This is a genomic window from Micromonospora marincola (genome assembly GCF_056150385.1).
In genome coordinates, this window is the sequence record NZ_JAXCFT010000009.1 from 1 (window position 1) to 56,884 (window position 56,884).

General features: G+C 73.1%; 52 protein-coding genes (1 of these 52 cut by a window edge). 29 read left to right on the forward strand and 23 right to left on the reverse strand.

Annotation, left to right across the window (positions count from 1 at the left end; genetic code table 11):
* Window positions 1–89 precede the first annotated feature (89 nt).
* The 4 genes from SM450_RS19440 to SM450_RS19455 all read right to left on the reverse strand — a co-directional run bounded on the left by SM450_RS19440 (window position 90) and on the right by SM450_RS19455 (window position 2,968).
* The gene (locus SM450_RS19440; protein WP_474621161.1) at window positions 90–296 is read right to left on the reverse strand and encodes a hypothetical protein; all 207 of its coding nucleotides are present in this window, start codon (window positions 294–296) and stop codon (window positions 90–92) included.
* A gap of 118 nt (window positions 297–414) precedes the next feature.
* Entirely contained in the window at window positions 415–1,461 is a 1,047-nt protein-coding gene (gene trpD, locus SM450_RS19445) for an anthranilate phosphoribosyltransferase (protein ID WP_474621162.1), read from the reverse strand.
* 89 nt (window positions 1,462–1,550) lie between these two features.
* On the reverse strand, window positions 1,551–1,946 hold the full coding sequence (locus SM450_RS19450; RefSeq protein ID WP_474621163.1) for a hypothetical protein: 396 nt from the start codon (window positions 1,944–1,946) through the stop codon (window positions 1,551–1,553).
* Between the two features lie 47 nt (window positions 1,947–1,993).
* Window positions 1,994–2,968, reverse strand: coding sequence for a cytochrome c oxidase assembly protein (locus SM450_RS19455; protein ID WP_474621164.1), 975 nt, complete (start codon window positions 2,966–2,968; stop codon window positions 1,994–1,996).
* A gap of 108 nt (window positions 2,969–3,076) precedes the next feature.
* On the opposite strand from SM450_RS19455, the gene ctaE reads away from it, so the two are divergent.
* The 5 genes from ctaE to SM450_RS19480 all read left to right on the forward strand — a co-directional run bounded on the left by ctaE (window position 3,077) and on the right by SM450_RS19480 (window position 8,258).
* Window positions 3,077–3,676, forward strand: coding sequence for an aa3-type cytochrome oxidase subunit III (gene ctaE / locus SM450_RS19460; protein WP_474621165.1), 600 nt, complete (start codon window positions 3,077–3,079; stop codon window positions 3,674–3,676).
* Between the two features lie 72 nt (window positions 3,677–3,748).
* Window positions 3,749–4,582, forward strand: coding sequence for a cytochrome bc1 complex diheme cytochrome c subunit (qcrC, locus tag SM450_RS19465; RefSeq protein WP_474621166.1), 834 nt, complete (start codon window positions 3,749–3,751; stop codon window positions 4,580–4,582).
* Window positions 4,583–4,649: 67 nt separating this feature from the next.
* Window positions 4,650–5,738, forward strand: a complete 1,089-nt coding sequence (gene qcrA / locus SM450_RS19470) for a cytochrome bc1 complex Rieske iron-sulfur subunit (protein WP_474621167.1) — start codon at window positions 4,650–4,652, stop codon at window positions 5,736–5,738.
* Window positions 5,735–7,366, forward strand: a complete 1,632-nt coding sequence (qcrB, locus tag SM450_RS19475; RefSeq protein ID WP_474621168.1) for a cytochrome bc1 complex cytochrome b subunit — start codon at window positions 5,735–5,737, stop codon at window positions 7,364–7,366. The genes qcrA and qcrB overlap by 4 nt, the downstream gene beginning before the upstream one ends.
* A 217-nt stretch (window positions 7,367–7,583) precedes the next feature.
* Window positions 7,584–8,258, forward strand: a complete 675-nt coding sequence (locus tag SM450_RS19480; protein ID WP_474621169.1) for a DUF4142 domain-containing protein — start codon at window positions 7,584–7,586, stop codon at window positions 8,256–8,258.
* A gap of 61 nt (window positions 8,259–8,319) precedes the next feature.
* On the opposite strand, the gene SM450_RS19485 is transcribed toward SM450_RS19480, so the two are convergent.
* The 5 genes from SM450_RS19485 to SM450_RS19505 all read right to left on the reverse strand — a co-directional run bounded on the left by SM450_RS19485 (window position 8,320) and on the right by SM450_RS19505 (window position 13,929).
* Window positions 8,320–8,607 (reverse strand): Lrp/AsnC family transcriptional regulator, encoded by a 288-nt coding sequence (locus SM450_RS19485; protein ID WP_474621170.1) that lies wholly within the window; start codon window positions 8,605–8,607, stop codon window positions 8,320–8,322.
* A 52-nt stretch (window positions 8,608–8,659) separates the two neighbouring features.
* Window positions 8,660–9,538, reverse strand: a complete 879-nt coding sequence (locus SM450_RS19490) for a nucleotidyltransferase family protein (protein ID WP_474621171.1) — start codon at window positions 9,536–9,538, stop codon at window positions 8,660–8,662.
* A 128-nt stretch (window positions 9,539–9,666) separates the two neighbouring features.
* Window positions 9,667–10,206 (reverse strand): NUDIX domain-containing protein, encoded by a 540-nt coding sequence (locus SM450_RS19495; protein ID WP_474621172.1) that lies wholly within the window; start codon window positions 10,204–10,206, stop codon window positions 9,667–9,669.
* Between the two features lie 49 nt (window positions 10,207–10,255).
* Window positions 10,256–12,043: a RelA/SpoT family protein gene (locus SM450_RS19500; RefSeq protein ID WP_474621344.1), complete on the reverse strand. Its 1,788-nt coding sequence runs from the start codon at window positions 12,041–12,043 to the stop codon at window positions 10,256–10,258.
* A gap of 128 nt (window positions 12,044–12,171) precedes the next feature.
* Window positions 12,172–13,929, reverse strand: coding sequence for a DEDD exonuclease domain-containing protein (locus tag SM450_RS19505; protein WP_474621173.1), 1,758 nt, complete (start codon window positions 13,927–13,929; stop codon window positions 12,172–12,174).
* A gap of 126 nt (window positions 13,930–14,055) precedes the next feature.
* Between SM450_RS19505 and SM450_RS19510 the strand changes: the two genes are divergently transcribed.
* The 4 genes from SM450_RS19510 (at window position 14,056) to SM450_RS19525 (ending at window position 18,694) form a co-directional block, all read left to right on the forward strand.
* On the forward strand, window positions 14,056–15,453 hold the full coding sequence (locus tag SM450_RS19510; protein ID WP_474621174.1) for an NYN domain-containing protein: 1,398 nt from the start codon (window positions 14,056–14,058) through the stop codon (window positions 15,451–15,453).
* Between the two features lie 394 nt (window positions 15,454–15,847).
* Window positions 15,848–16,069 carry a hypothetical protein gene (locus SM450_RS19515; protein WP_474621345.1) on the forward strand — a complete coding sequence of 74 codons (222 nt, stop codon included), beginning with the start codon at window positions 15,848–15,850 and terminating at the stop codon, window positions 16,067–16,069.
* A 244-nt stretch (window positions 16,070–16,313) separates the two neighbouring features.
* Window positions 16,314–17,573 (forward strand): M48 family metallopeptidase, encoded by a 1,260-nt coding sequence (locus SM450_RS19520; protein ID WP_474621175.1) that lies wholly within the window; start codon window positions 16,314–16,316, stop codon window positions 17,571–17,573.
* Complete coding sequence (locus tag SM450_RS19525; RefSeq protein ID WP_474621176.1) at window positions 17,570–18,694, forward strand: glycosyltransferase family 4 protein; 1,125 nt, start codon at window positions 17,570–17,572, stop codon at window positions 18,692–18,694. The genes SM450_RS19520 and SM450_RS19525 overlap by 4 nt, the downstream gene beginning before the upstream one ends.
* 157 nt (window positions 18,695–18,851) lie before the next feature.
* Here the strand turns inward: SM450_RS19525 and SM450_RS19530 are convergent, their stop codons facing one another.
* A complete protein-coding gene (locus SM450_RS19530; RefSeq protein WP_474621177.1) occupies window positions 18,852–20,978 on the reverse strand; it encodes an MMPL family transporter in 2,127 nt (708 codons plus the stop codon).
* 139 nt (window positions 20,979–21,117) lie between these two features.
* On the opposite strand from SM450_RS19530, the gene SM450_RS19535 reads away from it, so the two are divergent.
* A complete protein-coding gene (locus tag SM450_RS19535; protein WP_474621178.1) occupies window positions 21,118–22,431 on the forward strand; it encodes a sensor histidine kinase in 1,314 nt (437 codons plus the stop codon).
* Window positions 22,383–23,051, forward strand: coding sequence for a response regulator (locus SM450_RS19540; protein WP_474621179.1), 669 nt, complete (start codon window positions 22,383–22,385; stop codon window positions 23,049–23,051). The genes SM450_RS19535 and SM450_RS19540 overlap by 49 nt, the downstream gene beginning before the upstream one ends.
* Window positions 23,052–23,093: 42 nt before the next feature.
* On the opposite strand, the gene SM450_RS19545 is transcribed toward SM450_RS19540, so the two are convergent.
* From SM450_RS19545 to SM450_RS19565, 5 genes are all read right to left on the reverse strand, one after another.
* Complete coding sequence (locus SM450_RS19545; RefSeq protein WP_474621180.1) at window positions 23,094–24,887, reverse strand: putative bifunctional diguanylate cyclase/phosphodiesterase; 1,794 nt, start codon at window positions 24,885–24,887, stop codon at window positions 23,094–23,096.
* Window positions 24,880–25,692 carry an SAM-dependent methyltransferase gene (locus SM450_RS19550; RefSeq protein WP_474621181.1) on the reverse strand — a complete coding sequence of 271 codons (813 nt, stop codon included), beginning with the start codon at window positions 25,690–25,692 and terminating at the stop codon, window positions 24,880–24,882. The genes SM450_RS19545 and SM450_RS19550 overlap by 8 nt, the downstream gene beginning before the upstream one ends.
* A 195-nt stretch (window positions 25,693–25,887) precedes the next feature.
* Window positions 25,888–26,556, reverse strand: coding sequence for a response regulator transcription factor (locus SM450_RS19555; protein WP_007072219.1), 669 nt, complete (start codon window positions 26,554–26,556; stop codon window positions 25,888–25,890).
* Between the two features lie 7 nt (window positions 26,557–26,563).
* Window positions 26,564–28,258 carry a sensor histidine kinase gene (locus SM450_RS19560; protein WP_474621182.1) on the reverse strand — a complete coding sequence of 565 codons (1,695 nt, stop codon included), beginning with the start codon at window positions 28,256–28,258 and terminating at the stop codon, window positions 26,564–26,566.
* 14 nt (window positions 28,259–28,272) lie between these two features.
* Complete coding sequence (locus tag SM450_RS19565) at window positions 28,273–30,081, reverse strand: AMP-dependent synthetase/ligase (protein ID WP_474621183.1); 1,809 nt, start codon at window positions 30,079–30,081, stop codon at window positions 28,273–28,275.
* 98 nt (window positions 30,082–30,179) lie between these two features.
* Between SM450_RS19565 and SM450_RS19570 the strand changes: the two genes are divergently transcribed.
* From SM450_RS19570 to SM450_RS19595, 6 genes are all read left to right on the forward strand, one after another.
* On the forward strand, window positions 30,180–30,635 hold the full coding sequence (locus tag SM450_RS19570) for an SRPBCC family protein (protein WP_474621184.1): 456 nt from the start codon (window positions 30,180–30,182) through the stop codon (window positions 30,633–30,635).
* A 42-nt stretch (window positions 30,636–30,677) separates the two neighbouring features.
* Window positions 30,678–31,316 (forward strand): hypothetical protein, encoded by a 639-nt coding sequence (locus tag SM450_RS19575; RefSeq protein WP_474621185.1) that lies wholly within the window; start codon window positions 30,678–30,680, stop codon window positions 31,314–31,316.
* 73 nt (window positions 31,317–31,389) lie between these two features.
* Complete coding sequence (locus SM450_RS19580; RefSeq protein WP_474621186.1) at window positions 31,390–32,337, forward strand: ROK family glucokinase; 948 nt, start codon at window positions 31,390–31,392, stop codon at window positions 32,335–32,337.
* Window position 32,338: 1 nt separating this feature from the next.
* Complete coding sequence (locus SM450_RS19585) at window positions 32,339–33,040, forward strand: endonuclease/exonuclease/phosphatase family protein (RefSeq protein ID WP_474621187.1); 702 nt, start codon at window positions 32,339–32,341, stop codon at window positions 33,038–33,040.
* Between the two features lie 489 nt (window positions 33,041–33,529).
* Entirely contained in the window at window positions 33,530–34,924 is a 1,395-nt protein-coding gene (locus SM450_RS19590; protein WP_474621188.1) for a flavin-containing monooxygenase, read from the forward strand.
* Window positions 34,921–35,745 (forward strand): alpha/beta hydrolase, encoded by an 825-nt coding sequence (locus SM450_RS19595; protein WP_474621189.1) that lies wholly within the window; start codon window positions 34,921–34,923, stop codon window positions 35,743–35,745. The genes SM450_RS19590 and SM450_RS19595 overlap by 4 nt, the downstream gene beginning before the upstream one ends.
* A 15-nt stretch (window positions 35,746–35,760) precedes the next feature.
* Here the strand turns inward: SM450_RS19595 and SM450_RS19600 are convergent, their stop codons facing one another.
* The 3 genes from SM450_RS19600 to SM450_RS19610 form a co-directional block, all read right to left on the reverse strand.
* Window positions 35,761–37,179: an alpha,alpha-trehalose-phosphate synthase (UDP-forming) gene (locus SM450_RS19600; RefSeq protein WP_474621190.1), complete on the reverse strand. Its 1,419-nt coding sequence runs from the start codon at window positions 37,177–37,179 to the stop codon at window positions 35,761–35,763.
* 174 nt (window positions 37,180–37,353) lie between these two features.
* The gene (locus SM450_RS19605) at window positions 37,354–38,190 is read right to left on the reverse strand and encodes a DUF308 domain-containing protein (protein WP_474621191.1); all 837 of its coding nucleotides are present in this window, start codon (window positions 38,188–38,190) and stop codon (window positions 37,354–37,356) included.
* A 280-nt stretch (window positions 38,191–38,470) separates the two neighbouring features.
* Complete coding sequence (locus SM450_RS19610; RefSeq protein ID WP_474621192.1) at window positions 38,471–42,115, reverse strand: ATP-binding protein; 3,645 nt, start codon at window positions 42,113–42,115, stop codon at window positions 38,471–38,473.
* Here SM450_RS19610 and SM450_RS19615 point away from each other — a divergent pair.
* Complete coding sequence (locus SM450_RS19615; RefSeq protein ID WP_474621193.1) at window positions 42,091–42,339, forward strand: hypothetical protein; 249 nt, start codon at window positions 42,091–42,093, stop codon at window positions 42,337–42,339. The genes SM450_RS19610 and SM450_RS19615 overlap by 25 nt on opposite strands.
* A 65-nt stretch (window positions 42,340–42,404) precedes the next feature.
* Here the strand turns inward: SM450_RS19615 and SM450_RS19620 are convergent, their stop codons facing one another.
* A complete protein-coding gene (locus SM450_RS19620; RefSeq protein WP_091059444.1) occupies window positions 42,405–43,097 on the reverse strand; it encodes a Crp/Fnr family transcriptional regulator in 693 nt (230 codons plus the stop codon).
* 246 nt (window positions 43,098–43,343) lie between these two features.
* Between SM450_RS19620 and SM450_RS19625 the strand changes: the two genes are divergently transcribed.
* From SM450_RS19625 to proC, 4 genes are all read left to right on the forward strand, one after another.
* Entirely contained in the window at window positions 43,344–43,841 is a 498-nt protein-coding gene (locus tag SM450_RS19625) for a polyadenylate-specific 3'-exoribonuclease AS (protein ID WP_474621194.1), read from the forward strand.
* Between the two features lie 69 nt (window positions 43,842–43,910).
* On the forward strand, window positions 43,911–44,414 hold the full coding sequence (locus tag SM450_RS19630; protein WP_474621195.1) for a pyridoxamine 5'-phosphate oxidase family protein: 504 nt from the start codon (window positions 43,911–43,913) through the stop codon (window positions 44,412–44,414).
* Between the two features lie 179 nt (window positions 44,415–44,593).
* Window positions 44,594–45,622, forward strand: a complete 1,029-nt coding sequence (locus SM450_RS19635) for a 6-phosphofructokinase (protein ID WP_474621346.1) — start codon at window positions 44,594–44,596, stop codon at window positions 45,620–45,622.
* Window positions 45,623–45,710: 88 nt separating this feature from the next.
* The gene (proC, locus tag SM450_RS19640; RefSeq protein WP_474621196.1) at window positions 45,711–46,520 is read left to right on the forward strand and encodes a pyrroline-5-carboxylate reductase; all 810 of its coding nucleotides are present in this window, start codon (window positions 45,711–45,713) and stop codon (window positions 46,518–46,520) included.
* A 365-nt stretch (window positions 46,521–46,885) separates the two neighbouring features.
* On the opposite strand, the gene SM450_RS19645 is transcribed toward proC, so the two are convergent.
* Window positions 46,886–47,686, reverse strand: a complete 801-nt coding sequence (locus SM450_RS19645; protein WP_474621197.1) for an inositol monophosphatase family protein — start codon at window positions 47,684–47,686, stop codon at window positions 46,886–46,888.
* Window positions 47,683–48,534, reverse strand: a complete 852-nt coding sequence (locus SM450_RS19650) for a DUF5919 domain-containing protein (RefSeq protein ID WP_474621198.1) — start codon at window positions 48,532–48,534, stop codon at window positions 47,683–47,685. The genes SM450_RS19645 and SM450_RS19650 overlap by 4 nt, the downstream gene beginning before the upstream one ends.
* Before the next feature lie 318 nt (window positions 48,535–48,852).
* Between SM450_RS19650 and SM450_RS19655 the strand changes: the two genes are divergently transcribed.
* The 4 genes from SM450_RS19655 (at window position 48,853) to SM450_RS19670 (ending at window position 51,923) form a co-directional block, all read left to right on the forward strand.
* Window positions 48,853–49,188: a globin family protein gene (locus tag SM450_RS19655; RefSeq protein WP_474621199.1), complete on the forward strand. Its 336-nt coding sequence runs from the start codon at window positions 48,853–48,855 to the stop codon at window positions 49,186–49,188.
* The gene (locus SM450_RS19660) at window positions 49,185–50,336 is read left to right on the forward strand and encodes an FAD-binding oxidoreductase (protein ID WP_474621200.1); all 1,152 of its coding nucleotides are present in this window, start codon (window positions 49,185–49,187) and stop codon (window positions 50,334–50,336) included. Before SM450_RS19655 ends, SM450_RS19660 begins: the two co-directional genes overlap by 4 nt.
* 74 nt (window positions 50,337–50,410) lie before the next feature.
* Window positions 50,411–50,761 carry a DUF2203 family protein gene (locus SM450_RS19665; protein WP_474621201.1) on the forward strand — a complete coding sequence of 117 codons (351 nt, stop codon included), beginning with the start codon at window positions 50,411–50,413 and terminating at the stop codon, window positions 50,759–50,761.
* Window positions 50,762–51,116: 355 nt separating this feature from the next.
* On the forward strand, window positions 51,117–51,923 hold the full coding sequence (locus SM450_RS19670) for an SGNH/GDSL hydrolase family protein (RefSeq protein WP_474621202.1): 807 nt from the start codon (window positions 51,117–51,119) through the stop codon (window positions 51,921–51,923).
* Between the two features lie 61 nt (window positions 51,924–51,984).
* Here SM450_RS19670 and SM450_RS19675 read toward each other — a convergent pair whose 3' ends face one another.
* A complete protein-coding gene (locus SM450_RS19675) occupies window positions 51,985–52,473 on the reverse strand; it encodes a glutathione peroxidase (RefSeq protein WP_474621203.1) in 489 nt (162 codons plus the stop codon).
* Between the two features lie 145 nt (window positions 52,474–52,618).
* Here SM450_RS19675 and SM450_RS19680 point away from each other — a divergent pair, with 145 nt between their 5' ends.
* Window positions 52,619–54,256, forward strand: coding sequence for a glycosyl hydrolase family 18 protein (locus SM450_RS19680; RefSeq protein WP_474621204.1), 1,638 nt, complete (start codon window positions 52,619–52,621; stop codon window positions 54,254–54,256).
* Between the two features lie 66 nt (window positions 54,257–54,322).
* On the opposite strand, the gene SM450_RS19685 is transcribed toward SM450_RS19680, so the two are convergent.
* Window positions 54,323–55,297: an AraC-like ligand-binding domain-containing protein gene (locus SM450_RS19685; protein WP_474621205.1), complete on the reverse strand. Its 975-nt coding sequence runs from the start codon at window positions 55,295–55,297 to the stop codon at window positions 54,323–54,325.
* A gap of 219 nt (window positions 55,298–55,516) precedes the next feature.
* Between SM450_RS19685 and SM450_RS19690 the strand changes: the two genes are divergently transcribed.
* Together SM450_RS19690 and SM450_RS19695 are read left to right on the forward strand one after the other, a co-directional pair.
* Entirely contained in the window at window positions 55,517–56,017 is a 501-nt protein-coding gene (locus SM450_RS19690) for a hypothetical protein (RefSeq protein ID WP_474621206.1), read from the forward strand.
* 79 nt (window positions 56,018–56,096) lie between these two features.
* Window positions 56,097–56,884, forward strand: the 5' portion of a protein-coding gene (locus SM450_RS19695; RefSeq protein WP_474621207.1) for a class II 3-deoxy-7-phosphoheptulonate synthase. The gene runs 619 nt beyond the window's last position; 788 of the gene's 1,407 nt are visible here — the first part of the coding sequence; the start codon lies at window positions 56,097–56,099; the stop codon falls past the right edge of the window.

The window sequence follows — 56,884 nt, forward strand, 5'->3', positions numbered from 1 at the left end:
CCAGGCCGACGAATCCCCTTCAGGACAGCAACGTCGGTCAGGCGGTGAGTCAGACCAGGCCGGGTGACCCCACCCCTCCATCCTCACTGTCAGGCGGCGTGGCGGTGGGTGGGGCGGGGCGCGCGCCGGCGGGACCGGCGGACCGGGCGGAACTCGATCGTGGCGATCAGCATGGCCGCGCCGCAGCCCGTGCACACCAGCTCGGGGCAGTCGGCGCCGTGCCCGTCGCCGCAGAACGGCGCCTCGAACAGCACGACGCCCTCGCAGCTGTCGCAGTAGAGTTCGCGGTCCGACACGGGCGTCTCCTCTCGCTCCGGCCGGCCGTGGCGGGGAGCCATCGCCCCACAGAACCATCGACCGAAAGCGGAAAATTACTCCCCTGTAGTTTGGCACGCGGGTGTGACAATCACCCGGTCAGGCGGTGCGCGCGACCTCCAGCCAGCGGTCCAGCACGGCAGCGGCGGCACCCGAGTCGACCGACTCGGCGGCCCGGCCGAGGTTGGCGCGCAGCGCCTCGCGCAGGTCGCCGTCGAGCGGGCCCTGGGTCGCCAGTGCCGCCGCGGCGTTCACCAGCACGGCGTCCCGCACCGGGCCGGTCTCGCCGGCCAGCAGCCGCCGGACCACGTCGGCGTTGTGTACCGCGTCTCCGCCCCGCAGGTCCGCCAGGGTGGCCCGGGGCACCCCGAGCTCCGTCGCGTCCAGCAGCACCTCCCGGACGGCGCCCTGCTGGGCGACCCAGACCCGGGTCGGGGCGCCGGTGCTGAACTCGTCAAGCCCGTCCTCGCCGCGCAGCACCACCGCCGAGTCGCCGCGGGCCGCGAAGACGGCCGCCATCACCGGCGCCATCCGCCTGTCGAAGCAGCCGACCGCCGCCGCGCGGGGGCGCGCCGGGTTGGTCAGCGGGCCGAGGAAGTTGAACGCCGTGGGTATGCCGATCTCCCGCCGCACCGGGCCGGTGTGCCGCATGCCGGGGTGGAACCGGGCGGCGAAGCAGAAGCCGATGCCGGCCTCGGTGACGCAGCGGGCCACCTGCTCCGGCGTCAGGTCGAGCGGTACGCCGAGCTGCTCCAGCACGTCCGCGGTGCCGCAGGAGGAGGAGGCGGCCCGGTTGCCGTGCTTGACCACGCGCACCCCGGCGCCGGCGGCCACGAGCGCCGCCATGGTGGAGATGTTCACCGTGTGGGCGAGATCCCCGCCGGTGCCCACCACGTCGAGCGCGGTGTCGCGGACGTCCTCGTGCAGCCGCACCGGCACCGCGCGGGTAAGCATCGCCTCGACCAGGCCGCCAAGCTCGGTCGGTGTCTCGCCCTTGGTGCGCAACGCCACGACGAACCCGGCGATCTGGGCCGGGGTGGCCGAGCCGGCCATGATCTCGCCCATCGCCCAGGCGGTGTCGGCGGTGGAGAGCTCCTCGCCGCGCAGCAGCGCGTTGAGCAGAAGCGGCCAGGTCCGTTCGCCCATGGCGGGCCTCCCGAGCGGCGTGAGTGAAGCGGTGGGGCGCGCCAGGGCCGCGTCGCCGTGGCGCGGGGGGATGATGCCGCGGGGGTGGATCAGGCCGCGGCGTGGGTGCGCAGCAGCTCGGCCACGGTGCTGCCGGCGGTCACCGGGTCCAGCGGGTGGGTGAGCGTGGCGTCGACCTCGGCGTACGCGGCCAGCCACCGGTCGGCGGCGCGGGCCAGCACCACGCAGGTCGGCGGCGCGTCGTCCCGGTCGTCCTTGATCTGCCGGGCGATGCCGATACCGCCGCCCGGGCTCGCCTCGCCGTCGAGCAGGAGCAGGTCGATCTCGTAGTCGTCGACCAGCCGGACGCAGCCGGCGTAGTCGGCGGACTCGACGAACTCGATCTCGATGCCGGGCGCCGGGCGGGTGCCGACGGCGAGCCGCATCCGGTCCCGGACCTTCGGGTCGTCGCTGTAGAGCAGGACGGTGCAAAGACGATCGCTCATCGTGACGTGGCTCCCACCTCGTAGCTGCCCGCTGATCGTAGCGGGCGTCACATTGAGCCCGTGGGCCCGGCCCCGGCCCGGGCGCTCGCCTCGGCGGCGCGCTCGCGGGCCTCCTGGCGGTCGAGCTCACGGTCCAGCCGGCGGGCCTCACGCTCGGACTGTTTGATCCACTGCACCACGAGCACGGCGAGCATGGTGACGCTGACGAACTCGCCGCCGGCCCAGAGGATGCCGCCGGCGACCACCTGGTCGTTGCGGGGGTCGGACCAGGCCAGGTTCAGCGAGGGGTACCAGTCGCCGCCGAGCAGCGTGGCGCTCTGCATGATGGTGAGCCCGAGCACGGTGTGGAACGGCACGGACAGCAGCATGAGCAGCGCGCGGGCCGGGTACGGCCAGCGGCCGGGCAGCGGGTCGAGGCCGAGCAGCGGCCAGAAGAAGACGCAGCCGGTCAGGATGAAGTGGGCGTGCACCAGTTCGTGCGCCCACTCGTGCCGCAGGGTGAACTCGTAGAGGTTGGTGAAGTAGAGCACGAACGGGTTCGCCACGAAGATGGCGAACGCCACGAGCGGGAAGCTGTAGACCCGGGCCACCCGGCTGTGCACGACCGCGAGCAACCGCTTGCGGGGGCGCACCGGCAGCGTGCGCAGCGCCAGCGTCACCGGGGCGCCGAGGGCCAGGAAGATCGGCGCGACCATGGCCAGCACCATGTGCTGGACCATGTGCACGGAGAGCAGGGCGGTGTCGTACGCGCCGAGCCCGCTGACCGTGACCAGGGCGATGCCGCCCAGGCCGGGGCCGAGGAACGCCACCGTGCGGAGCACCGGCCAGCGGTCGCCGCGCAGCCGCAGCCGGTGCACCCCGTAGAGGTAGAGCCCGGCGGCGAGCACCAGGCCCAGGGTGAGCCAGCTCTCCAGCCGCGTCTCGGTGAGCACCCGGGCCACGGTGAACGGCGGCGGGGCGGCTTCGCCTCCGGCCGCCAGGGTCGCCGAGGTGGCGGCCAGGATCTGGTCGACGTCCAGCACGCTTTTCAGCGTAGGTCAGGCGAAGCGGACGACCACGATCGGGCCACCGTGGGTGCGGGTTTGCCACCCCGCTGATCGTCGGTCCCGGTCAAGGGCAATAATGACCGCGTGACTGCGGCCCCAGCCATTGACAAGAGCCGGATCCACTCTCTGACGCGTCCCAACATGGTCAGCGTCGGGACGATCGTCTGGCTCTCCAGCGAACTCATGTTCTTCGCGGCGCTGTTCGCGATGTACTTCTCGATCCGCGCGGCGGCGCCGGAGCAGTGGGAGAAGCACACCGAGGTCCTGAACATCCCGTACGCGACCACCTTCACGGTGATCCTCGTGCTCTCCTCGGTGACCTGCCAGCTCGGTGTCTTCGCGGCCGAGAAGGGCGACGTCCACGCCCTGCGCCGGTGGTTCACGCTCACCTTCGTGATGGGTCTGATCTTCGTGCTCGGCCAGGCGAACGAGTACCGGACCCTGGTGCACGAGGGCGTCAAGATCAACGAAGATGGTTACGGCTCGATGTTCTACCTGACCACCGGCTTCCACGGTCTGCACGTGACCGGCGGTCTGATCGCCTTCATCATCTTCATGGTCCGGACCACCATGGGCCGGTTCACCCCGGCCCAGGCCACCTCGGCGATCGTCGTGTCCTACTACTGGCACTTCGTCGACGTCGTGTGGATCGGGCTGTACGCCATGATCTACTGGCTTCAGTGATCTTGGCGCGTCACGAACCGCGCCGCTGCTCCGTCCCCTGAGACAAGGTCCAACCGGTTAAGGACACAGGTCATGACTTCTGACAACGACCGCCGACGCGGTCTGCTCGCGCGACTGCGCGGGCGGCCCGTAGCGCGCAGCAGGGGCCGCCGCCGGCTGGGTGCCGCGGTCCGGCTGGCCGCCGCGCTGATGCTGGCCGGCGGCGCCTACACCGTCTTCGCCCCGGGCGTGCAGGCGCAGGACAACCCGCCCCTGACGGCCGCCGCCAACGAGGGCAAGGCGCTGTTCGACGTGAGCTGCGTGACCTGTCACGGTCGCAACGCCCAGGGCGTCGAGGGTCGGGGGCCGAGCCTGATCGGCGTCGGGTCGGCGTCGGTCGAGTTCCAGGTCAGCAGCGGTCGCATGCCGATGGCCCGGCAGGAGGCCCAGGCCATGCGCAAGCCTCCGCAGTTCACCGACGAGCAGGTGCGCCAGCTCGGCCAGTACATCCAGGAGCTCGGCGGCGGCCCGCAGGTGCCGTCGGGCAACCTGCGCGACGGCGCCAACATGTCCACCGGCGGCGAGCTGTTCCGGATCAACTGCTCGCAGTGCCACGCGTTCGGCGGTGGCGGCGGCGCCCTCTCCTCGGGCAAGTACGCGCCGAGCCTGAAGCCGGCAAGCGACCGGCAGATCTACGCCGCCATGCTGAGCGGCCCGCAGAACATGCCGGTGTTCGGCGACAACCAGATCACGCCGGCGGAGAAGGCGGACATCATCGCCTACATCCAGGAGACGCTGAAGAACGACCAGGACCAGGGCGGTCTCAACCTGGGTCGGTACGGCCCGTCGACCGAGGGCCTGGCGATCTTCCTGGTCGGCATCGTCGCGCTTGTCTTCGCGAGCCTGTGGATTGCGGGTAAGTCGTGACCCGTCCGAACGTCTGTATCATTGCCCTGGTGCCGGCCACCGGCGCCACGCGTAGCGAGGTGACGGCATGAGCACCCACACCGAGCACCAGGCCCCGCAGGGCCGGGAGCCGGTCGACGTGAACGACCCCCGGCTCTCCCGGTTCGACGTCGTCCTGGAGGGCGCCCGTCGGGACGACATCGAAATCGTCCACTACGAGGAGCAGGTGGTCCCGGGCAGCCGGGCCGAGCGCCGGCTGACCCGTACGGTCGCCCTGATGTTCCTGCTGACCGGCGTCGCCGCCACCGCCTTCCTGGTGATCTACATCTGGTGGCCGTGGCAGTGGGAGGCGGGCCGGGGCGGCGACAAGCTCTACACCCCGCTGCTCGGCCTGACCCTCGGCCTGGCTCTCCTCGGCATCGGCTTCGGCATCCTGACCTGGGGCAAGAAGCTGCTGCCCAAGGAGGTCTCGATCCAGGACCGGCACGACCAGGCGGTCAACCCGGAGGATCGCAGGATCACCGGCGAGACCATGCTCTACCTGGCCGACGAGCTGGGCGTGAAGCGTCGTCCGCTGCTCGGCATCTCGCTGCTCGCCGGCCTGGCACCGGTCGGCGCGGTCGCCGCGGCGCCGCTGATCGGTGGCCTGATCGAGCAGCCGCACAAGGACAACCAGATGTTCACCACCGGCTTCGCGCCGGCCGAGGGCGGCGAGAAGATCCGGCTGATCCGCGAGGACGGCCGGCCGATCCGCCCGGCGGACGTAAGCGTCGGCGGCCAGCTCACCGTGTTCCCGGGCATCGAGGGCGGGGTCAGCAACAAGCACGCCGACTCGCCGACCCTGCTGATCCACCTGCGTGAGGACGACGCGCAGAAGTCGCGCACCGCCAACGAGCGCAAGGGCCGCGGCGACTTCATGTGGGGCAACTTCGTCGCATACTCCAAGATCTGCACCCACGCCGGATGCCCGGCGAGCCTCTACGAGCAGCAGACCAACCGCCTGCTCTGCCCCTGCCACCAGTCCCAGTTCCTCATCACCGACAACGCCAAGCCGATCTTCGGCCCGGCGAACCGGCCGCTGCCGCAGCTGCCGATCGAGGTGGACGAGGAGGGCTTCTTCGTGGCGAGGTCCGACTACACCGAGACCATCGGTCCCGACTTCTGGGAGCGGCCATGAAGCGCCGAAAGTTTGATCCGGCCGCGCTGCCGGCCAAGACCGCCGGGGCGGTGGAGGACCGCTTCCAGGTCGCCACGCCGCTGCGCAAGCTGCTGAACAAGGTCTTCCCCGACCACTGGTCCTTCCTGCTCGGCGAGATCGCGCTCTTCTCGTTCGTGGTCCTGCTGCTGACCGGTGTGTTCCTGACCTTCTTCTTCGAGCCGGCGATGACCGAGGTGACCTACGACGGCAGCTACGCGCCGTTGCGGGGCACTCCGATGTCCGCCGCGTACGCCTCCAGCCTGGACATCTCGTTCGATGTCCGGGGTGGTCTGATCATGCGGCAGATGCACCACTGGTCGGCGCTGCTGTTCATGGCCGCGATCGTGGTGCACATGCTCCGGGTCTTCTTCACCGGCGCCTTCCGCAAGCCGCGTGAGACCAACTGGATCATCGGCTCGCTGCTGTTCTGGGTCGGCTTCCTGGCCGGGTTCACCGGCTACTCGCTGCCGGACGACGGCCTGTCCGGCACCGGTCTGCGGATCGCCTCCGGCATCATCCTGTCGATCCCGGTGATCGGGTCCTGGGTCAGCTCGTCGATCTTCGGCGGGGAGTTCCCCGGCACCATCATCATCAGCCGCTTCTTCATCGCCCACGTGCTGCTCATCCCGGGCCTGCTGGTGGCGCTGATCAGCGTGCACCTGGGCCTGGTGTTCAAGCAGAAGCACACCCAGTGGCCCGGCCCCGGCCGGACCAACGACAACGTGGTCGGCGAGCGGATGTTCCCGCGCTACGCGCTCAAGCAGGGCGGCTTCTTCATGGTCGTCTTCGGCGTGATCGCGCTGATGGGCGGCCTCTTCCAGATCAACCCGATCTGGTACTTCGGCCCGTACGAGGCGTGGGTGGTCTCGGCGGCCAGCCAGCCCGACTGGTACGTCATGTTCCTCGACGGCTCGACCCGACTCATGCCGGGCTGGGAGATCAGCATTCCGATCGGCGACGGGTACGTCATCCCGCCGCTGTTCTGGCCGACGGTCGTGCTCCCCGGCGTCCTGGTGGGCCTGTCGACGATGTACCCGTTCCTGGAGGCACGCCGCCTCAAGGACTACCGGCACCACAACCTGCTCCAGCGGCCCCGGGACGTGCCGGCGCGGACCGCGGTCGGCGCCATGGCGGTCGCCTTCTACGTGGTGCTGACGCTCTCCGGCGCCAACGACGTGATCGCCGACAAGTTCCACATCAGTTTGAACGCGATGACGTGGGCCGGCCGGGTCGGCCTGCTCGTGGTGCCGCCGCTTGCCTACTACGTCACCTACCGGCTCTGCCTGGGCCTCCAGCAGCACGACCGGGAGGTGCTTGCCCACGGCGTGGAGACCGGCATCATCAAGCGGCTGCCCGACGGCCGGTTCGTCGAGGTCCACCAGCCGCTCACGTCGGCCGACGGGCACGACGGCCACGCGCCGGCGCTCGACTACGCCGGCTGGGTGGTGCCGAAGAAGATGAACCGGCTCGGCGCCCTCGGGCCGGCGATCCGGGGCTTCTTCTACCCGATCGAGAAGCCGGCCGAGGCGCCCGTCTCGCCGGGTCACCCCCCGGTCGAGCCCCGCCCCGAGCGGGAGGAGATCAGCAGCGGCGAGAGCCGTCGCTGACGCACGCGGAAACGGACGTGGCGCCCGCCGGGGGATCCGGTGGGCGCCACGCTCATTTCCGCCCGGCCGGTAAGGCGGGGGCCCCGCTTAACGCTTTCGGAGGTGGCGGGGCCCCCGCTTAACACTCGCCGCCCCCGACCCGGACGGGTGGAATCGCAGGAATAACCCCGGTCAGCCGGGTATCCGTGCGGTCCGACGTCTCATGGGGGAGGAACGCATGTGGGGAATCAAACGCCTGGGCCTGCTGGCCGCGCTGGTGGTCGTGGGGCTGGCGCCAGCCGCCGCGACGCAGGCGGCGGCGCAGCCGTCGACGCAGGACACCCAGTATCTGCAGGCGTTGCATCAGGTCAACCTGTTCGAGATCACCGCCGGTAACCTGGCCCAGCAGAAGGGCCACAACCAGCAGGTCAAGGACCTGGGCAAGATGTTCGTCACGGACCACACCCAGCTGGACCAGACGGTGAAGTCGACCGCCCAGCAGCTCAACGTGCAGTTGCCGGCGGACCCGACCGCCGACCAGCAGAAGGTCCTCGACAAGCTGAACGGCCTCAACGGGGCCCAGTTCGACAAGGCGTGGGTGACCGCCCAGCTCGCCGGCCACGTCCAGGCGATCCAGGCCACCCAGACGGAGATCTCGCAGGGCTCCGAGCAGTCCGTGGTGCAGATCGCCCAGGACGCGCTGCCGGTCCTTCAGGCGCACTACGACGCACTTGTGGCCCTGGCACAGACCCTTGGCATCCCGGTGCCGCAGACAAGCGGCAGCGGCACGCCCAGCCCGGGCGGCACCACGTCGCCGGGGACGGGCGGCACCGAGTCGCCGGCTCCGGGCGGCCCCGGGACCGAGGAGCCCGCTCCGGGCACCACGGAAACCCCGGCGCCCGCGCAGAGCTGACCAGCGCGACGGCCGACGGTGGCCGGTCCGCCCGCACCCGGGCGGGCCGGCCACCCGCGCGTCAGTCGGCGTTTTCGAGCCCGATCGCGAACGCCTCCTCCAGGTCGTGCTGCGAGTAGGCGCGGAACGCGATGTGCGACTCGGTGTTCAGCACGCCTGGCACCTTGGAGATGCTGCCGGCGATGACCTGGGCGATCTGCTCGAACTCGCGGACCCGGACCATGGCGATCAGGTCGACGTGCCCGGCCACCGAGTAGACCTCGCTGACGCCGGGCAGGTTGGCCAGGTTCTCGGCCACCTCGGGAATGGAGTCGGTGGCGCAGTCGATCAGCACGATCGCGGTGATCACGGGACATTTCTCCGTTCGTCGGCGACGAGGCCCATGCTAGAGCGTGGTGCGGTCACCGTGCCGCCGGGACGGTGAGACCCGCGCCGGCCCGGATCACGCCGTCGAGGCGTTCCCCGGCGGCGACCGTCGCGCCCGGCCAGATCACCGACCGGTCCACCGCGCCGTGCACCCGCGCGCCCGCGCCGACCACCGAGCGGGTGACCGGACCGTCCACCGTCGCGGACGGGTCGACAAGCCCGTCCGGGCCGGCGGCGTGCAGGTTGGCGGCCAGATAGTCGGCCGGCGTGCCGGTGTCGTAGAACGCGCCCCGGTAGGGGACCACGGTCAGCGCGCCGTCCGCCTCCGCCGGCCGCCACACCGCGCGGACCAGGTCGCCGAACTCAGCCGGCAGGTCGCGGACCAGCCGCCAGGGCAGCAGCGAGAACCCGACGAAGCGGTGGCCGGCGAAGGTGCCGGGGGCGTCCGGGTCGTCCGCCGGCTGACCGAGCAGGCGTACGCTCCGCCCGTCCCAGCCGTCGAGCAGCGCGGCCACGTCCGCGCCGGGCGGGGCCGCCGGGTCGGCGAGGTACGCGTCGGCGTTGCCGACGAGCACGCCCCGCCCCGCGATCCAGTCCCGCAACCGCCCCACGCCGCCCGCGGTGCCCAGCGGATCGCCCGGCTCGACCGACAGGTGCGCCCGGTCGCCGACCCGGGCGACCACCTGGCCGCCCAGGTAGCAGGCGTTCACGGCGACCCGCTGCGGTCCGGTCAGCCCGAGCCCGGCCAGCCGCGCCAGCGCCCGGTCGAGCAGCGGCACGTTCGCGACCGGGCAGAGCGCCTTCGGCACCCGTCCGGTCAGTGGTCGCAGCCGGGTGCCCTCGCCGGCCGCCAGCACCACCGCGCACACCTCGACGCCCGGCGACGGCCCGCCGCTTACTGGGCCGTCGGCCACGCCGCCGGGCGCTGTGGGGCCATCAGCCGCCCGGCTGTCCAGCGCCGGGCTGTTCGACGCGCGGCCGTTCGACGCGCGGCTGTTCGACGCGCGGCTGTTCGACGCGCGGCCGTCCCCAGCCGGGGTGGTCACGAGGCTGGTGGCGGCGTCGACGGGACCTCGCCGGCGCGTGGTCCGATGCCGTAGTAGGCCAGCAGGTTGGCGGTGGCGCGGCTGAGCCGGGGCAGGTCGTCAAGCGGGTGCCAGGCGGCCTCGAAGACCTCCGCCCCGTCCACCTTCAGCTCGGTGCGCGACGCCGGCACGTCCGTCTCGAAGACCACGTCCACCCAGCCCTTGGCGTGCACGACCGCGTTCGGCACGGCTGGCCGGAGCCGGTCGGGGGAGAGCCGGACGCCGGACTCCTCGTACAGCTCGCGGGCCGCGCCGACCACCGGCGCCTCACCGCGTTCCAGGAGGCCGGCCGGGAGGCTCCAACTGTGTCCGGGAGGCTGGCGCAGCAGCAGGATCCGTCCCGCCCCGACGGCCTCCGTGTCCCGCACCAGGGTCACCGCGCCCACGATGTACTTCGGCACGGCGAGCCGGACCAGTCGCCGCCGCAGCGGGACCGGGAGCCGGTAGAACACCTTGTAGCCGATGGCTCGTCCGGTGGCACGCGCGCGGGGGATCATGCCGTCCAGGCTAGTGGCCGCCCGGGGGTCGCGGGCGAATGCCCTTCGTCTACTGCCTGTGGTCGACCAGGTCGATCAACTGCCGGACCACCGTGTCGGGCTCGACCGAGCGGTCGAAGACGGCCACCAGCAACGTCTCCAGGTCGGGATAACCCAGCTCCTCGGAGAGCCGCAGCAGCGGGAGGTCGCTTGCGAGGCCCCGGTTGTGCGTGCGCAGCGCCAGGCCGATCGAGGCCCGGCCGAGGCGGACCTTGTCGGCGATCGAGATGCCCGGCTCGGTGTGCTCGGCGAACCACCTGTTGATCTGCATCTGCGCGTGCGGTGACTTGACGAAGCCCAGCCACTCGCGGCGCGGCCCGCGCGGGGCCACGTCGGCCTCGAAGCCGCTCTCCGCGTCGCTCTCGGTGAAGATCTCCACCACGTCGCCCTCCTCCAGCTCGGAGGAGAGCGGGGCCAGCCGGCCGTTGATCCGGGCGGCGAGGCAGTGGTCGCCGCGTTCGGTGCCCAGCTCGTACGCGAGGTCGACCGGGGTGGCCCCGGCCGGCAGCACGACCTGCCGGCCGTCGGCGACCACCTGGATCTGCGCCTCGGCCAGGTCGCAGCGCAGCGACGCCATGAACTGGGTCGGGTCGACGGTCCCCTGCTCCCAGTCGAGCACCCGGCGCAGCCAGGCCAACTCGTCCGCCCGGGCGGCGGCCCGGTCCGCCGCGGACGGGAAGCGGTAGTGCGCGGCCACGCCGTATTCCGCGGAGCGGTGCATCTCGGTCGTGCGGATCAGCACCTCCACCGTGCGGTCCTGCGGACCGCAGACGCTTGTGTGCAACGACCGGTAGAGGTTGTTCTTCGGGGAGGCGATGAAGTCCTTGAACCGGCCCGGCACGGGACGCCAGAGCCCGTGCACGGCGCCAAGCGCGGCATAGCAGTCGGTCGGCGGGCCGTCCACCACGATGGCGATGCGGGGCAGGTCGAAAGGGGCGGCGTGGTCGCCGGCGACCGTGTCCTTCCAGATCGAGTAGAGGTGTCGCGGGCGGGGGGAGACCTCGGCGTCCACCCGGCTGCGGCGCAGCGCCACCCGGGTGCGGGCCACCACGTCGGCCAGGTAGGCGGCCCAGCCCGGCCGGTCGTGCACGAACCGGGCGATCCGCGCGTGCTCCTCGGGCCGCAGGTGCAGCAGCACCACGTCGTCAAGCTCGCGCTTGAGGGTCTGGATGCCCAGCCGGTCGCAGAGCGGGACCAGCACCTCGAGCGTCTTGCGGGCGATCCGTTCCCGGGAGGCGGCGGAGCGGACCCCGAGCGTGCGCATGTTGTGCAGCCGGTCGGCAAGCTTGATGACGAGCACCCGGACGTCCTTGCCCGCCGCCACGATCATCTTGCGGACGGTTTCCGCCTCGGCGGCGGTGCCGTAGAACGCCTTGTCGAACTTGGTCACCCCGTCGACCAGGTGGGCCACCTCGCGGCCGAAGTCCTCCTGGAGCGCCTGGAGCGTGTAGCGGGTGTCCTCCACCGTGTCGTGCAGCAGCGCGGCGACCAGGGTGGTGGTGTCCATGCCGAGGTCGGCGCAGATCTGGGCCACCGCGAACGGGTGGGTGATGTAGGGCTCGCCGCTCTTGCGGAACTGGCCGCGGTGCATGTTCTCGGCGATCGTGTACGCCCGGCGCAGCACCGAGGCGTCGGCGCTGGGGTGGATGCCGCGGTGGGCGCGGACCAGGGCGGTGACCGGGTCGCCGTCGGCGGTGGGCCAGGTGAGCAGCGAGCGCAGCCGGCGGGTGAGCGGCAGCTCCCCCGAGGTCGGAAGGGAGCCGCCCAGGGCGGCGCCGTGTCCGGCGTCGACGTCCACCTGGGACACCTCCTCACCCCGGCCCTCGATCGCCGGGGCCGGCGACCGGGAGCGGGCCCGCGAAATCGGGCAGGTCTGCACTTCTTTAACAGACTAAGGGAGCGGACGTAGTCCGATCGGACACTTGGTCATGAGCGTTCGGTCGAGAGTTTGCGGGATCCGCCGTTCTCGGCCTTGGCCAGCAGGTCGCGGAAGCGCCCCGCGCCGGCCACCGGCGAGGCCCATCCGGCGGTCGTCTCGACCAACCGGGTCTCCGGCCGTTCCAACCAGGACAGGATCCGCTCGGTCTCCTCGGCGGTGGCGACCGGCACCGGACCGTGCCCGGGCAGCACGGTCTCGGCGGTGGCCCGGATCGCCGTGATGGTCGGTCGCGGGTGGACACCCGGCGGGGACACCCCGGCCCCGGCCAGCCGACCGTGCCGGACCAGGGCCAGCTCCCACCCACCCCGGGCAGCCGGCCGGGCGGCGGCCAGCTCGGCGATCCCGGTCAGCGCGGCCAGGCGCTGCATCCGGACCGCCGCCCGCAGCACCGCGGCCAGCCGGGCGCGGACCACCGCGGCCTCCTCGTAGCGGTGCGCCGCGGCGAGCACCTCGATCCGGGCGAGCAGGGCGTCGACCACCACGGCGGGATCGTCCCGGGTGGCGGTGCGGAACGGGGCGGCGGCCTGACTGTCGTACTCCTCCGGGGTGATCCGGTGCTCGCAGGGCGCCGGGCAGCGGCCCAGCTCGGCCAGCGCGCAGGCCGGCATGGTGGTGCGGCGGGAGAGCCGGTGGGTGCACTGCCGCAGCGGCACCGCGTCGTGGAAGCCGGCGGCGGCCAGCTCGGCGGCCTGCTTCGAGCGGAACGGGCCGAGGTAGGCCGCGTCGGTCGGCCCGAGGTCACGCACGACCGACAACCGGGGGTACGCCTCGTCGGTGAGCTTCAACCAGACCTGGCGCTCCGGATACTTCGACCGGCGGTTGTACGGCGGGGCGTGCGCGGCGATCAGCCGCAGCTCACGGACCTCGGCCTCCAGCGAGTGGGCGCACTCGACCGCCTCGACCCGTTCGGCGGCGGCGAGCATCTCGGAGATCCGGGCCCGCTTCTCGGCGGCGGTGAAGTAGCTGCGCACCCGGGTGGCGATGTCGACGGACGTGCCGACGTAGAGCGGTCGGTCGTCGGCGGCCCGGAAGATGTAGACGCCCGGCACCTTCGGCAGCCCGTCGGCGAGGTGCCGCTTGCGGCGCTGCGTGGGGGTGACCGCGCGGGCGAACTCGATCGCCTCGCCGACGGTGTCGACCCGGTGCCCGCCCAGGCGGCCGATCAGCCCGTGCAGCACGTCGACAGTGGCCTTGGCGTCGTCGAGCGCCCGGTGGGTGGGCTGGGTGACGGTGCGGAAGTAGGCGGCGAGCGTGCCCAGCTTGCGGTTGGGCACCTCGTCGTGGGTGAGCACCCGCCGGGCCAGCGCGGCGGTGTCAAGCACCCGCGGGTTGGGCCAGCGGTAGCCGTGCCGGGCGCAGGCGGCCTTGAGGAAGCCCACGTCGTATGGAGCGTTGTGGGCGACGAGCACGGCGTCGGTGAGGAACTCCAGGAAGCTCGGCAGCACCTGCTCGATCGGCGGGGCGGGCAGCAGCATGGCCTGGGTGATCCCGGTCAGCACGGTGATGAACGGCGGGATCGGCACGCCCGGGTTGACGAGCGTGGCGAGCACGCCCAGCTCCTCGCCGCCGCGGACCTTCACGGCGCCGATCTCGGTGATCCCGCCGCCGTCCGGCGCGCCGCCCGTGGTCTCCAGGTCGACCACCACGAAGGTGGTCGCGTAGAGCGGCAGCGCGGGGTCGACCCCGCTGCCCGCCTCCCGGTCCAGACCGGCAAGCGCCTCCTGGACGTACTCCGCTCCCGTCACCCGCCGGACGGTAACGGCACGGTCCGACACTCCAGTCACTGCGGCCCCACCGTTACCACGGGGGTACGATGAGAGATCGGCTCACTCACCGGGCGGTGGGCCCGTTCGGGGTGGGAGACTTGCCACATGCCCCTCGCCGAGCCGCATGACGACCGCTCCTCCGTGGAGGAACCGGTGGCCGGCGCGCCCGAGGCCGGTGAGGACCCGTCGACGCCCGAGCCCGAGCCCACCCTCCCCGAGCCGGTCCGGCAGCGGATCGTCACGTTGACCGCCGCGGTGCTGCCCGGGCTGCCCGCCGACGAGGTGCCGGTGCCGCTGCGGCGGGTCGCCAAGTTCGCGCCCAACCGTCGCGCCCGGCTCGGCGCCCCGGTGATCGCCGCCCAGCTCACCGCCGATCCGCTGTTCCGGCAGCGGGTCACCGCCCGGGTGCTTGCCGACGCCGGCGACCTCGGCGCGGCGGTGGTGGAGGGCACCGCGCCGGCCGCCGCCGACCCGGTCGAGGTGGCCGCCCTGGCCTACCTGGCCCGGCCGCGCGGTTGGCGGGAGCTGATCGAGGCAAGCGGCGCGGCGGTGCGGGCCGAGGCGGACAGCGCGGTCGTGGCCGAGCTGGTCCGGGAGGCCGAGCAGCGGGCCAACCGGGCCGAGCACGACCGGGCGGTGGCCCGGGTCGAGGCCGAGAAGCTCCGCGACGAGCTGGCCCGGGTCCGGGAGGAGCTGGGGCAGCTCCGCGAGGAGGCCCGCCAGTTGGCCCGTACCCTGCGGGAGACCCAGGCCCGGGAGCGCAAGGCCACCGAGATGCTCGCCACCGAGCGGGGCCGGGCGGCTCGCGCGGCGGCCGACGCGGACGCCGAACTGCGCCGCGCCCGGGCGCGGCTGGCCGAGGCGGAGGCCGCGGCCGGGGTGGCCCGGGCCAGCGCCAAGGAGGCCCGTTCGGTCGACGACGCCCGGCTGTGGCTGCTGCTGGAGACGATCGGCCAGGCGGCCGTCGGGCTGCGGCGGGAGCTGGCGCTGGACCCGGTGGACGCGCTCCCGGCGGACTTCGTCGCCGACGCCTTCGCCGACCAGCCGGGGGTCGCGCCGGCCGGCGCGGCGACGCGGGCCCGCGACACCGACGACCCGGCCCGGCTCGACCAGCTCCTCGCCCTGCCCCGGGCGCACCTGGTGGTGGACGGCTACAACGTCACCAAACGCGGCTTCGGCGAGATGTCACTGGAACAGCAGCGCAAGCGGTTGATCACCGGGCTGGGCGGGATCGCCGCGCAGACCGGCGACGAGGTCACCGTGGTCTTCGACGGCGCCGAGCGGATCCACGGGCTGCCGCCGGCGCCGCGCGGCGTACGGGTGCTCTTCTCCCGCAAGGGCGAAACCGCCGACGAGCTGATCCGCCGGCTGGTCCGCGCCGAGCCGGCGGGCCGGCCGGTGGTGGTGGTCTCCTCGGACCGCGAGGTCGCCGACGGGGTACGCCGGCACGGCGCGTACCCGCTCGGCGCCGACTCGCTGGTGCGGCGGCTCGCCCGGTCCTGACGCGCGCCGCGCTATTTGACGCGCGCCGCGCGCTCGTGTTCTCGCGTCCCGGATCAGCGTCCGCTTCCGAGACGGCCGGAGATCTTGGTACGAGATCGCCCCTCTGAGGGCCGCTCCGTACCAAGATCCAGACGGCGATCCGGCATGTTCGACTTCGGGCCGGTGCGCGTCGCTGGGTTGTCGCGTGGCCCGTGATCGACTCCATCTCGGCGAAGTGGCGGGGTCGAGGGTGGCCTGATCGCGCCACTTCGGCGTAGTGGTGAGCGGATGATCGTTTTCGTGATGGCTGCTGCCTCGTTGTCCGGTTCTGTCGTACCCTCCGCTTAGCCTTTCGGTGACCGACGGTGGTGGTCTCTTCCCCGACCGCGACCGGCGACCGCGTCAGGAGGCGTTCATGCTCATCGACTGCGACGGCTGCGGCATCCGCGGCGCCGGCTGTTCCGGCTGCCTGGTCACCGCGCTGCTCGACCCCGACTCGCCGACGGCCGGCCTGGGTCCGGCCGAGCACCGCGCGATCGAGGTCTTCGCCCGTGCCGGCTTCGACGTGGAGGTGCTGGCACCGACTGCCGCACCCGCGCCCGCACCCCGCCGCGCCACCCGCCGTCGGGTCGCCTGACCCGGCCCCTCGGCCCGCGCCGCCCTTCGCCGGCGCCGCCCCTCGGCGCCGCCCTTCGTCGGCGCCGCCCCTTCGGCCGGCTGATCCGGAAGCTGGGGCCCACAACCGCCGGCACCCGGAGCGCGTGGGTGCAGATCCGCCCCGGGCACCCGGGTCGGCCCGCCCCGATCGGGCAATAGGATGGGCGGTCACAGCGGGAGGGGAGCGGCATGCTGCGGACGGGTCGCGACGGCGGGGTGGGGCGGTGACGCCGCGCGGCTGGGCGCTGCTGACCCTGGCCGGGCTGGCGGTGGCGCTTGTCGTGGCCGTGGCGCTGCTGGTGCCGTGGAGCCGCCCACCGGCGCCCCGCGCCGACCAGCTCGCCGCGTTGCGGGCGCTCCCCGTCGAGCAGGTGACCCGCGGCCGGGCGTTCCACGGCGCGCTGCGCCCCGCCGGCTGGTCGGCGCTCGCGCTCGGGCTGGTGGTGGCGCTGCTGCTCGGGCTCACCCCGCTGGGCGGGCGTCTGGTCGAGCTGGCCGGCCGGCCCTTCGGCGGGCACTGGGTCGCCCAGGCGGTGCTCGGCGGGCTGGGCGTCGTGTTCCTCGCCGACCTGCTCACGCTTCCGTTCTCGGCCTGGCGGCACACGGTGCTGGTGCGTTACGGGCTGAGCACCCAGGGCTGGGGCGGCTGGACGGTCGACCTGCTCAAGTCGTACGCGGTAAGCGCGGTCATCGGCGCGCTCGTGCTGCTCGGCTTCTACTCGGTGGTCCAGCTCGCCCCCCGCTGGTGGTGGGCGTTCGGCGCGGCCGGCGCCGCCGCCCTGGTGGTGGTCCTGTCGTTCGTGCTGCCGGTGCTTGTCGAGCCGGTGTTCAACAGGTTCACCCCGATGGAGCCCGGCCCGCTGCGCACGGAGCTGACAAGCATGGCCGCCCGGGACGGCGTCCCGGTCCGCGACGTGCTTGTCGCCGACGCGTCCCGGCGGACCCGGGCGGTCAACGCCTACGTCTCCGGGCTCGGGCCGACCCGGCGGGTGGTGGTCTACGACACCCTGCTGCGCGAGGCCGAGCCGGCGGAGGTGACGAGCGTGGTCGCGCACGAGCTGGGGCACGCCAAGGACCGGGACGTGTGGACCGGCACGCTGATCGGCGCGCTCGGCGCCGCCGCCGCCGTGGTGGCGCTCTACCTGGTCGGCTCCTGGACGCCGCTGCTGCGCCTGGCCGGCGTCGACTCGATCGCCCAACCGCGGGCGTTCCCGCTGCTGATCGCGCTTGTCACGGTCGCCGGTCTGCTCGCCACCCCGGTGCAGGCGCTTGTCTCCCGCCGGGTCGAGGCACGGGCCGACGCGCACGCGCTGGCGCTCACCGGCGACCCGGCGACCTTCGAGGCGATGCAGCGCCGGCTGGCCGGGGTGAACCTGAGCGATCCCGATCCGCCGCGCTGGGAATACCTGTGGTCGGCCTCCCACCCGTCCACGGTGGAGCGGATGGCCGCCGCCCGCGCCTACGCCAGGGAGCACGGTCGATGAGCCGCACCCTGCTGATCACCAACGACTTCCCGCCCCGCCCCGGCGGCATCCAGTCCTTCGTGCACAACCTCGCCGTACGCCAGCCACCCGGCTCGGTGGTGGTCTACGCGTCGAGCTGGCGGGGTTCGGAGAAGTTCGACGCCGACCAGCCGTTCGAGGTGGTCCGGGAACGCACCAGGGTGCTGCTGCCCACGCCGTTGGTGGCCCACCGGGCGGCCCGGCTGGCCCGGGCGTACGACTGCGACAGGGTGTGGTTCGGCGCGGCGGCCCCGCTGGGGTTGCTGGCGCCGGGGCTGCGCCGGCGGGCCGGGATCCGTCGGGCCGTGGCGCTCACCCACGGGCACGAGGTCGGGTGGGCCGCGCTGCCCGGGGCGCGGACGGCGCTGCGCCGGATCGGCCGGGGTGTCGACGTCACCACCTACCTCGGTGAATACACCCGGGTCCGGCTGGCCCGCGCCCTCGACGGGCTGACCGAGCTGCGTCGGCTCGCGCCCGGCGTCGACGTGGAGACCTACCACCCCGACGTCGACGGCGAGGGGGTCCGGGCGCGTCTCGGGCTCGCCGACCGGCCGGTGGTGGTGTGCGTGTCGCGGCTGGTGCCGCGCAAGGGGCAGGACGCGCTGATCCGGGCGTTGCCCGAGATCCGCCGCCGGGTGCCGGACGCCGCGCTGCTCGTGGTCGGCGGCGGACCCTACCGGGCGACGCTCGCGAAGCTGGCCCGGCAGGCCGGGGTGGAGCGGGACGTCGTCTTCACCGGCTCGGTGCCGGCGGCCGAGCTGCCCGCGCACTACGCGGCCGGCGACGTCTACGCGATGCCCTGCCGCACCCGCAACCGCGGTCTGGACGTGGAGGGCCTCGGCATCGTCTACCTGGAGGCGAGCGCGACCGGGCTGCCGGTGGTGGCGGGCGACTCCGGCGGCGCGCCGGACGCGGTCCGCGGGGGCGAGACCGGATACGTCGTCCCGGGCCGGGATGTCGCCCAGCTCGCCGACCGGGTGGCCACCCTGCTGGCCGACCGGGACCTGGCCCGTCAGCTCGGCGCTGCCGGCCGCGCCTGGGTCGAGCGGGAGTGGCGCTGGGAGACCCAGGCCGAGCGGATGGCCGCCCTGCTCGCCGGCTGACGACGCCGAGCGCGCCACCAGCCCACGCCGAACCCCCTGACCACCTGGGCCGCCCGCCCTACCCGGACGCGCCGTCCGCCCGCCCCCGAGCGCGCCCCTCCCGAGGGGAGGTCGTGGCGCTCCGGACGGACGGCGCGGGCCTGTCGGCGGCGAGTTGTTAAACGGGGGCCCTTTCTCTACCGGAGGCGTTAAGCGGGGCCCCCTGCTTACGCTCGGCCGCGCGGTGGGCGAGCCGGCCCGGCCACCAGGTACTTGCGCCCAGGTCGAGGGTCAGCGCCGGGATCAGCAGGCTGCGCACCAGGAACGTGTCGAGCAGGATGCCGACCGCCACGATCACCCCCATCTGCACCGACGGCACCAGCGGCAGCACCAGCAGGGCCCCGAAGGTGGCCGCCAGCACGACACCGGCGCTGGTGATCACACCGCCGGTGACGGTGAGCGCCCGCAGCACGCCGAGCCGGTGCCCGATCAGCGCGGTCTCCTCCCGTGCCCGGGTCATCAGGAAGATCGTGTAGTCCACGCCGAGGGCGACCAGGAACAGGAACGCCTGTAGGGGGACCCCGACGAACAGGTGCGGGTGGCCCAGCGCGCCGAGCAGCAGCCCGGCACCGCCCATCGCCGCCGCGTACGTGAGGATCACGCTTGCCATCAGCAGCAGCGGCGCGACAAGCGCCCGGAGCAGGAGCACCAGGATCACCAGGACCACGGCGAGCACCAGCGGGATGACCACCCAGTTGTCCCGGTCCACCGTGCGCCGCTCGTCGAGCAGCATCGCGGTCCGCCCGCCGACGAGCGCCTCCGCGCCGGGTACGGCGTGCACGGCATCCCGCAGCCGGGTCACCGTGTCCCGGGCGGCGCTGCTGTCCGGGACGTCGGTGAGGACCGCGGTGACGCGTACCCAGCGCCCGTCGGCGGACCGCTGTGGCTCGGTGACGTCGGAGACGCCCGGCACCGCGCGGGCGGCGGCCACCACCCGGTCCATCGCGCCCGCGACGGCCACCACCTCGACCGGCGCGGCCGACCCGCCCGGGTAGTGGTCGGCGATCAGCCGCTGCCCGGTGACCGAGCCGACCTCCGTGGTGAAGGACTCGTCGTCGGGCAGGCCGAGACCGAGGTTGCCGATGCCGAGGGTCAGCACGAGCAGGGCGGCGGTGGTGCCCACCCAGACCATCCGCGGCCGGCTGCCGGCCAGGCGGGCGATCCGCCGCCACACCCCGTGGTCGGCGGCGCGGTCGTCGGCGTCCACGCCGGGGGCGTACCGGGGCACGAACGGCCAGAACAGCCACCGGCCGAGCAGCACCAGGAGCGCCGGCAGCAGCGTGGTCATCGCGAGCAGCGCGGCGACGATGCCTACCGCGCCGACCGGGCCCAGCCCACGGGTCGTCGGCAGGTCCGCCGCGAGCAGGCAGAGCAGCCCGAGCGCGACCGTCGCCGCGGAGGCGCAGATCGCGCCGTACGAGCGGCGCAGCGCCATCGCCATCGCGGTGTGCCGGTCGGCGTGCCGGCGCAACTCCTCCCGGTAGCGGGCGATGAGCAGCAGGGCGTAGTCCACCCCGACGCCGAAGACAAGCACGGTCAGGATGGTCTGACTCTGGAAGTCCACGGCCAGCCCGGCGTGCCGCGCCAGCAGGTAGACGGTGGCGCCGGCGAGCTGGTTGGCGACCCCCACCGCGATCAGCGGCACCAGCCACAGCACCGGACTGCGGTAGGTGATCAGCAGGAGGAGGGCGACAGTGACCGCGGTGGCCAGCAACAATGCCCCGTCCATCCCCCCGAACGCGTCGAAGACGTCGCTTTCGGCCGCCGCGTCGCCGGTCAGCGCGGTCCGCAGCCCCGACGGCACGTCATCTGCCAGTCGCTCCTTCATGGCGCTCACCACCTCGGCGCGCCGCTCCTCGTCGAGGCTCACCGGAAGCGAGAACAGCAGTGCCCGGCCGTCCGCGCTCGGCGTCGGCGGGGACACCACGCCCCCGTCGGCGTACCCGGCGAAGGCGGCCCGGTCGGCGTCGGCCCGGGCCCGGTCGGCGGCGGTGAGGCCGCTGTCGCGGACGTACACGGCGATGGCCAGTTGCCGCCGGGAGTCGGGGAACGCGTCCTCGACCCGCTGCGCGGCCCGGCTGCTCTCGACGCCGGCCGGCAGCGCGCCGAGCGTCGAGTTGTCCTGTGCCTCGCCCAGCTTCACGGCGAGCGGGCCGGCGACCGAGAGCAGCACCAACCAGAGGACGAGGACGGCATATTTGCCACGGCGTCCGGCCGGTAGGCCGGCTGTTCGGTGCGGGGCCATCACATTTCCTCTCGTCTTCGCTCGGGGTGTGCCGGGGGCTTCCTCGATCCTGCGCACGGGCCGGCCCGGGGTCAGGGGTGCCGACCCGCCTCCTCGGGTGGTGCCAGCACCACCGGAAACCGGGCGGCCATGCCGCAGAATGACGTTCGTGGAGGCTTCGGCACGCGCGTGGCTCCGGGTCCGGCTACGGCCCGGTGCGGTCACCGTCGTCCAGGGGGTGCTGATCGCGCTGCTGTCCCTGGGCACGCACGTGGCGCTGTTCGTGCTGTCCGTGGTCGCGCTGGGCCTGATCCCGGTCTTCGGCGTCGGGTTGGCGCTCTTTCCGGTGGTGACCGCCGGGGTTCGGCTCTGCGTCGGGCTGCACCGCCGGCTGGCCCGCTGGGGTGGCGTCGAACTGGCCACGCCCTACCTCCCGGCGCCGGAGGGCGCGTGGTTCGGCACCTGGCGACGGTTCCGCTGGGTGGTGTCCGACCCGGCGACCTGGCGGGATCTGGCCTGGCTGCTGCCGGGCGTGGTCACCGGCACGGTCTGCCTGCTCACGTTCGCCCTGCCGGCGTACGGCCTGGAAGGCCTGGTCGGATTGCCGATGGTGCTGTACACCGCCGGCTTCTGGTACGGCTACGGCCCGTTCTGGCCGATCGACAGCACCGTCCAGGCCCTGCTCTGCTTTCCGATCGGGGCGTTGCTGCTGGTCGTCGGTGTGGCCGCCGGGCGCTGGCTGGTCTGGTTGCACGTCTGGTTCGCCGGCCTTCTCCTGCAGCCGACCCGCGGCGCCGAGTTGGCGCTGCGGGTGCGGCAGCTCACCGTCACCCGGGCCGACGCAGTGGACGCGCAGGCCGCCGAGCTGCGCCGGATCGAACGGGACCTGCACGACGGCGCGCAGGCCCGCCTGGTCGCGTTGAGCATGAGCATCGGCCTGGCCGAGCAGTTGGTGGGCGCCGACCCGGAGGCGGTCCGCCGGCTGCTCGCCGAGGCCCGGGAGACAAGCGGCCAGGCCCTGGCCGAGCTGCGCGGCCTGGTCCGCGGCATCCACCCGCCGGTGCTCGCCGAGCGCGGTCTGCCCGGCGCGGTACGGGCGCTGGCGCTTGCCGTGCCGCTGCCGGTGGAGGTCAGCGTCGACCTGCCGGGCCGGCCGGCGGCCCCGGTCGAGTCGGCCGCATACTTCGCGGTCGCCGAGGCGCTGGCGAACGTGGGCAAGCACAGCGGGGCGACCCGGGCATGGGTGGAGCTGCGGTACACCGCCGGGCGGCTGACCATGGTGGTCGGCGACGACGGCCGGGGCGGGGCGACGCCGGCGGCGGGCGGCGGCCTGGCCGGGACCGGTCGCCGGCTGGCCGCGTTCGATGGCACGATGACGGTGACCAGTCCGACAGGTGGACCCACCGTCATCAGCATGGAGCTGCCGTGCGAGTTGTCATCGCCGAGGACCTCGCCCTCCTCCGGGACGGGCTGACCCGGATCCTGGAGGCGTTCGGCTGCCAGGTGGTGGCGGCGGTGGACAACGGACCGTCGGTGCTGCCCGCGTTGACCACGCACCGGCCGGACGTCGCGGTGATCGACGTACGGCTGCCGCCGACGTTCACCGACGAGGGGTTGCAGGCGGCCGTGCGGGCCCGCGCCGAGATGCCCGGGCTGCCGGTGCTGGTGCTGTCCCAGCACGTCGAGCAGCTCTACGCGCGGGAGCTGCTCGCCGATCGGCGCGGCGGGGTCGGCTACCTGCTCAAGGACCGGGTGTCGCACGTGGATCAGTTCGTCGACGCGGTGCGCCGGGTCGCGGCCGGCGGCACCGTGATGGACCCGGAGGTCGTCGCCCAACTGCTGGCCCGCCGGGCCGGCGCCGAGCCGCTCGGTGAGCTGACCGCGCGCGAGCGGGAGGTGCTCGGGCTGATGGCCGAGGGCCGGTCGAACGCCGCCATCGCCGCCCGGCTCTTCGTCACCGCGAAGGCCGTCGACAAGCACATCAACAACATCTTCAGCAAGTTGCGGATGCCGCAGTCCGGCGACGACAACCGGCGGGTGCTGGCCGTGCTGGCCTACCTGGACGGTTCGGACGCCCGCCGCCCGGCCGGCTGACCGCGCCGCCCGCCGCCCGCGCGCGGTGCGCGGTGCGCGGTGTTAAGCGGGGGCCCCTCCTCTACCGGAAGCGTTAACAGGGGGCCCCGCCTTACCTCCGGGGGCGGGGCCGGGGCGGCCGAAGTGCCAGCCCTGCCCGGCGTCGCAGCCGATGGCGCGCAGCCGGTCCGCCTGGTCGGCCGTCTCCACCCCCTCGGCGGTGACGGTGAGGTCGAGGGCGTGCGCCAGCGAGACAAGCGAGGCGAGGATCCGCTCGTCGGTGCGCCCGCCCGGGTCACCGGCAGGGGCGCACAGCCCGGTCACGAACTCGCCGGCCACCTTGAGTTCGTTCACCGGCAGGTCCCGCAGGTACGCGAGGTTGCAGTAGCCGGTGCCGAAGTCGTCGATGGCCACCCGGACGCCCAGGTCACCCAGCACCCGCAGGGCCCGGACCGGCTCGACCACGGTGCTCATCATGGTGCTCTCGGTGATCTCCAGTTGCAGCCGGTCCGGGGGCAGGCCGGTGCGGCCGAGCACGCCCTGCACCTCGGGTACGAGGTCGGGCCGGTGGAGCTGGCGCACGGCCAGGTTGACGCTGACGAACGGGGCGTCCGCGCCCGCCGCCGACCAGGTGCCCGCCTCGCGGCACGCCTCGGCCAGCACCCAGCTCCCCAGCCGGACGATCAGACCTGTCTCCTCCGCCAGCGGGATGAAGCTGTCCGGCCGGAGCACCCCCAGCTCCGGGTGGCGCCACCGCACCAACGCCTCCATGCCGAGCACCCGGCCGTCACGCAACGACGTGAGCGGCTGGTAGTCCAGGTAGAACTCGCCCCGGTCGAGCGCGGCGGGGATCGCCGCGGACAGCGCGTACCGGGACAGCTCGCGGCGGTTGCGGTCGGCGTCGAACAGCGCCCAGCGGGCCCCACCGGCGGCCTTGGCCCAGTGCAGCGTGCTGTCCGCCGCGCGCATCAGCTCCATCGGCGAGGTGCCGGCCACCTGTCGCTCCACGATGCCGATGCTTGCCGAGACGGTCAGCTCGTGCCCGTCGACGAGCGCCGGCTCACGGATCGCGTCAAGCGCCGCCTCGGCGACCTTCACCGCGTCGTCGGTGCCGGCGGTGCGCTCCACCAGGATCACGAACTCGTCGCCGCCGAGGCGGGCCACCAGGTGCTCGCCCAGCGCCCGGCGCAACCGGTGCGCCACCGTGACCAGCAGCGAGTCGCCGACCTGGTGGCCGAGGGAGTCGTTGACCACTTTGAAGCGGTCCAGGTCGAGGAAGCAGACCCCGACCCGGTCGGCGCCCCGGCCGGGCGCGGCGATCGCGGCGGTCAGCCGCTCGGTGAACAGGGTGCGGTTCGGCAGGTCGGTAAGCGGGTCGTGGGTGGCCTGGTGCCGGAACCGGGCCTCGCTGTCCCGCAGCGCCCGTTCGGCCTGCGCCCGGGCCATCATGGCGGCCCGCCGGATGGACTCCTGCTCGTCGAGCGTGCGGTCGCGCAGCGCTCGGGAGTACCCGGTGGCGACGGTGGCGAGCAGCCGGGCCATCCGGTCCTCGGCGTCGTCGACGACCAGGTCGAGGTCGCGGACCAGCCGGAGCTGGATCACCTCGACGGTGCGGCCGAGCCCTTCGGCGGAGGCGATGTGCGACTGCACCAGCTCCGCGCCCACCTGCTGGCCGATCCGCAGGTCGAACGGGTCGGCGCGCATCGCCTCCGCGAGCCGTTCGGTGAGCCGTTGCAGCACCTCCTCCAGTTGGGCCTGGGTCATCGGCAGGTAGCTGGTCCCGGAGACCGCCTTGGCCCAGGCTCGGGCGAACACGCCGGGGCGGCGGCCGGCGGCGCCTGTCGCGTCGTCAGTCACCGAGCCGCCCGACCCCGCCCATGAAGACCGCCCGCTCGGCGTCCTCCGCCTGGTCGGGGGCGTCCGGCCGCCACTGCGGCACCCACACCACGCCCGGGTCGACCAACTCGAAGCCGGCGAAGAGCGCGGTCAACTCGGTCCGGCCGCGGATGAAGAGTTGGCTGTCGGTGCGCCGGTAGACCCGCTCCGCCTCGGCCCGCTCGCCGGTGCCGGCGCGGCCGTCGTCGCTGGCCTGGGAGAGCACCAGGTGGCTGCCGGGCGCCAGCGCCGCGCGCAGCGTCCGCAGGATCTCCTCCGGGCGGTCGGAGTCCGGGATGAAGTGCAGCACCGCCACGATCAGCACCGCGACCGGCTGGGAGAAGTCGAGCAGCCGGGTGACGTCCGGATGGCCCAGGATCGCCGCCGGGTGGCGCAGGTCCTCCCGCACCACGACGGCCCGCTCGTTGCCGGCCAGGATCTCCTGGCTGTGTGCCACGGCCACCGGGTCCACGTCGACGTAGACCACCCGGGACTCCGGGTCGATCCGCTGGGCGATCTCGTGCACGTTGCCCACGGTGGGGATGCCGGAGCCGATGTCCAGGAACTGGCGCACCCCGGCGTCGAGCAGGTGGTGCACGGCCCGGCGGAGGAAGGCGCGGTTGGCCTGGGCCATCAGCGGGGCCTCGGGCACCGCCTCCACCATCGCCCGGGCGGCGGCCCGGTCGGCCGCGAAGTTGTGCGAGCCGCCCAGGTAGTAGTCGTACATGCGGGCCACGCTCGGGCGCTCGATGTCGATCGTCTCCGGTGCCCAGTCCGGCCGCTGCATGTCCCTGCCCCTTGGGTGTCGGCGACGCGCGGCGTCACCGCCGCGCGGATCACCGGGTATTCTGCCCGCCCGCCGTCGCGGTGCAAAGACCACAGTCGTTCCGCGTCCGGCCGTTCACCGTACGCGGTCGGCCGTCCCGAAGCGCCGCAGGGGCCCGCGTCCGGCGTACGGACGGGGCCCCCGCGGCGACGGGCGTCAGAACTTGGGCGCGTCCGGGGCCTCCAGCAGCCCCAACCGCAGCGCGGTCATCAGCGCCTGGGCCCGGTTGGCGGCGCCCAGCTTCTCGTAGAGCTTGGAGATGTGGGTCTTGGCGGTCGACTCGCTGACGAAGAGCTGCTTGGCGATGCCGGCCACGCTCATGCCGTCGGCGAGCAGCCGCAGCACCTGGCCCTCCCGGGGGGAGAGCTGCGGACCGGACGGCGCCAGCCGGCGCTTCATCGCCTCGGCCAGGTCGGCCGCGGTGAACGCGCTGGGGGAGGAGGCGGCGTGCCGGGCGGCGGCCACCACCTCGTCGGCCGGGGCGGTCTTCGGCACGAAGGCGCTCGCGCCCGCCTCCAGGGCGCCGAAGAGCTGGTCGTCACCGGCATACATGGTGAGCACGACGATGCCCATCGACGCGCTGGACTTGCGCAGCGCGCGGGTGGCCTCCAGGCCGCTGCCGTCGGGCAGTCGAAGGTCCATGATCACAACGTCCGGCTGGAGCGCGCCGGCCTGACGCACGCCTTCCGCGGCCGTGGCGGCCTCGCCCACGACCTCGAACTGCCGGTCCCGCTCGAAGGCGTGCCGCAGACCCTTGCGGATCAGGTCGTGATCGTCGACAAGGAGGACCTTGGTACGTGTGGCCGGTGTCGGGCTAGTGGTCATCCTCGGGTTACTCCCCTTCTGCTGCTGCGGCGCTGCCGCGCACCTTATCGCGCCGGGGCGACGAACCGAGGACCACCGCCACTGTTGTGCCGCTGGGTTGCCGCGGCCTGATCTCCAACCGGCCCCGGATACGTTCCGCCCTCTCCGCCATGATCGCAAGACCATAGTGCCCCTCGGGCCGCTGGTCACCGATGCCGTGACCGTCATCCGACACTTCGATCCGGGCGTACGGGGGATCAACCTCACACGTGACCCAGAGGTTCGAGGCCCCGGCGTGCTTGCGCGCGTTCGTCACCGCCTCCTGCGCGATGCGCAGCAACTCCGCCTCGGTGGCGGCCGGCAGCCGGGCGGTCGACTCGTCCAGGGAGAGGTTCACCCGCAGCCCGCCGGAGGCGCCGACGGTGCGGGCGTACTCGGCGATGGCGGCGGCCAGGCCGCCGTGCCGGTCCACCTCGCTGCGCAGCTCGAACAGGCTGAGCCGCAGCTCCTGGATCACCCGGGTGACCTCCTGGCGCAGCGTGCGCAGCGAGTCGGCGGTCTCCTCGGCGTCGTCGTGCACGGTGGCCAGGGCGTTGTCGATGCCGTAGCCGACCATGACCAGCTCCTGGGCGACCCCGTCGTGGATCTCCCGGGCCAGCCGCTGCCGCTCCTCGTTGGTGGCGAGCGAGCGCACCTCGTCGAAGAGCAGGGCGGCCTCCAGCCGCAGCGCGGCCGGGCCGGTGAGCGCCGTCACCCGGGACACCACAGGCGGCGGGTACGCGGCGCCGGCGTCCGCCTCGATGACGACGAGGCCGACCGTGCGCACGCCCGCGACAAGCGGCACGATCAGGGCGGACACCTCGCCGGAGTGCCGGGACCGGGCCTGCGAGCGGGCCGAGACGGTCGGCTGCTGGCTGGCCCAGGCGTCGGCGATGGCCGAGTCGGCGTCGAGCGTGGTCTCCCAGTCGACCCGGTCCGCGCCGATCTGCGCGAGCACCACCAGCCGGCCGCCGCCGCTGGCGGAGAGCACCGCGCCGCGGTCGGTCTTCGCCACCATCCGCAGCTCCTCCAGCAGGTGCTCGGAGATGCCCCCCGGATCAAGCGTGGCGCCGGGCAGTTGGCGGGCGACCGTCCGTAGCTGGGTCAGCAGGCGGGTCGCTTCGGCGTACGGCTGGGGTTTGCTCTCGCCGCGGACCCGCATCACCCGCTGGAGCGTGCCGGCGGTGTAGAGGCCGAGGGCGGCCAGGATCAGCCACTGGGCGCAGACCGTGAGGTAGCCGACCTGGCCGAGCTGCGGCTCGCCGCCGACCTCGGTGAACGCGGCGCTCGCGAGCAGCGTCGCCGCGGCCACCACGAGCAGCGCGGCGCCCTCGCGGAACCGGCGACGCAGGGCGGTGACGGTGACCGGCACGGCGAGGTAGGGCAGCACCGCCGATGCGCCGAGCCCGCCGGTGGCGCCGCTGAGCTGGGTGTCGGCGGCGACCTGACTGGCGGCCAGCCCGAGCACCACCACCTCGGCGAAGCGGCTGATCGGGGCCAGCAGCCGGTGCTGCGGGGCCAGCACGCCGGGCAGCCCGGCGACGCCCAGCAGGGCGATCCACCAGAGTTGGGCGGGGTCGCGGGTGGCGAACAGGGTCAGGGCGGCGACAAGCGCGAGGAGGACCGCGCGGGCCGCGGCGGCGAGGAGCTGCGTCTGTGGCTGACCGGATGTGGAGGCGGGCACCTGACGGATGGTAGTCAGCGTCGGTAGATCTCCGCGATCTCCGTGGCGTACGTCTTGTGCACGACCTGCCGTTTGATCTTCAGCGACGGGGTCAGCTCGCCTGTCGCCTCGGTGAAGTCCTGCGGCAGGATCCGGAACACCTTGATCGCCTCGGCCTTGGAGACGGACTGGTTGGCCTGGTCGATCGCGGTCTGGACCTCGGCCCGCAGCGCCTCGTCGTCGCGCAGGTCGGCCGCGGTGGTGGTCTCCGGTCGCCCGTGCCCGGCCAGCCACTTCGGCAGCGCCTCCTCGTCGATGGTGACGAGCGCCGCGATGAACGGTTTGCGGTCGCCGACCACCATGCACTGGCTGATCAGCGGGTGCGCCCGCACCTGGTCCTCAAGCACCGCCGGGGCGACGTTCTTGCCGCCGGCGGTCACGATGATCTCCTTTTTCCGGCCGGTGATGCTGAGGTAGCCGTCCTCGTCGAGCTGGCCCAGGTCGCCGGTGCGGAACCAGCCGTCGGTGGTGAGCGCCTCGGCGGTGGCCGTCTCGTTGTGCCAGTAGCCCCGGAAGACGATGTCCCCGGAGATCAGGATCTCGCCGTCGTCCTCGATCCGGACGGTGACGCCGGGCAGTGGCCGGCCGACCGTGCCGATCCGGGTGCCGGTGGGCAGGTTGGCGGCGGCGGCCGGCGCGGTCTCGGTGAGGCCGTACCCCTCGCAGATGGTCACCCCGACGCCGCGGAAGAAGTGGCCGAGCCGGGCGCCGAGCGGCGCGCCGCCGGAGATGGCGTCGCGGCACCGGCCGCCCAGCGCCGCGCGCAGCTTGCCGTAGACCAGCCGGTCGAAGAGGGCGTGCTGGGCGCGCAGCGCCAGCCCCGGCCCGCCGGGCAGCTCCTGGGCCTCGCTCCAGGCGATGGCGACCTTCTCCGCCCGGTCGAAGATCGAGCCCTTGCCGTCGGCCTCGGCCTTCTGCCGGGCGCCGTTGTAGACCTTCTCGAAGACCCGGGGTACGGAGAGCACGAACGTCGGCTTGAACTCCTGGAGTTCGCCGACCAGGTTGCTGGTGTCCGCGCAGTGCGCCATGGTGACCTGCGCCTGCACCACGCCGACCTGGATGAGCCGGGCGAACGCGTGTGCCAGCGGCAGGAAGAGCAGGGTGGACGCGCCCTCCCGGAACAGGTTCGGCAGCACCGGCACCGCGTTGGCGATGTCGGCGTAGATGTTGCGGTGGGTCAGCACGCAGCCCTTGGGCCGGCCGGTGGTGCCGCTGGTGTAGATGATCGTGGCGATGTCGTCGGCCTTGAGCATCGAGCGGCGTACCTCGATCTCGGCCGGGTCCACCGACTCGCCGGCGGCGACCAGCCGGGTCACCGCGTCCAGCTCGATCTGCCAGATCTCGCGCAGCTCGGGCAGCCGGTCCCGGACGCCGGCGACCAGGGTCGCGTGGGCGGTGCTCTCCACCACCACGGCCACGGCGCCGGAGTCGTCGAGGATCCAGGCGGCCTGCTCGGCGCTGGAGGTCTCGTAGATCGGCACGGTGACCGCGCCGACGGCCCAGATCGCGTAGTCGAGCAGGGTCCACTCGTAGCGGGTGCGGCTCATCAGCCCGACCCGGTCGCCGGGGGAGATGCCGGCCGCGACCAGGCCCCGCGCCACCGCGACCACCTCGTCCCGGAACTGCCGGCAGGTCACCTCGGTGCGGGCCGGCGCTCCGGCGTCGCCGGCGATCCGGACGAACTGCACGGTGTCCGGGGCGACCTCGGCGTTGTTCCAGACCGGGTCGGTCAGGTTTGCCGCGTCGCCGACGGTGACGATCGGCGGGACGGAGAACTCGCGCACCTGCACTCCCTCGTGCTCGCACCGGCGGGGGCCCGGCCTGGTCGGCTCAGTCGAAACCTACCCGCCCGCGCGGGTGGGCGGCCGGGTAGCCTCCCCCCATGGCGGACTCCTCCACCCAGTCGATCACCATCGGCGCGTCACCGGACCGGGTGGCGGCGGTCATCTGCGACTTCCCCCGCTACCCGGAGTGGACCGAGGCGGTGCGCGCGGCCGAGGTGGTCGAGGAGTACGAGGACGGCTACGCCAGCCAGGTCCGGTTCACCCTGGACGCGGGCGTGCTGGCCGACGAGTACGTGCTTGTCTACGAGTACGCCGAGGACATCTCCCGGATCGAGTGGCACCTGGCCGCGCCGTCGAAGATGCAGCGGTCCCAGCGCGGGTCGTACGACCTGGTGGGCAACCCGGACGGCACGACCACGGTGACCTACACGCTCGAGGTGGAGCTGTCGGTGGCGATGCTCGGCATGTTCCGTCGCAAGGCCGAAAAAATGATCATGGATGCGGCGTTGAAGCAGCTCAAGCGCCGGGTAGAAGCACCAGGTGCGGCAGACTGATTCCGTTCGCCGTCCCGGTCGTCACGCTTGAGGAGCCGAGCCATGGGCACCACCGATCCGGGCTCGGCCCGGGAAGAGGCCGAGCGCCTCGTCGTCAGTCTGCTGGCCGCGGCGCGGCTGGCCGCCACCCCGTCCGGCGCCGGGGGCCCGCTCGGTGGGATCCTCTCGGGTGTCCTCGGTCACACGACCGCCGGCAACGCCGCCGGTTTCGCCACCGGGTCGCCGGAATGCTGCGTCTGCCCGGTCTGCCGCGGGATCGCCGCCTTGCGTGACCCGAGTCCGGAGTTCGCCGAGCGGCTCGCCACCGGCGCCGGTGACCTCGCGGCCGGCGTGGCAAGCGTGCTGCGGGCGTTCGCGCCCACCGAACGGAGCGAGCCGGCCGAACCTGCCGAACGGAGCGAGCCGGCCGAACCTGCCGATCCGGCCGGACCCGTCGGGCCGGCGGCCACCACGACGCCTGCCGGTCCCGGTGGTCCCGCGCCGACCGGGTCGGGTGACCACGTGTGGCGCGAGGCGACCCGTACCGGGCATGATTCTCAGCCGGCGCCCGAGCAGGACGTATGGTCCGCCGCCACTCGGGACGAGCCGGCGGCGGGCCGGCCGCCGACCGGTCGTCCCGTGGTGCCCGCCTCGCGGGCGTCCGGGGAGGCGGGCGCGGACGCACCAGGCGACGGGGCCTGACCACCGGACATCCCGGGTACGCACGGCCGGTTCGGCCGGTGCCGGGGCAGCACAGCAGAGGGGAGTGGCGGCGGTGACGCTGACCATCGGAGTCGACGTCGGTGGCACGAAGGTGGCCGGCGGTGTCGTGGACGACACCGGCGCGGTAATCGTGCAGACGCGACGGGACACCCCCGCCGACGACGTGGCCAAGACCCGCGACGTCATCATCGAGGTGGTCACCGAACTGTCCGCCGGCCGCACCGTCGAGGCCGTCGGCATCGGCGCGGCCGGCTGGATCGACGCGGCCCGCTCCACCGTGCTCTTCGCCCCCAATCTGGCGTGGCGGGACGAGCCGCTGCGCTCCTACGTCAGCAACGCCACCGGCCTGCCGGTGATCGTGGAGAACGACGGGAACGTGGCCGCCTGGGCGGAGTTCCGCTACGGCGCGGCGCGCGACGCCGACGACTCGATGGTCATGTTCACCATCGGCACCGGCGTCGGCGGCGGCATCGTGCTCGGCGGCGAGCTGGTCCGCGGCGCCAACGGCATCGCGGCCGAGCTGGGGCACATGCTCACCGTGCCGGACGGCCACCAGTGCGGCTGCGGCCGGCTGGGCTGCATCGAGCAGTACGCCAGCGGCAGCGCCCTGGTTCGCTTCGCCCGGGCCGCCGCCCGGCAGGAGCCGCACCGGGCCACCGCGTTGCTGGAGCTGGCCGACGGCGAGGCCGAGGCGATCACCGGCCCGATGGTGACCGCCGCGGCCAAGGGCGGCGACCCGGTCTCCACCGAGGCGTTCGCCCAGGTCGGCCGCTGGCTCGGGACCAGCCTCGCGGACATGGCGCAGATCCTCGACCCGCAGGTGCTCGTGGTCGGCGGCGGCGTGATCGACGCCGGCGACCTGCTGCTCGGTCCGACCCGGCGCTCGTTCACCGAGGCGCTGGCCCAGCGCAGCCGCCTGCCGGTGGCGGAGGTGCGCCCGGCCGAGCTGGGCAACACCGCAGGCGTGATCGGCGCCGCCGACCTGGCTCGGCGGGTCTGACGTGCCGGGTCCGGGAGTGCCGCTGCGGGTGCTGTCGTACAACGTGCACAGCCAGCGCGACGACACCGCCGCGCTGGCCGAGGTGGTCCGGCAGGCCGCGCCGGACGTGGTGATCGTCCAGGAGGGACCGCGCCGGTTCCGGTGGCGGCAGAAGTGCGCCACGCTCGCTGACTCGTTCGGCCTGGTGTTCGCCGCCGGCGGCCTGCCGTCGCTTGGCAACGTGCTGTTGACAAGCCTGCGCGTGCGGGTCACCGACACGAGGTGCGAGCGCTACCCGCTGACCCCGGGCCGGCACCTGCGCGGGGCCGCGTACGCGCGGTGCCGGGTGGGCGGCGTCGACTTCCTGCTGGCCGGCTCGCACCTGTCCACCGACCCGGCGGAGCGACCCGCCCAGGCGGCGGCGTTCAAGCGGGCGCTCGCCGCGTCCACGCTGCCGGTGGTGGCCGGCGCGGACCTCAACGAGGGGCCGGACGGGCCGGCCTGGCGGACCGTGGCCGAGGGGCTTACCGACACCGCCGTCGCCGCCGACCGGGCCGACCGGCACACGTTCTCCTGCGCCGACCCGCGCCGCCGCATCGACGCGCTCTTCGTCGACCCGCGGATCAGCGTGGTCGACTACGACGTGGTCGACACCCCGACGACCCGCCGGGCCAGCGACCACTTCCCGGTCCTGGTCGACCTGCTGCTGCCCGCCGCCGACTGACCCCACGACGGTCGGCCGGCGCCCGACGGGCGCGAGCCGCGTGGTGCCGCGCGGTACGGGCTACGGCGGTGCGGACTGTGGGCGGTGCGGGGCGTGCGGCACGCGTCGCGCGGTGCGGCCGGTCCGGGTGGTTACGGAACGTGAGATCCCCGTGGGTGGGGCATGAGGCCCGCTGGCGCCTTTGCTCTGCAGCCCCATACGCATCGGTTACCCATGGTAACTATGGGGGCGAGGTGTGACCCGAAGCTCCTTCCGGGAATGACCAGTTCACTGCCGCGCTGCGTCCGTGGCTGCAGAGCAAAGGCGGGAGAAGGGCACCGCGGTGGCCCGGCCCCGTCCTCACTCTGCGTGAATCGGCGGACGGTGACCGAGCGTGAAGATGCGTTCCCGGTGAACCGTGTCGACACTCGGGTGGCTGGACAACGGAGGGCATTGTCGGCAGGATTTCGCACCGACCCGGCGCGCGTGCCGTACGAAGGAGAATTCGCGGTGTCCTCCCCCACCGACCCCACCGATCCCGGTCGCTCCGATCCCGGTCGCTCCGATCCGGTCTCCGACCGGGGCGACACGGTCTGCGTCATCGGCGCCGGCGCCAGCGGGCTGACCGCTGTGAAGAACCTTCGCGAGGCCGGTTTCGGCGTGGACTGCTACGAGCGGGAGACAGGCGTCGGCGGGGCGTGGAACTGGCGGCACGACCGCAGCCCGGTGTACGCCAGCACGCACCTCATCTCGTCCCGGCCGTTCACCCAGTTCCCGGACTTCCCGATGCCCGACGACTGGCCGGACTACCCGCACCACAGCCAGTTGCTGTCCTACTTCGAGCGCTACGCCGACCACTTCGACCTGCGGCAGCACGTCTGGTTCGGCACCGAGGTGGTCCGGGTCGAGCCGGTCGAGGGGGACCGGTGGGACGTGACCACCCGCAGCACCGGCGGCTACGGCCCCGAGCGCACCTCCCGGTACGCGGCCGTGGTGCTGGCGAACGGCCACAACTGGTCGCCCAAGCTGCCCCGGTACGAGGGGCTGGCGGAGTTCCGCGGCGAGGTCATGCACGCCTCGTCCTACAAGGACCCGGCCCAGCTGCGCGGCAAGCGGGTGCTCGTGGTCGGCGCCGGCAACACCGGCTGCGACATCGCGGTCGAGGCGGCCCAACAGGCGTCGCACTGCTGGCACTCCACCCGACGCGGCTACTGGTACGCCCCGAAGTTCGTCTTCGGCCGCCCGGCCGACCAGGTCAACGACACACTGCTGGCGCTGCGGGTGCCGCTGCGGGTGCGGCAGTGGCTCTATCACTGGACGCTGCGGCTGACCGTCGGCGACCTGACCCGGTTCGGCCTGCCGAAGCCCGACCACCGGGTCTACGAGACGCACCCGATCGCCAACAGCCAACTCGTCTACTACGTCGGGCACGGGGAGATCACCCCGGTGCCCGACGTGGCCCGGTTCCACGACCGCACGGTCGAGCTGACCGACGGCCGGCGGATCGACCCGGAGCTTGTGGTGTTCGCCACCGGCTACCTGCCGCGCTTCGAGTTCATGCAGGGCCGGGTGCTCGGCGACGAGGACGGCTCCGGGCGGCCCCGGCTGTGGCTGAACGCCTTCACCGCCGGCCACCCCACGCTGGCCGTGGTGGGCCTGGTGCAGCCGGACTCCGGCATCTTCGCGATCTCGCACTGGCAGAGCGCGCTCTTCGCCCGGCTGCTCACGCTGCGCACGACCCGGCCGGAACGCGTCGCGGCGTTCGACCGCCGGGTCCGCGCCGGCCTCGGCGAGCGGTACTCGGCGAAGGTCAAGGACAGCACCCGGCACTGGTTCGAGGTCGGGCACGCCGACTACCTGCGCGCTCTGCAACGGGCCTGGTACGAGCTGGAGGACAGCAAATGACCAGCGAACGGGTGCGGGTGGTCCGGGCCTGGGAGTGGGCCCGGCCGGAGCGGCCGGTGCGCCGCGAGGTGCTGGCCGCGGTGCCCGAGCAGGAAGAGGCCAAGCCGCCGCTGCTGTTCGTGCCCGGCTTCGGCCACGGCGCGTGGGCGTTCGCCGAACACTGGCTCGGCCACGCCGCCGGGCGCGGCTTCCCGGCGTACGCGCTGAGCCTGCGCGGGCACGGCGGCAGCGAGCCGGCGCCGGAGGCGACGCTGCGGGCGTACACCCATGACGTGACGCAGGTGGCGGCGAGCCTGCCGCGGCAGGCGGTGCTGGTGGGGCACGGCGCCGGCGCCCGGGTGGTGGCGCACGCGCTGGCCCGCTATCCGGCGCGGGCCGCGGTGCTTGTGGCGCCGGTGCTCGGCGGCTGGCCGACGTTCGGCGCGGCGCTGCGCCGCAACCCGGTCGGCACGCTGCCGGCGGTCTTCGGCGCCGGCCTGCGGCTCAACCGGCGTCAGCTGTTCAGCCGGGAGCTGTCCGACGCCGACGCCCGCCGGCACGTGGCCCGGCTGGGCCGGGCCGGCCGCCGCGCGCAGTGGCAACTGCTCACCGGCCGGTCGCCGGAGCCGGCGGTGGGCCGGCCGCCGGTGCTTGTGCTCGGCAGCCCCGACGACCGGGTGCTCCCGGCGACCGCGTTGACCCGGGCGGCCCGCCGCTACGACTCGGCCCCGCTGCTCTTCCCCGGCATGGGCCACGACCTGATGCTCGACGCCCGCTGGCGGGAACCGATCGACGCGATCCTGGACTGGCTGGACAAGGACCCGGCGCCCACCACCGGCTAAGCGCCGGGCGGCGGTTCAGCGAGGGATGGTGCGGCGGCCGACAAGCGTCCCGCTCTCCTCGAGCGCGCTCAGGTAGGACGCCGCCCACGCGTGGATGTCGTTGTGGGCCAGGTGGTCCCGCATCGCGCGCATCCGGGCTGCCACGTCCTCCGGGCCGGCCCGCAGCGCGGCGAGCAACCCCTGCTTGAGCCCGTCCAGGTCGTGCGGGTTGACCAGGTACGCGTGCTCCAGTTCGGCCGCCGCGCCGGCGAACTCGCTGAGCAGCAACGCCCCGGTGCCGTCGATCCGGGCCGCCACGTACTCCTTCGCCACCAGGTTCATCCCGTCGCGCAGCGGGGTCACCGCCATCACGTCGGCGACCCGGTAGAGCGCGACCAGCTCGGCCCGGTCGAAGGGCTGGGTGAGGTAGTGGATCGCGGGTTCGCCGACCCGGCCGAACTCGCCGTTGATCCGGCCCACCTGGTGCTCCACCCGGTCGCGCAGGATCTGGTATTGGCCCACCCGGTCCCGGCTGGGCACCGCCACCTGCACCAGCACGGTGTCCCGCACCTTGACGTCGCCGCTCGCCAACAGCTCGCGGTAGGCCTTCAGCCGCTGCTCGATGCCCTTGGTGTAGTCCATCCGGTCGACGCTGAGGATCACCTTCTCGGGCCGGCCGAGGTCCTGCCGCAGCCGGTGGGCCCGCTCGGCGACCTCGGGTCGGGCGGCGAGCGCGGCCATCTCGGCGGTGTCGATGGCGACCGGGAAGGCGCCGATGCGCACCACCCGGTCGTCGACCCCGATCCGCCTGTCGGTCGCGGACAGGCCGAGCACCTTGGTGGCGAGCTGGGCGAAGTTGTGCGCCGCCTGGGCCCGCTGGAAACCGATCAGGTCGGCGCCGAGCATCCCGCGCAGCAGCTCGGACCGGCGGGGAAGCTGCATGAACAGCTCCGGCGGCGGGAACGGCACGTGCAGGAAGAAACCGATCCGCAGGTCGGGGCGGAGCGCGCGGAGCAGGCCCGGCACGAGCTGGAGGTGGTAGTCCTGCACCCAGACCAGCCCGCCCGGCTCGGCCACCTCGGCGGCGGCCTCGGCGAAGCGTTGATTGACCCGCTGGTACGCCTCCCACCAGCGGCGATGGTATTCCGGCTGTTCCACGGCGTCGTGGTAGAGCGGCCAGAGGGTGGCGTTGGCGAAGCCCTCGTAGTGGTCGCGGAAGTCCTCCGCGCTCAGCGCGACGCTGCGCATCCGGACCCCGTCCACGTCGGGCAGGTCGGGTGCCGGGCCGGTGCCGCCGGCCCAGCCCACCCACGTGGCGGGCGTGTGCCGGAGCAGGGGGTGCAGGGCGCTCACCAGCCCGCCGGGGCTGCGGCGCCACTCGAAGGCGCCATCGGGCGCCACACTGTCGTCGATGGGGAGGCGGTTGGCCACCACCACGAGGGGGCTCTGTCGCATCTCGGGCAATCCGCTCAGCAGGGGTGCCGGCGACCGGAGCGGAACGCGAACCGGACAGCCGGCGCGGGACGTGACGTTCAGCGGTATTCCTACTGACCGTAAGTTACACCCCTGTTACCCGGTCGGCTCGGGCGAGCGGCGTCCCGCAATCCGGGCAGGGGGGTCGGCGACCGCTCAGACGACGGCGCCGTCGTCCGGATCCTGGTCGTCCCGGTCGCCCGGTCGCAGCCGCCAGATGAGCATCACGAACCCGCCGAGAATGCCGGTGAAGCCGAGCAGGGTCACCACCGACGGGTCGACGAGCGACATCACGGTGGGGGAGAGGAACAGCAGGAAGCCGAGGACGATGGAGAGCACACCCAGCACCGCGTATTTCGAGAAGCGCGGCAGCGGGGGCGGCGGGGGCGGGGTGTAGTGCTCCTCCTCCGGGTCGCCCGGCAGGTCGGCGCCGAAGGTGTCCAGGCCGTCCAGCAGGGAGGGCTCGTCGTGCCGGTCGCGGCTCACCGAGATGCCGGAGACGTCCGCCGCGTAGGGCAGCCGGCGTACGTCGGTGGCGGTCGGGCCGGCCGGCTCCTCGGCGCGGCCGGCGGCGGCGCCACCCGGGGCGGCCGGGTCGTCGACGTCCTCGGCGGCCGGCCAGGGGTGGCTGCCGGTGGTCGGCGTGGTGTGGAAGCCCGCCACGATCTTGGCCCACTCGGCCTCGATGTCGGGTTCGTCGGCGCGGGGCGGTTCGCCGCCGCCCTCGTCGGCGAGCTGGGTGAGGTAGTCCCGGGCGGTCCGCAGGTGCGACCTGTCGACGTAGAGCCGGTCGACCGGGCGGGCCGGGACCGTGGTGGTGCGGGTCACCGGGTTGAGATCGGCGGAGGGCTGGAGGTAGGCGGCGATGCCACCGGCGGCGAGCACGTCGAGCAGGTGCTCACCGACGCGCGGATCGACGTCGCCCGCGACCGCGTACTCGGCCGCGTCGAGCCCGTTGTCCCGCCGTCCTCGGCGAGGCCCGCCCCCTGACACCGGACACCCCCTTCACCACGGCCTGACGTCGTGTCCTGAATCCTGACACGCCGGCACCCGGTTCCGGGAGTGCGTTGTGGCGCGGCGTACGGGTTCGTGCCCACTTCCCGGACGTTTCGGCGGGTCCCGGGCCCCACCTGGGCGGACCCGGCGCGGTAAGGATCGCCGGAGGATGCCGCCCGCGACCCGCCACCACGGCCGGTCCTCCGCCCGCGAAAAGTCACCTTCACCGCGAAAGCCGAATACCTTACCGGCGGGGGTCGTAACGGATCCGGACCGCTCAGCCGGCCTCCGCGATGCGGAGCAGGCCGACGGCGGCGTGCCGCTCCGCGAAGGCGCGTACCCGGGCCAGCGTCGCCGCCGCGGCCGGCGGGTCCGTCTCGGTGAGTGGCCGCACCGCCAGGGCGGACGCGATGAGATGGTCGGTGACGTCGCTCATGCCCGCGTAGTCCTCCGCCGCGTCGGTGAACAACCGGCCCGCCCGGGCGGCGTCACCGTCGCGGTGGGCAAGTGCCGCGTCGGCCGACCGACCGGCCGCCTGGGCCCAGCGGGTCGCCCGCGGGGCACGGGCCAGCAGGTCACGCACCAGGACCGCCGCGTCGCCGCCGAGCAGGCCGGCGACGTGACCGACCGCCGGCACCCACTCGGCGAACGGGATCATCCGGGTCCGTCGCCAGTCCTCGTCCAGCTCGGCGAGCAGCGCGAGCGCCTCGTCCCGGCGACCCTGCACCGCCCGGCAGAGCGCGGCGTGCGCCACGGTGGACCGCAGCACCCGGTGGAAGCCGCTGCGCCGGGCCGCGACAAGCGCCTGGTCCACCAGGTCCGGGTCGCCGTCGCCGTCGCCGTCGCCGGCGGCCGGGCCGTCGCCGAGCGCCCGGATCCAGCCGGAGATCGCCACCACGTGCAGGTCCCACTCGTCGGTCGGGCGCCGGGTCGACCCCTCGGCCATCCGCAGCGCCGCGGTCCAGTCCCCGCTGTAGTAGGACCGGGTCCACTGCTCGCTGAAACTCACCGTGAGGCCGTGCAGGCCGGCCAGGTCCAGCGACCGTTGCTCGGCGACCAGCCGGGCCGAGCCGGCCAGGTCGCCCTCCTCCTGCAACGCCCAGGCCAGGTTGTGCACCGCCCGACGGCAGCTGGTGAGCCGCTCCACCCGGCACTCCTCGGTGACCTCGGCCATCTCGGCGTACGCACCCTCGGCGCCGGCCTGGTAGCGGGCCGCCGCCAGGGTGATCCGGGCGTTCGCCCGCGCCTCCCGCAGCTCCAGCCGCTCGGCCAGCTCGGCGGCACTGCTCGCGGCGACGCAGGCCGGCTCGGTCGACGCGTCGAACATGTGCGCCCGGGCCAGCTCCAGCAGCGCGCCGACCTTGTCCTCGCTGTCCGGCAGCTCCGCGTGCAGCCGGATCGCCCGGTCCAGGCAGCGCAACGTCTCCGACCGGTCGGCCCGCGCCCACGCCGCCGTGGCCAGCAGCCGCCACGCCTTCGCCGCGCCGGGCAGGTCGCCGGCGTCGGCCAGCCGGCCGGCCAGGCCGGTGAGTCGTGCCGTGCCGCCGTCGACCAGGAACCCGTCGCGGTCCCGATAGAACGCCAGCTCGGCCTGGAACAGCTCAAGCGCCGGGTCCGGCCCGCACTCGACGCTCAGCGCGCGCTCGACAAGCGTGGCCGCGGTCTCCAGCGCGTGCAGCTCGTACGCCCGGAGGGCGGCCCGGTGCAGCGCGGACCGGGTGGCGGCGGCGTGCGGGGCCTGGTCGAGCCCCACCGTGCGGGCGATCTCGTGCGCCGCCCACCTGTGGTTGGCCAGGACCTCGGCCAGGTCGTGCTGCCGGCCGTCGGCGAGCTGCTCCAACCAGTCGGCGGCGCCCTGGTGCCGGGCGACCCGCTCCGCCCGCGGCAACCGCTGATAGCAGACGTCCCGGACCAGCACGTGCCGGAACCGGTATTCGGACTGCCCCGGCATGGTCGAGGTGGGCAGCTCGAAGACCAGGTCGCGGCGCTGGAGGCGGTGCAGCGCCCGCTCCACCCACTCCACCGGCCGGCCCAGGGCCAGTGCCACCGGCGCCGCCCAGAACTGCACGCCGACCACGGAGGCGGCCTGGAGCACGGTGCGGTCGGCCGGGTCGAGCAGGTCCAGCCGGTTGGCGATGACCGCCTGGACGGTGCGGGGCATCCCGGCGCCGCCCGTCGGGTCGAGCAGCGCCACGCTCGCCGTGCGCTTGGCCAGGCCGCCGTCGAGCAGCATCCGGGCGTACTCCTGGGCGTAGAGCGGGTTGCCGTCGGCGAACTCGATAAGCGGCGCGCGGGCCTCGCTGGGCAGCGTGGCCTGACCGAGCAGCAGCGAGTAGAGGGTGTCGATGTCCCCGTCGTGCATCGGCGGCACCGAGATGGACATCGCCCCGCTGATCGTGCCGGTCCAGGCCGGATGCCGCTCGCGCAGCTCCGGCCGGGCGGTCGCGACGACGAGCAGCGGCACGTTGCGGGCCGCCGCGCCGAGCTGCTCGACGAAGGAGAGCATCGCCTCGTCCGCCCAGTGCATGTCCTCGAAGACGAGCACGGTGGGGCCGGTCGCGGCCAGCGCGAGCAGGAAACGCCGCCACGCCGCCTCGGTCTCGGCCGAGGTGAGCCGCTCGCCGGAGACGCCGACCAGGGGCCCCAGCGCCTCGGCCAGCCGCACCGCGTGCGGGTCGGCGAGCCGGCCCAGCCGGTCGCGCAGCCGCTCCCGCGTGGCGGCCGGGTCGTCGGCGCCGGCCAGCCCCGCCCAGCCCCGCACGATGTCGGCCAGGGCGGCGTAGGTGACGTTCTCGCCGAACGGCGGGCACTGGCCGGTCAGCCAGGTGACCTGCGTGCCGGGCAGGTTTGCCGCGTGCCGGGCCAGCTCACGCAGCAGCCGGCTCTTGCCCACCCCGGCCGGACCGAAGACGGTGAGCAACTGGGAGGTGCGCTCGGTGACGGTGCGGTGCAGCGCGCTCACCAGCAGACCCCGCTCGTGGTCCCGGTCGACCATCGGGGTCAGCTCGGGGCCCTGCCGGTCGCGCCGGGGCCGGGCCCGGACGGCAAGCCAGATCCGGCTCACCGCCGACCGGCCACGCAACGTGACCGGCGGCCGGTCGGCGTACTCCATCTCGCGTCGGGTGGCCGCCCAGGTGCTCTCGTCGACCACCACGCCGCCGACCGGGGCCAGCCCCTGCAACCGGCTCGCGGTGTTGACCACGTCACCGGTGACGAAGGCCTGGCCGCCGTCGCGCGCCGCGGCCAGGTCGACGAGCGCCTCGCCGGTGGCGATGCCGACCCGGAAGCCGAGCGGCGGGTGCGGCCCGGCCGGCTGCCGGGCCAGGCTGCGTTGCAGCTCCAGCCCGGCCCGTACGCAGCGCAGCGCGTCGTTGTCGGTGGCCACCGGCGCGCCGAACAACGCCATCACCGCGTCGCCGATGTATTTCTCCACCACGCCGCCGTACTGGTGCACCAGCCGGCGCACCGTGGCGAAGTATGCCTGTTGCAGGCCGCGGGCCTGTTCCGGGTCGGCCCGCTCGGCGTACGTGGTGAAGTCGGCGATGTCGATGAAGAGCACGCTCACCTGCCGGCGGTCCTCCTGCACCGCGACCGCGTGGTCGCGCAGCGGCTGGCCGCAGTTGGTGCAGAAGTTGGCGCCGGCGTCGTTGGCGTGGCCGCAGCCCGGGCAGGCCGCCGCGAGCGGCCGGCCGCACCCGCCGCAGAAACGGTCGTCCGGCCCGGCGGTCCGGGAGCAGTGTCCACAGGTGAGATCGATGTCCGGCTCCGTACGCGTGAGGTACCAAGTGTGCCGCGCCGCCGCCCCAGTCGGGTACCCGACGGGTCGACGGGACGATGCGGCTGTTCGGCCGGGTCTAGTCTCCTCTAGCAGGAAGTCCCGTCGACAGGGAGAGTGCCGTGCACGTCCGGCTTTCCGCCCCATGGATCGATCCACGAGGGACGGTGTGGGCCTCGGGCGACACGGTCGACGTGGACGCCGTCACACTCGCCGAACTGGAGGAAAAAGGCATGGTGGAGCAGCCCGCAGGCAGCGGATCGACCGAGAGCACGACGACCACGACCACCACGACGCCGTCGAAGAAGACCGACCCGTCGAAGATCGGCCCCGGCCCGAGCGCGCCGCCGGCCGACACCAAGGACGACTGACGCGGCGACGTCACACCCGAGGGCGGGGCCCGGCGAACGATCGCCGGGCCCCGCCGTCATGCGGGTCAGCGGTCGCTCATCCCGGCGCGGCGGCGCAGCGCGGCCACGTCGGTGACCACGATCCGGCGTCCTTCGGTACGCAGCCAGCCGCGGCTGGCGAACGAGCCGATGGCCTGGTTGACGCTCTGCCGTGAGCCGCCGGCCATCTCGGCGAGCTGGCTCTGGTTCAGCTCGATGGTGATCATCGGGGCCTGACTCTCGCCGGCCAGCCGGACCAGCGTCTTGGCCACCCGGCCGGGCAGGTCGAGGAAGACGTGGTCGGCGTTCTGCTCGGTGAGCCGGCGGATCAACTGGCCGAGGGAGCGCATCACCGCGTCGAGGATGCGCGGGTTGGAGTGCACCAGCTCCATGAAGGCGGGGCGGGACAGCGCCAGCGCGGCGCAGTCCTCGATGGCCTCCGCCGAGGCCGACCGGGTCGAGGCGTCAAGCAGGGAGACCTCGCCCAGCACGTCCGGAGGTCGGATCACCGACAGCACGGCACGCTCCCCGGTGGGGGCGGTGCGGAACACCGCCACCGCGCCGCGGCGCAGCACGATCAGCGACTCGCCGGGATCGTTCTCGACGAAGAGCAACTGCCCCTTGCGGTAGGTGCGGGGCACGGCCGCGGCGATGACCCGCTGACGCACCTCCGGCTCCAGCCCGGCGAACATCTCCACGCCTGTGAGCGCGTCACCCGGCTCCGGCAGGCGAGACTCCACGGCTCAACTCCTCCCCGGTCAGAAGTCACCACTCGCACACCGGGTGAAGCTGTCAGTCCCGGTACGAGGCAGCTCAACCGGTTCGGCGCCCGACGGCGGTACACATCAGATCATGACGGCCCGGTAGCGTGCTGTACACCCCCGGAGACACTTCCGTGACCATGGCGGCTCGCGACCGGTGCGGCGCCGACCTCGGCGGACGCCCCGACGGCGGCCCGGCGGGGCCGATGGGCGAGGATGGGCGCGATGGTCTACCGCTATTTCTACGACTGCGAATTCATCGAGGACGGCCGCACCGTCGACCTGGTGTCGATAGGTGTCGTCGACGAGTACGGCCGCGAGTTCTACGCGGTCTCCACCGAGTTCGACGACTCCCGCGCCGTGCCCTGGGTGCGGCGCAACGTGCTGGACAAGCTCCCCTCGCCGGCCGACCGGGCCTGGCGGTCGCGGGAGCGGATCCGGGACGACCTGCACGAGTTCCTGCTGGCGCCGGTGCGCGACCGCCCGGGCGAGCAGGTGGAGCTCTGGGCCTGGTACGCGGCGTACGACCATGTGGTGCTGGCCCAGCTCTGGGGCGCCATGCCGGCGCTGCCCCGTGAGATCCCCCGGTTCACCAAGGAGCTGCGTCAACTCTGGGACGACCGGGGCCGGCCCCGGCTGCCGGACGCCGAGGCCGACCGGCACGACGCGCTCGTGGACGCCCGGCACAACCTGGCCCGCTGGCGGGCGATGACCGGGCACTGAGCGCGGGCAGGTTTGACCCGTTCTGCCCGGGGCACCGGAGGCGGCATCACGCCGATCCGAGGAGGGCCCATGAGCAACGAGCCGACAAGCGCCGCCGACGCCCGGCGCAAGGTCACCGAGCTGATCCGGGACGCCCGGATCTGCCTGCTCACCACCACCGCCGTGGACGGCCGGCTGGTCAGCCGCCCGATGGGGTTGCAGGAGGCGGACTTCGACGGCGACCTCTGGTTCTTCGCCTACGCCGACTCCGCGAAGATCCGTCAGATCCGGGTGAACCCGCAGGTCAACGTGGGTTTCTCCGATCAGCGGCACAACGCCTGGGTGTCGGTGGCCGGCACCGCCACCGAGGAGTGGGACGACGCCCGCGCGAAGGAGCTGTGGAACCCGCTGCTCAAGGCGTGGTTCCCGGACGGCCTCCAGACGCCGGGGATCACCCTGATCAAGGTGCACGCCGGCTCAGCCGAGTACTGGGACTCGCCGGGCAGCACGGTGGTCAACCTGCTCGGCTTCGCCAAGGCCGCGGTGACCGGCAAGCCGCCGAAGGCGGGCGAGAACCGGGAGGTCGGCTACTGACCGGTAATCAGACCGATGGTCGGAAACGGCCCGGGGCGCGGTGCCGGCGCACACCAGCGGCGACTACAGTTCGCACGGACGGCCCGCCCCGGGCCGGCAACGGCGCCGATGGTCTGATCTGACACATATCCTGGGGCTTATCCGGGCTTCACCCGATGTCTCAGGAGGATGAGCGGATCATGCGTATCGGCGTGCTCACCGGCGGGGGCGACTGCCCTGGTCTCAACGCGGTGATTCGGGCGGTGGTCCGAAAGGGCGTCGCCACCTACGGTCACGAGTTCGTGGGCTTCCGGGACGGCTGGAAGGGCCCGCTCGAGGGCCTGTCCAAGCCGCTGGGCATCGCGGAGGTGCGGGGCATCCTGCCGCGTGGCGGCACCATCCTCGGCTCGTCCCGGACCAACCCGTTCAAGATCGACAACGGGGTGGAGCGGATCAAGGAGAACCTTGCCGCGCAGGGCGTGGACGCCCTGATCGCGATCGGCGGCGAGGACACCCTCGGCGTCGCCACCAAGTTGCACGAGCTGGGCGTCAACGTCGTCGGCGTGCCGAAGACGATCGACAACGACCTGGGCGCCACCGACTACACGTTCGGCTTCGACACCGCGGTCAACATCGCGATGGAGGCGATCGACCGGCTGCACACCACCGCCGAGAGCCACCACCGCACGCTCGTCGTCGAGGTGATGGGCCGGCACGCCGGCTGGATCGCCCTGCACGCCGGCCTCGCCGGCGGCGCCAACGTGATCCTGCTGCCCGAGCGGCAGTTCGACGTCGAGCAGGTCGCCGGGTACGTCGAGAAGCGCTTCCAGCACCAGTACGCCCCCATCGTGGTGGTCGCCGAGGGCGCCCAGCCGCTGGACGGCCAGATGGTGCTGCACAACCAGGAGCTCGACTCGTTCGGCCACGTCCGCCTCGGCGGCATCGGCCAGTGGCTCGCCGAGCAGCTGGAGGCGAAGACCGGCAAGGAGGCCCGCACCGTGGTGCTCGGCCACATCCAGCGCGGCGGCACGCCGACCGCGTTCGACCGGGTGCTCGCCACCCGCCTCGGCCTCCAGGCCATCGACGCCGCGCACGAGGGCGACTGGGGCAAGATGGTCGCGATGCAGAGCACGGACATCGTCCGCGTCCCGCTGGCCGAGGCCACCCGGGAGCTGAAGACCGTGCCGCTGGAGCGCTACACCGAGGCCGAGGTCTTCTTCGGCAGCTGAGAGATGTAAGGAGGGGGCCCCGCTTAACGCCTTCTGCATAGGCGGGGGCCCCTTTTAACAGTCGTCGGGGTCGGACGAGGAGGCGCGGGTGGGCGGGAACACGGTCGCGGTGATCGGCGCGGGCAAGATCGGCGAGTTGATGCTCTCCGGGCTGCTGCGCTCCGGCTGGCCGGTGGAGCGGCTGCTCGCCACCGCCCGGCGTCCGGCCCGCGCGCAGGAACTGACCGACCGCTACGGCGTACGGGTGGTGGACAACCTGACCGCGGTGACCGAGGCCGATGTGCTCGCCGTCTCGGTGAAGCCGCAGGACGCCGCCGCGCTGCTCGACGAGATCGGCCCCAAGGTCCCCGCCGACAAGCTTGTCATCTCGCTCTGCGCCGGGCTGCCCACAAGCTTCTTCAACCGGCGGCTGCCCGAGGGCACCCCGGTGGTCCGGGTGATGACCAACACCCCGGCCCTGGTCGACCAGGCGATGAGCGCCATCTCGCCCGGCGCGCACGCCACCGGCGCGCACCTGGCCCTGGCCGAGGAGATGTTCTCCCCGCTCGGCGCCACCCTCCGGGTGCCCGAGTCGCAGCAGGACGCGGTCACCGCGCTCTCCGGCTCCGGCCCCGCCTACTTCTACCTGCTGGTCGAAGCCATGATCGACGCCGGCATCCTGCTCGGCCTGCCCCGCCAGGTGGCGCACGAGCTGATCGTGCAGACCGCGATCGGCTCGGCGATGATGCTGCGCGACTCCGGCGAGCACCCGGTGAAGCTGCGCGAGGCGGTCACCTCGCCGGCTGGCACCACCATCTCCGCCATCCGCGAGCTGGAGAACCATGGGGTACGCGCGGCCATGCTGGCGGCGCTGGAGGCCGCCCGCGACCGGGCGCGGGAGCTGGCCGCCCAGGTCTGAGGCGGGGCCCCGCTCAACCGCCGGGCGCGGCAGGAAGGCGTGAGACACCCATGGCGTTCCACTCGTGAAGCTTTCATCCCCTGGGTGGAACGCGGTGGGTGTCTGGGAGGGCGTGAGACACCCGTAGCGTTCCACTGGCGAGGCCGTCGGCCGGTGGGTGGAACGCGGTGGTGTCTCTGGCGACCGGTTGGCCAGTGGCCTCCCACCGCTCGACCAGCGCCACGACCTTGGGGATCACGTGCCGGCTCTGGTCGTTGATGGAGCCGTTCTGCATGTCGATCACGATCGGGGCCGCTGCGTACCGCTCATGCGTTGACTCTGCCATTCGGGAGCCGACACACCCGGCATCGTTTCCCATTCAGGTATTACGCCCGGCCGGCCATCTCGGCGACTCGGAGGTGCGGCAACATCTGATCGACCAGGCCCGGGGTGACCGCGAGGGTGGTCAGCGAGTCGGCGGTGTAGTCGGCTCCACTGGTGTCGAGGACCACGGCCCCCGCCTCGCGGGCGATGGCCACCCCGGCTGTCATGTCCCACGGGTGGTTGGAGAGGGTGATGGCGGCATCGATCTTCCCCTCCGCCAACCAGACGAGGTCCACCGCCGCTGACCCGCTCATCCGCACGCGCTGCACCGTCTCGGCGAGCCGTGCCATCAGCGCCAGCCGGGTCCGGTTCTTGTGCGCAGCCTCAGAACCGGTGGCGAAGTCGCCCATCCCGACGATGGCCTCGCTCAGACGCCTGGTGTCACTTACCTTGATCGGCTGGCCGTTCGCGAACGCGCCACGGCCCTCGGCAGCCCAGTATCGAGCACCGAGGAAGGGCAGCTCGACGACGCCGAGGACCGGACGTACGCCGTGGAGTAGACCGAGGGAGATGCCGCACAGGGGGAGACCGCGAACGAAGTTGACCGTGCCGTCGACCGGGTCGAGCGTCCATTGCCAGTCGCCGGTGCCGCTGACCCCCTCCTCTTCGCCGAGGAAGGCGATGCCCGGTGTGGCGTCGCGCAGGAAAGCGCGGAGGTCTCGCTCGATCGCGTAGTCGACCTCGGAGACGAGATCACGGTCGCCTTTGCTGGTCGAGGCGACCGGCGCCTGGCGTCGCATGAAGGAGGCTGCCCGGTCGACCGCGTCGAGGGCGATCGGCAGCAGGTCACGATAAGTGGTCACAGCCGCTGTCCCCGCTCCCACTGAGAGTCGAAGACCTCCTCGTACACCGGGTAGAGCCCGGTTGTGGAATCCTGCCGCCGCATCACGAAGGTCGGCGAGTCGACCCCTCGACTCGTCGGCAGGTATGCCTGGGCAAGGCAGAGATCGTCAACGAAAAGGAGGTTGAACCGAAGCGTCTCGTCATAGATGGCCACCTCGACGTTGCCGTGCAGCTCGTCGGGCAACCGGCCCCGCACCCGCAACATCGTCTCGATGTTGAGCTTCGTCAGCGACGCGAGCTGACCTGCTGGGAAGCCTTCCTCGTGCTCCCTGGCTCGAATCGCGGAGCCATCCGGGTCCAGGAACAGGCAGCGGACCTGTGCGCCCTCTTCGATGAGTCGATGCCAGCGGTGGTCAGGACAGTGCTGGCACAGCAGGTTCAGGGAGAGACCCATGGCTCGAACGGCACGGGCACCCGCCAGGATGTGATCCGCGGGCAGTTGCGCAGCGAGTTCGGCTCGACTGCGATAGACCGCAGTCACATCCGCAATCGGTTCGGCGCGTGCGGCTGGGACGACGAGCATGTTGCCTGTCTTCGCTGCCTCGGCGTCGTACCGCAGCTCGATGGTGTCGGCCGATCCCAACCCCGAACGGAACCGTCGATGCACGTCGCCGTCCGCCCGCGTGAGGGCAGTGTCGAGCGCGGCCTGCATTTCCGGCCGGGGCTGCACCCCCTCCCGGCCCGCCTCCCACTTGGACACCGTGCGTTCGCTGACGCCGAGGTGCTCGGCGAAGTCGCGGATCGTCATCCGCAGGGCATGACGCAGCTTTCGGGTTTCCCGTCCGCTCCACTTCGGCACGGTCGTCATCGGCTCGCCTTCGATCGCTTCGAGACCGTTCGTGCAGCAGCTTAGTGGCTCGACTGCATAACTGGTGCAGCGCAGGTGCAGAGCGTAGTCATACCGAGGAATCGTCAGGCTGACCAGGGTAGACGCATGGCCCGGGGCGGGTGCTGGCTCTGGCGGGGCGCGGCCCCCAGCGCATCCGCCGTCCCGCCCGCCCCGGTGCCGCTCCACTTCGCGATCTCGACGGAAGGGCGATTCATGGCGGCGGTACCGCACGACACTCCGGCCGGAAACGAAGGCGCGGCGTCATGCCGCAGGCGACTCGGGCACCTGGCGGCGGGCATGAGCGGGCTTGGACCGTACCCCGTTGAAGCGCGCGTCGCGGTGGTCCGCTGGCTGCGGTTGGTGGCTGCGGACGCCGAGCTGGCGCCGTACCTCATCGGGGTTGATCGGGTCCGGCTCGCCGGGCACCTGGCGCTGACCCTCACGGTGGCGCTCGGCGGGCCGGTGGGCGACATCGCCCGGCCGGTGGCCGGGGCGTGGCGCGGCCTGGGCCTGACCGAGGAGCAGCACCGCCGCGTGGTCGACTATCTGGCCGGGGTGCTGTGGGCCCTGGATGTGCCGGCCGGCGCGGTGGACGCGGCCCGGCGGGCCTTCGCGGACGAGGCCGCCGGATGACCGCCGCCCTGTCCGCGTCGTGGTCCATCGTGCTGCGGTACGCCGACGCGGCGGCCGACCACTTCTGGCGCGAAGTCGAGGGGCGGCTGCCGCAGCGGGAGGCGGCCGTGTTCCTCGCCGCCCTCGGGCGGCTGGCCAGCGGTGGCGATGACCCGGCCGGCCGGGCGGCGCTGCTGGCGGTGCTCGGCCGCGCCTACCGCCCTCTGCCGGAACAGGCTGCCGTCGACGCCGCGCTCGTCGCCACCGTTGCCCGGTACGCGCCCGGGACGCCGGAGTTGGCGGCGGCCTGGGCGGAGGCGGCCCGGTCGGCGTCGGCGGCGGTGACCCGTGCCGCCGCGCGGGCCGGCGACGGACCGGCCTGGTGGCCGGCCCAGGTCGTCGACCACCATCGGGACGCCGAGGGCGTCGCCATCATGAGCGTGCGCCCCCGGGGCCGGCTGTCGTGGCGGCCGGGCCAGGCGGTGCCGGTCTGCACCGAGCGCTGGCCCGGCCGGTGGCGCTGGTACTCGCCGGCCAATGCTCCGCGCCCGGACGGCACCGTCGAACTCCACGTCCGGGCGGTCGCGGCCGTCTCCCGCGCCCTGGTCCACGAGGTACGCCCCGGCGACCGGCTCTGGCTCGGTCCGCCGCACGACGCCGGGCTGGGTCTCGACCCGGCTTCGCGGGCGGATCTGCTGCTGGTGGCGGGAGGTACCGGGCTCGCACCGCTGCGCGCCCTGGTCGAGCAGGTCGCCGAGGCGCCGGCCGGGCGGCGGGTGACCATGGTCGTCGGCACCCGCTCCTTCGCCGACCTCTATGACGCGATCAGCCTGGACAAGCTCCAGTGCGCGCACGACTGGCTGACGTTGGTGCCGGCGTTCTCGCACGATCCGTTCGCGGAGCCGGGGGCGCGGGGTGACGCGCTCACCGTGGCGCTGGAGCACCACCGGCCGGGCCAGGAGGTCTACGTGTGCGGGCCGCCGCCGATGGTGGCCGGGTCACGGCTGCGGTTGCTCGCCGCCGGGGTGCCGGCCGAGCGCATCCACCTGCCGACGAGATCATGCCGTCAGGCACTTGACGAGTTGACGGCGGACGCGGTCGTCATGGGCGTCTATGACGAAGCGATTCGGCGGGGTCGCCAGCTTTCGGAGGACAAGCCGAGCGAGTGACCGCGACCTTTGCGGGGGGAGTGGCCCGGATCGACCCTGCGACAGGGACGGAGCCTGTGCCGCATACTGGCCCGGTGTTCACTCTCGCCCAGGCGCGACACCTCGTGGCCACCCTGCGGCCCCGTGTCGACGAGCTGATCCGGTGTCGGGCCGACCTCGCCGAGTTGCGGGTCGACCTGGCCGACCACGGCGCCAGCGCGCTCGGCGGGCTCGCCGAGGTGAAGGCGCTGGAGGCCCGGCTGCACGCCGTGGTGGAGGAGTTCCACCAGCACGACATCGAGGTCAAGGGCATCGCCCCGGTGCTGCTCGACTTCCCCGGGGAACGCGACGGCCGGGCGGTGCTCTGGTGCTGGTTGGAGGGGGACACCGACGTGCGCTGGTACCACCGGGTCGAGTGCGGCTTCGCCGGCCGCCGCCCGGTCTGAGTGGTCCCGCCGACGAGCTGAGCGGGCCCGCCGACGAGTCGTTCCCGGCGAGCGGTGTGGCGGGCCTGCCGGTGGGCGCGCAGCGGGATCGTGACGACCACCAGGTCCTGGAGCGTCTCCGGGCCCCGTGAGTTGCTGAGCGCCACCTCGTAGCCGGCGTCCACCGCGAGCCGGGCACCGTGCCGCCGCACTCCCGACCGTACTGGCGGAATCCTTCGTTCACCCGAATGACCCCGGCAGCAATTTGTATGGACAAGTCTCTATGGACGAGTGTCGCAAATCGACAACCTTCCATGTCTAGTGATCTTATTGATATCTATCTCTCACCACCACTTCCCACCCCCAGGAGTGCGACGTGCGGAGATCCCGTCTTGCCACCCTCGCCCTGACCCTGGCCGCCTCGATCGGGGTCACCCTGACCCTGGCCGCCGCGCCCGCCCATGCCGCCCCGTCCGACCGCTACGTCGCGCTCGGCGACTCGTACGCCTCAGGCGTCGGCGCCGACAGCTACACCTCCGAGAGCGGCAACTGCCTGCGCAGCAACAACGCCTACCCGGCGCTCTACAACGCCGGCATCCGCCCGGCCTCGTACCGCTCGGTCGCCTGCTCCGGCGCCACCACCGCGGACGTCATCAACGGCCAGCTCTCCGCGCTCTCCTCGACCACCACGCTCGTCAGCGTCACGATCGGCGGCAACGACGTCGGCTTCGCCAGCATCATGAGCACCTGCGTGCTCCAGGGTGAGTCGCAGTGCGTGGCGGCGGTGAACGCGGCCATGAACACCGCACGCGCCCAACTGCCCGGCCGACTCGCCAACGTCTACAACGGCATCCGCAGCCGTGCTCCCTCGGCCCGCGTCGTGGTGGTCGGCTACCCGGTCTTCTACCAGCTCGGCACCGTCTGCGTCGGGCTCACCGCCACCTCGCGCGCGAAGATCAACGAGGGCATCAACCTGGTCGACGACATCACCCGGACGGCCGCCACCTCCGCCGGCTTCACGTTCGCCGACGTGCGGTCCGCCTTCGTCGGCCACCAACTGTGCAGCTACGGGGAGAAGTGGCTGCACGCGTTGAACGTGCTGAACCTGACCGTCTCCTACCACCCGACGGCCGCCGGGCAGTCCGGCGGCTACTACCCGGTCTTCCGGTCCGCCGCCGGCTGACCGCGGCTGTCGACCGCGAGCGGCATGCCGCCGGCCGCAGGCATGCCGCTCCGTCGTGTCCTCAGGCCGGCAGGACCTTCTCCACCGCCGCGCGCAGCTCGGGATCGTCCGGCGTGACCTGCGGGGCGAACCGGCCGGCCACCGTGCCGTCCGGCGCGACCAGGAACTTCTCGAAGTTCCACCGTACGTCGCCGGTGTGCCCCTCGGCGTCCGGCGTGGACACCAGCGCGGCGTAGAGCGGGTGCCGATCCGCGCCGTTGACGTCGACCTTCTCCGTGAGCGGGAAGGTCACGCCGTAGTTCACCTGGCAGAACTCCTCGATCTCGGCGGCGGTGCCCGGCTCCTGGCCGGCGAACTGGTTGCACGGCACCCCGAGCACGGTCAGCCCGCGCCCGGCGTACGCGTCGGCGAGCGCCTGAAGGCCCGCGTACTGCGGGGTGAGGCCGCAGCGGGAGGCCACGTTTACCACCAGCAGGGCCTGGCCGCGGTAGCGGCCGAGGTCGGCCGGGCCGCCGGTGAGGGCGTCGATCTGCACGTCGAAAACGGTCATGGGTCGAGGCTACGGGGCGACGCGCGGCTCGCCCCCGCGCCACCCGTGAAATCGACGCCTCTGCATCTTGACGAACTGATGACGGTGTGAGTAGCGTCTCAGCAATCAATTTGGAAAGTTTCCTAACTGTTTGGGGAGACGCCGTATGAAGAGATCGCTCCGCCGGGCCCTGTGGGCCACCGGCGCCGTGGTCGCGCTCGCGGTCGCCGCGGTGCCCATGACCACCGCGTCGGCCGCCGGCAGCGTCACCGCCACGTTCACCAAGGTGCAGGACTGGGGGACCGGTCACGAGGGACGGGTGACCGTCACCAACGGCACCAGCGCCAGCGTGAACGGCTGGCGCATCGAGTTCGACCTTCCGTCGGGCACCACGATCGGCAGCTTCTGGGACGCCGACGTGACCCGCAGCGGCAACCACTACGTCGCGGTCAACAAGAGCTGGGCCGGGTCGCTCGCCCCGGGCGCCAGCTTCAACTGGGGCTACAACGGCACCGGCGCGTACCAGGGTCCGTCGAACTGCACCGTCAACGGCGGCGCCTGCGCCGGCGGCGGCACCCCGACGACCGCACCGCCGACCACGACGGCGCCGACCACCAAGCCGCCGACGACGGCGCCGCCGACCACGACCCCGCCGACCACGACCCCGCCGACCACGACGCCGCCCACCGGCGGCAAGAAGGTGGTCGGCTACTTCGCCGAATGGGGCGTCTACGGCCGCAACTACCACGTCAAGAACATCCACACCAGCGGCTCCGCCGCGAAGCTGACCCACATCCTGTACGCCTTCGGCAACACCACCGGCGGGCGGTGCAGCATCGGCGACAGCTACGCCGACTACGACAAGGCGTACACCGCGGCGGACAGCGTCGACGGCGTGGCCGACACCTGGGACCAGCCGCTGCGCGGCAGCTTCAACCAACTGCGCAAGCTGAAGAAGATGTACCCGAACCTGAAGGTGCTCTGGTCCTTCGGCGGTTGGACCTGGTCGGCCGGCTTCACCCAGGCCGCGCAGAACCCGGCCGCGTTCGCCGACTCCTGCTACTCGCTCGTCAAGGACCCGCGCTGGGCGGACGTCTTCGACGGCATCGACGTCGACTGGGAGTACCCGAACGCCTGCGGCCTGCAGTGCGACGCCAGCGGCCCGAACGCGTTCAAGAACGTGGTCTCCGCGCTGCGGAGCAGGTTCGGCTCCAGCTCCCTGGTCACCGCGGCGATCACCGCCGACGGCAGCAACGGCGGCAAGATCGACGCGACCGACTACGCCGGCGCGGCGTCGAACCTCAACTGGCTGATGCCGATGACGTACGACTATTTCGGCGCCTTCGCCGCCCAGGGGCCGACCGCGCCGCACTCGCCGCTCTACTCGTACTCCGGGATCCCGCAGCAGGGCTTCTGGTCGGACGCGGCGATCCAGAAACTCAAGTCCAAGGGCGTACCGTCGAACAAGCTGCTGCTCGGCATCGGCTTCTACGGACGCGGCTGGACCGGCGTGACCCAGACCGCTCCCGGCGGCAGCGCCACCGGCGCGGCGCCGGGCACCTACGAGGCGGGCATCGAGGACTACAAGGTCCTCAAGAACACCTGCCCGGCCACCGCCACGGTCGGCGGCACGGCGTACGCCAAGTGCGGCAGCAACTGGTGGAGCTACGACACCCCGTCGACCATCGGCGGGAAGATGAGCTACGCCAACAGCCAGGGCCTCGGTGGCGCGTTCTTCTGGGAGCTCTCCGGTGACACGAGCAACGGTGAGCTGATCGGCGCCATCAAGGGCGGTCTCGGCTGAGCCGAGGGCCGACGCACCACCCACCCGGCGGGGAGGGGCCGCACCGGCCCCTCCCCGCCCGCGTGGTCACCCCCGGGCGGCCCGTTCCCGGTGCTCCCCCGGGGACAGCCCGTAGGCGGCCCGGAACGCGCGGCTGAAGTGCGCCGGGTGCGAGAAGCCGCACCGGACGGCGATCTGCGCGACGCTCAGCCGCCGCAGCCCCGGGTCGGCCAGGTCCCGGGCCGCCCGGTCCAACCGACCGGTACGGATCAGCGCGCCGACCGTCGTACCGGTGCCCTCGAAGAGCCGGTGCAGCGACCGCAGCGACAGGTGGTGCGCCGCCGCGACGACGGCCGGGGAGAGTCCCGGGTCGGCCAGGCGCTGCCGGACGAACGCCGTCACCCGCGTGCGGAGCCCGGTGACCCGGACGTCGACAGGTAGGTCCCGCTCGACGCCCAGCCGTCCGGCCAGAGCACCGGCGATCAGGTCCAGGGCGATCCGGTCGAGGAGCGGGGTGTCGGCCGGCGCGTACTGCTCCGGGTGCGCCACGATCCGCCGCAGGAACGCGGCGAGCAGCGCGCCCATCCCGGTGCGGGACGGGATGTCGGCGGCGACCAACTCCGTCAGTCGGTGCGCGGCCAGCGGCAACGCCCGGTGCGGCAGCAGGACGGTCAACGTCTCCACCGCTCCCGCTGTCGCGCCGTCCGGCCGTAGCTTGGAGCCGTGTGGTCGGACGGTGTCGACGAGAGCGAACGCGGACGGGTCGAGCGGCGTCTCGCGACGCTGTTGCGTCATCACCCCGCGCCCGGACAGCGGCAGCGCGAGCTGGTACAGCTCCGGGTCGCCGCTGTCGATCATCTGGGCCGGGCGGCTGAGCTCCAGGGACGGGTAACGCCATACGCCGAGGCGGACCGTGCCGAGATCGGTCACGCGGGCCGAGGCGGTGAAGTCGTCCGCGTGCGCGCTCCGGATCGAGGCCGCCGCCGACTGCCGGGCGACGAGGTCCTGCCAGAAGTCGAACCGTTCGGCCGGGGGCAGCCACCCGGTGTCCACAGATGTCACGGCGAGGATGGTCCGTCACCTCCGGGAAGGGCGGGGTCCGTGTCGCCCCGCCGTCCGAGACTAGCGATCGCCGGGCCGGGCCGCGGGTCGGCGGGCGTGCCGTGTGGCCGGGCGGGGCGATCCGAGCGAGGATGGGGGCCGGCGACCGGCGCGCGGGCCGGTGTGACAGACTCGCCGGTCAGGCACCTCGCGATGCCCCGGCGCCGATGGGAGGGACCGATGGGTCAGCAGCACCGGAGGGTGGCGACCGTCATCGTCCTGCTCGCGCTCCTGCCGGTCGGTCTGGGCGGCTGCGGCGCGGGCGACGGCGGCGACGGCACCGCCGCCGCACCCACCGGCCGGGCGCCGGCGGAGGAGGCCGCGGCCAAGAGCCGGGAGCGGGTGCAGGCATACCTGGACGCGCTTGCTTCGCGGGACGCCGACGCCGGCCGCAGCCAGCTCTGCGCGCCCATGCAGGCGGCCTTCGACGCCGCCGCCACCGGCCCGAACGGTGACTTCGCCGACCACTTCACGGTGCCGCGGGCGACCATCACCGACGTCCGCACCGGGCCGCGCGGCCAGGAGGTCAGCGCCTCGATCACGGTGACCGCCAGCACCCGCGACGGCACCCGCAAGGCCACCCGCGCGCTGCTGTTCACGGTCACCCGCAGCGGCGCGGACTGGTGCATCGCCGGCGAGACGCCGGGCGGCAACTCGGCCCCACCGAGCGGCACGCCCTGACCCGGCCGCCGACCTCCCACCCAGCGGGACCGTCCCCCTCGGGGACACATGCCCGGACGGTCGCCGTACGCTCTCGGGTATGCGCCATGAGTGGCATCAGCTGAGTCACCCCGCCGTGGGCAGCCCGGGTCTGCAGACCAGCCGCCCGACCGCCGACTCCGCCGAGGACGTGGCCCTCGGCCTCGACCGCTGGCGGGAGCTGCCACGCGCGCAGACCCCGCCCTGGACCGATCCGGCGCAGGTCACCGAGGTGTGCACGGTGCTGGACACGGTGCCGTCGGTGGTCGCGCCCTACGAGGTCGACCAACTGCGGCAGCGGCTGGCCATGGTCTGCGAGGGCAAGGCGTTCCTGCTCCAGGGCGGTGACTGCGCGGAAACCTTCGCCGACAACACCGAGAGCCACCTGCTCGCCAACGCCCGCACCCTGCTCCAGATGGCGATCGTCCTCACCTACGGCGCGTCGCTGCCGGTGGTGAAGGTGGCCCGGGTGGCCGGCCAGTACACCAAACCCCGGTCCCTGCCCACCGACGCGCGCGGCCTGCCCGCCTACCGCGGCGACATGATCAACTCGTTGGAGACCACGCCGGAGGCGCGGATCGCCGATCCGCAACGCATGATCCGGGCGTACGCCAACTCGGCCGCCGCGATGAACATGCTGCGGGCGTACCTGGCCGGCGGGCTGGCCGACCTGCACGCGGTGCACGACTGGAACAAGGACTTCGTCCGGCGGTCCCCGGCCGGTGAGCGCTACGAGGCGATCGCCCGGGAGATCGACCGGGCGCTGGCGCTCATCCGCGCCTGCGGGATGACCGACGACGAGGCGCTGCGGACGGTCACGCTCTACTGCTCCCACGAGGCCCTGGCCCT

Excerpts from the sequence above, each read along its gene's own strand:
- trpD (WP_474621162.1), bottom strand. The coding sequence starts at position 1,461 with ATGGGCGAACGGACCTGGCCGCTTCTGCTCAACGCGCTGCTGCGCGGC.
- SM450_RS19450 (WP_474621163.1), bottom strand. The coding sequence starts at position 1,946 with ATGAGCGATCGTCTTTGCACCGTCCTGCTCTACAGCGACGACCCGAAG.
- qcrC (WP_474621166.1), top strand. The coding sequence starts at position 3,749 with ATGACTTCTGACAACGACCGCCGACGCGGTCTGCTCGCGCGACTGCGC.
- qcrA (WP_474621167.1), top strand. The coding sequence starts at position 4,650 with ATGAGCACCCACACCGAGCACCAGGCCCCGCAGGGCCGGGAGCCGGTC.
- qcrB (WP_474621168.1), top strand. The coding sequence starts at position 5,735 with ATGAAGCGCCGAAAGTTTGATCCGGCCGCGCTGCCGGCCAAGACCGCC.
- SM450_RS19480 (WP_474621169.1), top strand. The coding sequence starts at position 7,584 with ATGTGGGGAATCAAACGCCTGGGCCTGCTGGCCGCGCTGGTGGTCGTG.
- SM450_RS19495 (WP_474621172.1), bottom strand. The coding sequence starts at position 10,206 with ATGATCCCCCGCGCGCGTGCCACCGGACGAGCCATCGGCTACAAGGTG.
- SM450_RS19510 (WP_474621174.1), top strand. The coding sequence starts at position 14,056 with ATGCCCCTCGCCGAGCCGCATGACGACCGCTCCTCCGTGGAGGAACCG.
- SM450_RS19515 (WP_474621345.1), top strand. The coding sequence starts at position 15,848 with ATGCTCATCGACTGCGACGGCTGCGGCATCCGCGGCGCCGGCTGTTCC.
- SM450_RS19525 (WP_474621176.1), top strand. The coding sequence starts at position 17,570 with ATGAGCCGCACCCTGCTGATCACCAACGACTTCCCGCCCCGCCCCGGC.
- SM450_RS19530 (WP_474621177.1), bottom strand. The coding sequence starts at position 20,978 with ATGGCCCCGCACCGAACAGCCGGCCTACCGGCCGGACGCCGTGGCAAA.
- SM450_RS19535 (WP_474621178.1), top strand. The coding sequence starts at position 21,118 with ATGACGTTCGTGGAGGCTTCGGCACGCGCGTGGCTCCGGGTCCGGCTA.
- SM450_RS19550 (WP_474621181.1), bottom strand. The coding sequence starts at position 25,692 with ATGCAGCGGCCGGACTGGGCACCGGAGACGATCGACATCGAGCGCCCG.
- SM450_RS19555 (WP_007072219.1), bottom strand. The coding sequence starts at position 26,556 with ATGACCACTAGCCCGACACCGGCCACACGTACCAAGGTCCTCCTTGTC.
- SM450_RS19570 (WP_474621184.1), top strand. The coding sequence starts at position 30,180 with ATGGCGGACTCCTCCACCCAGTCGATCACCATCGGCGCGTCACCGGAC.
- SM450_RS19575 (WP_474621185.1), top strand. The coding sequence starts at position 30,678 with ATGGGCACCACCGATCCGGGCTCGGCCCGGGAAGAGGCCGAGCGCCTC.
- SM450_RS19595 (WP_474621189.1), top strand. The coding sequence starts at position 34,921 with ATGACCAGCGAACGGGTGCGGGTGGTCCGGGCCTGGGAGTGGGCCCGG.
- SM450_RS19600 (WP_474621190.1), bottom strand. The coding sequence starts at position 37,179 with ATGCGACAGAGCCCCCTCGTGGTGGTGGCCAACCGCCTCCCCATCGAC.
- SM450_RS19610 (WP_474621192.1), bottom strand. The coding sequence starts at position 42,115 with ATGGGGCGGAAAGCCGGACGTGCACGGCACTCTCCCTGTCGACGGGAC.
- SM450_RS19625 (WP_474621194.1), top strand. The coding sequence starts at position 43,344 with ATGGTCTACCGCTATTTCTACGACTGCGAATTCATCGAGGACGGCCGC.
- SM450_RS19630 (WP_474621195.1), top strand. The coding sequence starts at position 43,911 with ATGAGCAACGAGCCGACAAGCGCCGCCGACGCCCGGCGCAAGGTCACC.
- SM450_RS19635 (WP_474621346.1), top strand. The coding sequence starts at position 44,594 with ATGCGTATCGGCGTGCTCACCGGCGGGGGCGACTGCCCTGGTCTCAAC.
- SM450_RS19650 (WP_474621198.1), bottom strand. The coding sequence starts at position 48,534 with ATGACGACCGTGCCGAAGTGGAGCGGACGGGAAACCCGAAAGCTGCGT.
- SM450_RS19655 (WP_474621199.1), top strand. The coding sequence starts at position 48,853 with ATGAGCGGGCTTGGACCGTACCCCGTTGAAGCGCGCGTCGCGGTGGTC.
- SM450_RS19660 (WP_474621200.1), top strand. The coding sequence starts at position 49,185 with ATGACCGCCGCCCTGTCCGCGTCGTGGTCCATCGTGCTGCGGTACGCC.
- SM450_RS19675 (WP_474621203.1), bottom strand. The coding sequence starts at position 52,473 with ATGACCGTTTTCGACGTGCAGATCGACGCCCTCACCGGCGGCCCGGCC.
- SM450_RS19680 (WP_474621204.1), top strand. The coding sequence starts at position 52,619 with ATGAAGAGATCGCTCCGCCGGGCCCTGTGGGCCACCGGCGCCGTGGTC.
- SM450_RS19690 (WP_474621206.1), top strand. The coding sequence starts at position 55,517 with ATGGGTCAGCAGCACCGGAGGGTGGCGACCGTCATCGTCCTGCTCGCG.